Raw genomic sequence first — 51,587 nt, forward strand, 5'->3', positions numbered from 1 at the left:
GCGGCGGCGTCCCTACGCCGCCGCGAGGGCCAGCGTCGGCGACAGGCGTGACGCCCTGACCGCCGGGTACAGCCCCGCCACCGTGCCGATCGCGAGCGTCGCCGCGAAGCCGCCGCCCACCGCCCACAGAGGTACGACCCACGGCAGCCCGCCCGTCGACGCGTACACCCCCGTCGCCGCCCCGCCGAGCGCCACGCCCGCCAGGCCGCCGAGGCCGGACAGCATCAGGGACTCCGTCACGAACTGGATCCTGATCTGGCCCCTGGTCGCGCCCAGGGACCGGCGGAGGCCGATCTCGTGGCGGCGTTCGAGGACCGAGATGATCATCGTGTTGGCGACGCCGACCCCGCCGACCAGGAGCGCGATCCCCCCGAGCCCCAGGAGCAGCGTGGAGAACGCTCCCTCCGTCGCCGCCTTGGCCTTGAGCGCCGACGACGGATCGCCGACCGACACGTTCTGCGGGTTCTGCGGATCGATCGTCGGAGCGAGCAGCTTCTGCACCGCCTCCACGGACGCGTCGGTGGACCGCTCGTACACCGTCGTCGGATGCCCGTCGAAGCCCAGCAGCCGCTCCGCGCCCGCCCAGCCGACCAGCGCCGACCGCTCGATCTCGGGTGCGAGCGGCAGCGGGTCGAGGATGCCGATGACCGTGAAGTACCGGTCGTCGATCCAGACCTGCCGGCCCGGCTCGGTGATTCCGAGCCGCTCGGCGGCGACATGGCCGAGGACCACGGACGGGTAGCGGCCCGTGGCGGCGTTCAGCCAGGTGCCGGAGGCGAGCCCGCCCCTGAGGACGTTGAGGAGTCGCTCCGTCGCCGCCTTCACCGCGATCCCGCCGGTCTCGGCCTCCGGGATCTTCTCGGAACGGCGCACCGAGCTCCTGAGGTCACCGGTCCCCGCGGCCTCCTCCACTCCCTCGATCCGTCCGGCCATCCCCACCGCGTCCTTCGGCAGCTTGACCTCCTGCCCGCTGAACATCCCCTCGCCCGGCTTGGCGACCAGCATGTTCGTGCCGAGCGCGTCGAGCTGACGCAGCAACTGGGCCTGGCTGGAGGCGGAGATGCCGACGACCGCGATCATCGTGGCGATCCCGATGGCGATGCCGAGGGCCGAGAGCACCACGCGCACGGGCCGGCTCCGGAGCCCGGCCGAGCCGACGTGAAGGACGTCCCGCGGACCGAGCCGTGCGGCGGTGAGTCTCCTCGTACGGGGCATCAGGCCGCGACCCTTCCGTCACCGGAGGTACCCGTACGTCCGGACGCACCGGACGCACCGGACGCACCGGACGCACCAGACGTACCGGCCCCGTCAGACGCACTGGACGCACCGGCCCCGTCGGACGCACCGGACGCACCGGCCCCGTCGGACCCCAGCGACGTGTCCTCCACCACGCGCCCGTCCCGTATCCGCACCTGCCGCGGCAGCCGTCCCGCGATCTCCGTGTCGTGCGTGATGACCGCAATCGTCGCGCCCTCCGCGTTGAGTTCGTGGAGGAGCGTCATCACCGCCTCCCCGGACGCCGAGTCCAGCGCGCCGGTGGGTTCGTCGGCGAGCAGCAGCGCCGGTTCCCCGACGACCGCGCGCGCGATGGCGACGCGCTGCTTCTGCCCGCCCGACAGCTCGTGCGGACGGTGCTTCATCCGGTCGGCGAGGCCCACCCGGGCCAGCGCCTCGGCTGCCATCGTGCGCCGTCGCGCGCGGGGGAGCCCGGAGTACAGCAGCCCCTCGGCCACGTTCTCCAGCGCGCCCACGCCCGGCACCAGATGGAAGGCCTGGAAGACGAAGCCGATGCGACGGGCGCGCAGCGCCGACAGCCTGCGGTCCGACAGGGAGGCGATGTCGTGCCCGGCGATCTCCACCGTGCCGGCGCTCGGCCGGTCCAGGGTGCCGACGATGTGCAACAGCGTCGACTTGCCGGATCCGGACGGCCCGACGATACCGAGCAGCTCCCCTTCCCCGATGGTGAGATCGACGCCGTCGAGGGCGCGGACGCCGCCCGCGTACTCCTTGGTGACTCCGCGCAGGCGTACGACCGGCGTCGGCGTCCCGGCGGGAGTCGGCGGCGGGCTCGTGGCCATGTCCGAGGTCGTCGTCATGCGGACGGCACCCCGACCTTCATGCCCTCGCGCAGCCCTTCACCGCTGACCTCGACCCGGCCCTGCCCGAACATGCCGAGCTCGACCTCCAGGTCCCGGGCCGTTCCGTTCTCGACGACCTGGACGCCGAAGCCGCCGCCGGGCAGGGCGAGCAGCGCGTTCACGGGTACGGTCAGGACGTCCTGGCGCGTCTCGCCGGTGAGGTCGACGGTGACCGGGGACTGGTCGATGCCCTTGACCTTCCCCGGCTGGTCGAAGGAGACCGTGACGGGGATCTTCGGCGTCCGGTCCTGCGGGTCGTCGCCCGCCGACGCGGTCTTCCCGACCGCCGACACCTTCCCCGGAAGCTCCGTACCATCCGGCAGCCGGACCTTCACCCGCGTCCCCGTCTTCGCCGACTCCGCCTCCGACACGGGGATCTCGAAGCGTACGACCCGCTCGGAGCCGGTCACGGTGAGCACGGGCCCGCCCGGTGCGATCCGGTCGCCGGGCGCGGCGCCCGCCGACTTCACCCGTACCGCGCTGCCCGCGAAGGCGATCCGGTCCGGGCCGACGGTGCCGGTCTGCTTCAGGTCGTGGGACTTCTGCCACCGCTTCACGGCGGCGGCCGTCTTCGCCGTGTACTCCTCGTCGACGTCGAACCCGACGTACCCGAGGGCGGCGAGGTTCTCCTCCAGCTGGCGGACGTCCTTGCCCTTGTCGCCGGTCTTGAGGGTCCGGTACATGGGCTCGGCGCCGTACATCAGCCGGACAGGCCCGCCCTCGACCTCGTACAGCCGCTCGTCCCGCCCGACGACCGAGCCGGTCGCCGCGATCCAGGTCAGGACCCCGGCCGGACCCGCGTTGATCTTCCGCTCGCCGAGGTGGCCGAGGGTGCCGTCCTGCTGGGAGCTGTTGCTGAGGTCGCCCCGGGTGACGGAAGCGGTCGCGGCCGGCAGACCCTTCGCGTCGGCGGTGCCATCGGACCCGTCCGCCGCCCTGTCGGGCGCGGACACGGCGGTGACCGCCGCGCCGCCGCCCGCGACGGCGACGATCGCCGCGAGGGCGAGCACCAGCCGGCGCCGGGCCAGCGGCCGCTCACGGCCGCTCATCGGGCCACGCTCTCGCACGCCTTGGCGGCCTTGTCGAACTTCTGCTTCTCCGCGCCCTGCGGTATCGGCATGGCCGCCTGCGCCCCGCCGTCGAACTTCGGGTCGGGCATGTTGAAGCCGTTCTCCCGCATGCACTTCGCGTATGCGAGCGCCTTGTCCTTGTCGGCCTGCGTCGGCTCCTTGCCGAAACCGGCGCCGCCCGCCTTGTCCTGGCAGGCCTTGAACGCCTTCTCCATCTTCTCCTTCGACATGCCGTCACCGCCGATGGTGAGCCCGACGCCCTGCTCGCCGGGCTTCGGCTCGGGCACGTCGAGACCCTGCTCGCGCAGGCACTTGCGGTGCTCGAAGGCCTGGTCGGCCTTCTTTCCCTCGTCGCTCACGCTCCCGTCGTTCTTCCCGCTCCCGGAGCCGGCCGAGTCCGAGCCCGATCCTGAGCAGGCGGTGGCGAGCAGGGTGAGGGCGGCGGCCAGGGAGGTGGCGGCGGCGGCCCGGGTGATCCGTCGAATCGTCATGGCGTGGAGCGTGCCGCGAAGGGGTGTTTCGTTTCTCTCAGCGGTTTCGTTTACACCGGCGAAAGGTCGCTTTCGGATACACAGGAGGCATGCGCGTACTGGTGGTGGAGGACGAGGCGTTTCTCGCCGAGATGATCGCCGAGGGGCTGCGCCGCGACGCGCTCGCCGTGGACATCGCGGCCGACGGCCTCGAAGCGCTGCGGAAGATGCAGTTGGGGGAGTACGACGTGCTCGTCCTGGACCGGGACCTGCCCGGGATGCACGGCGACGACGTCTGTCGCCGGGTGGTCGAGCAGCGCCTGATGACGCGGGTGCTGATGCTGACGGCGGCGGGCACGGTACGGGACCGGGTCGAGGGCCTCGGCCTCGGTGCCGACGACTACCTGGCCAAGCCCTTCGCGTACGACGAGCTGCTCGCCCGTGTCCTGGCGCTCGGCCGGCGTGCCCGGCCCGCGCTGCCGCCCGTACTGGAGCGGTCCGGGATCGTCCTGGACACCGCCCGCCGTCAGGCCAGCCGGGACGGCCGCCATCTGCAGCTGTCGCGGAAGGAGTTCGCCGTCCTGGAGGCCCTGCTGCGGGCCGAGGGCGCGGTGGTCAGCGGCGAGGACCTGATCGAGCAGGTCTGGGAGGAGCACACCAGCTACCGCACGAACGCGGTACGGGTCACGCTGAGCAAACTCCGTGCGAAGCTCGGCGAGCCGCCGGTCGTGGAGACGGTCCCGGGCTCGGGCTACCGGATCGGGTCGTGAGGCAGGTCGTGAAGCGGGTAGTGGAGCGGGCAGGGAAGCAGGTCATGACGGGGGAGCGGGCCCGGCTGACCGCTCTGTACGGTGGGCTCCTGCTGCTGGCGGGCGCTCTGCTGACGGGGGTCGTGTACTTCCTCGTCAAGGAGGGGCTGTACTCGTCGATCAGTCTGGCCGTCACCGGGACCGTGCCGGCGCAGCGGCTGGAGGACCTGCCGAGCCCGTATCCGAGCGCGACCGCCGGCTCCGCTCCGGCCAGTTTCCTGCCGGCCAGTCCGGTACCCGCGAGCCCGGCTCCGAGCGGCGCCACCCGGCTCCCCAGCGAGGTCCTCGCGATCACCCGGTCGGTGAGCGGCGCGGCGGAGTCGGCGGCGCTCGAACGTCTTCTGACGGTGTCGCTGATCGTGCTCCTCGTGTACGCGGTGCTCTCCGTCGTGCTCGCGTGGTGGATGGCCGGCCGCGTGCTCCGGCCGGTGGCCGTGATCACGGAGACGGCCCGTCGGCTGTCGGGCGAGAACCTGCACGAGAGGATCGCGCTCGACGGGCCGCCCGGTGAGCTGAAGCGGCTCGCCGACACCTTCGACGGGATGCTCGTCCGGATGGAGGGCCTGGTCTCCGCCCAGCAGCGGTTCGCGGCGAACGCCGCCCACGAGCTGCGCACGCCGGTGGCCGTGCAGCGCGCGGCGGCCGAGATCGGCCTCGCGGGGGAACCCTCTCCGGAGCGCGTCGCCCGCATCCGGGCGAAGCTGATCGAGGTCGCGGACGACAGCGAGCGGATCATCGAGGGCCTCCTGCTGCTCGCCGCGTCCGACCAGGGTCTCCGCGAGCGACGGCCGGTGGCCGTGCACGAGGTGGCCCGCCAGGCGGCGGACGCGCTGGCGGCGGAGGCGGCGGAACACGAGGTGACGGTGGCGGTACGGGCCCTGCCCCTCACGGTCGACGGCGACGCGGTGCTCCTCGACCGTTTGGTGCACAACCTGGTCGTGAACGGCGTCCGCCACAACGTCCCCGGCGGCAGGGTCGAGGTCCGTACGGGACCGGGAGGCGTCGAGGTGTCGAACACCGGACCCGAGGTCCCGCCCGAGACGGTCCCGCTGCTCTTCGAGCCCTTCCGCCGCCTGACGGAACGGACCCACGGCCCCGGCGAGGGCGTGGGCCTCGGCCTTTCGATCGTCGAGTCGATCGCCCGGGCCCACGACGCGACGACGGAGGCGTTCCCGAACCCGGAGGGCGGCGGGCTGACGGTGCGGGTGAGGTTCGGCGGGGAGAGGTGACGAAGCTTCGCGACGCTTGACGCCGACAAAGTGTGAGTGGTTAAGTACTCACATGAAGTCAGAGCGTCCCCGCCAGTTGTCCACCGCCGAAGAGCGCCGTGCGACGGTGCTGCGTACGGCCATCGGCGCCTTCGCCGCCCGTGGTTACTTCGGCACCACGACGACCGAGGTCGCCAAGGCCGCGGGCATCTCCCAGGCGTACGTCTACCGGCTCTTCCCGAACAAGGAATCCCTGTTCGTCGCCGTCGTGGAGCACAGCTTCGTCCAGGTGCGGGCCAGCCTGGAACGGGCTGCGGCCGAGGCGCGGGGCAGTACTCCCGAGGTCGTCCTGTCGGCCATGGGGGAGTCGTACGCCAGGTTGATCAGTGGCAGTGAGGGCGACAGCGACCTGATGCTCGTGCAGCTCCAGGCGCAGGCGGCCGCGACGTCCGAGCCGGCCGTGCGGGAGGCCGTACGGCAGGGCTACGCCCGCCTCGTGGAGTACGTGCGCGGCGCCTCGGGCGGCAGTGAGCGGCAGGTCCAGGAGTTCTTCGCACTGGGCACGCTGTGCCATCTGATCGTGTCGATGGGGGCGGGCGAAGTGGACGCCCCCTGGAGCCGGACGCTGTCGGCGGGCATCAGGCACTACTGACCCGGCGCGGGCCCGCTTCGGCGGGCCGGTCCGTCGGCAGGGTGCGGGGAGCGGTCCGCGGGGTGCGGTCGGCGGGGCGTGGCGACCCCGCCCGTTTTTCGGGCACAGATGTGAGTGGTTGACCACACAATGAGGCTCAAATGAGGCTGGAGCTTGTCGTGCAGAAGCATTCCGGAACCATCACCGACCGCCCCGGAGCGGCGCTCGCGGCCCTGGCGGGCGCGCAGTTCACCGTCATGCTCGCCACGTCGATCGTGAACGTGGCCCTGCCTCAGATCCGGTCCGGAGCCGGCCTGTCGGACGGCGGGACGACCTGGGTCGTCAACGCCTACGGTCTCGCCTTCGGGGCGCTGCTCCTGGCCGGCGGCCGCGCCGCCGACCTCCTGGGCGGTCGGCGGGTCCTGCTCGCGGGACTCGCGCTCTTCGGGGCGTCGTCACTGGCGGCCGGACTCGCGAGCACGCCGGAGGTGCTGATCGCCGCTCGTGCCGTACAGGGCCTCGGGGCGGCGGCCGTCGCCCCGGCCGCGCTCGCGCTCCTGATGGCCCTGTTCCCGCCCGGCCCCGGGCGGGGGAGAGCGCTGGGGGTCTGGGGCGCGGTCTCCGGAGCCGGAGGCGCGGCCGGCGTCCTCCTCGGCGGCGCCCTGACCCAGGCGTGGGGCTGGCCGTGGATCTTCCACGCCGTGGCAGGGGGAACGGCGCTGGTCCTGGGCGGGGTGGCGGTCGCCGTGCCCGCCGCGGCCCTGTCCGGCGCCGAGCCGGCGACCCCCTCCGGCGCCCGGCCGTCGAGGCGGGCCCGGTTCGATCTGCCCGGCACCGTGAGCGTGACGCTCGCACTCACCGCCCTGGTCTGGGGACTGACCGGCGCCCGCCGCTCCGGCTGGGCGGACGCCCGGGTGCTCGGCGCCCTCGCCCTCGCCGCCGTACTCCTCGTCGTCTTCGCCCTGATCGAGCGACGGCATCCCCACCCCCTCCTGCCGCCACGACTGTTCACCCAAGCCAGGGTCGGGGCCGGGAACGCGCTCATGGCGCTGCTCGGGTCGGTGTGGATCGCCCTGTTCTTCTTCCTGCCGCTCCACCAGCAGCAGGTGCTCGGCTCCAGCCCCTTGGTGACGGGCCTGGGTCAGCTTCCGCTGGCCGGGGCGATCATGCTCGGTTCGGCCTCGGCGCCGCGCATCGCCCGGCGGATCGGACCCACGGCGACCGTGACGGCGGCCCTGCTCGCCGAGGCGGGCGGGCTGCTGTGGCTCGCACGGATCAGCACCGACGGCGGCTACCTGGCCGATGTCCTGGGACCGAGCCTGCTGATCGGGCTCGGCCTGAGCGTCGCCTTCGTCCAGCTCACCGCCCTGTCCGTCGAGGGGGTCCCCCGCACGGACGCGGGCCTGGCCGGGGGTCTGGTGAACACCGCACGCCAGACGGGCGGAGCCGTCGGCCTCGCCGTGCTGGCCACCGTGGCCGGCTCCGTCACCGCCCACGCGGAGGACAGCGGCCGACCGCACATGGAGGCGCTCACCGCCGGGTACCGCACCGTCTTCGGCATCTCGGCGGCGGTCCTCATGGTCACAGCTGCCCTGGCCCTGCTGCTCGCCCTCCGAGCGGGACGCCGCCCTCTTCCCCTCCCGCTGGCGCACACGTCCTGACGGCGACAGCGGCCCCGCCGCCCCGAAGGCAACCCCGTTCCCCCCGCACGACCCATGACCCACCACGAGAGAGAGAAGACCCGCCATGCGCACCATCGACGAGAACGCCCCCGTCATCGTCCGCCTGTCCACCGTGATCGACGCCCCGGTCGAGAGGGTGTGGCAGATCCACACGGACATCGACGCCTGGGCGACCTGGAACGCGGACGTCGACGAGGCCACCCTCGACGGCCCCCTGGAGACCGGCACTTCCTTCACCTGGAAGACCCACGGCCTGGACATCACCTCCACGGTCACCGAACTCGTCCCCGGCGAGCGGATCGTGTGGGGCGGTCCCGCCAACGGCATCACCGGCATCCACGTATGGACCTTCGAGCGGACCGGCGACCGGGTCACCGTCCGTACCGAGGAGTCCTGGAGCGGTGCACCCGTCGACGCCGCGACCGAGGAACTCGGCCATGCCCTGGACCAGTCCCTGCGGAGCTGGCTGACCTCACTGAAGGACCGCGCGGAACGCGGCATGTGAGTCCCGTCCAGCCCTGTTCGTCCCCGCATCCCAACTCGCAGAGTGAGGTTCCCGTCATGACCGGCAAGCCCTTCCTGACCGGCCACTACACGCCCGCCGTCGACGAGATCACCGCGACCGGGCTGAGCGTCGAGGGCAGCCTGCCCCCGGAGCTGTCCGGCCGTCTGATCCGCAACAGCCACAACCCGAAGCCCGGCGTCACGCCCACCCACTGGTTCAAGGGCAGCGGCATGGTCCACGGCATCCGGCTCCAGGACGGCCGGGCGGAGTGGTACCGCAACCGCTGGGTGCGCACTCCCGCCCTGGAAGGTGCCCCGTACATGACCGAGACGGGTCCCGACCTGACCGCGAGCACCGCCGGAACGCACGTCATCGAGCACGGCGGACGCCTCCTCGCCCTGTGCGAGGCCAACGTCCCGTTCGAGCTGACCCGGGATCTGGACACCGTCGGCGCCTACGACTTCGGGGGCAGACTGCGCAGCGCGATGACCGCGCACCCCAAGACCGACCCGGTCACGGGGGAGCTGCACTTCTTCGGCTCCTCGCCCTTCCCGCCGTACCTCATGTACTACGTCGCCGACCCGAAGGGCACGATCACGCACGGCGTCGAGGTCCCCGGGGCCACGGCCGCCCTCAAGCACGACTTCGCCCTCACCCGCCACCACGTCGTGTTCGTCGAGGGCACGGTGTCCTTCGACCCGAGCGAGCACTCCGGCATCCCCTACGCCTGGAACGACGCCCAGCCGGCCCGGATCGGCGTCATGCCCAGGGGCGCCGACGGCGCGGCACGCATCCGCTGGTTCCCCGTCGAGCCCGGCAGCATGCTGCACGCCGCCAACGCGTACGAGGACGACAGGGGACGCATCGTCCTCGAAGGTCCCACCGTCGACCGCGAGGGATTCCAGCTCTCCTGGAACTGGTGGGTCGGCGCCCCGGAACGCGGCACCGAACCCAACACCCGCTCCTACAGCAGGCGTTGGGTGATCGACCTGACGGCCGGAAGCGTCGACGAGCAGATCATCGACGACCTTGCGGTGGAGTTCCCCACCCTCAACGAGGACTTCCTCGGCGCGGAGCACCGCTACCAGTACGCGGTGTCCTTCCCCGACCGGAACGGGCTCGGCGGCTACGGGATCGTCAAGTACGACCGCACGACGGGCGCTCGGAACGTCCATGAGGTCGGCGACGCGCGGCTGCCGAGCGAGGCCGTCTTCGTACCGGCCGCAGGGGCCACCCGGGAGGACGACGGATATCTGCTCACGGTGGTGTCGGACCTGAAGCAGGACGCCTCGCAGCTCCTGGTCATGGACGCCTCGGGCCTGGACCGGATCGCGACGGTCCATCTGCCCCGCCGTGTCACCGCGGGCATCCACGGCTCCTGGATCCCCGACACCGCCCTCGGGGGCGAGGCGAACTGACGCGCCGCACGTGGGGCAGGCGCCGGACGACAGTGGGGAAGAGGTCGGGCGGCGCCTTGCCGTGGGGCGGCCGACGGCTCTCATGATCAACTTACCGGTGGGCGGGGGACTTGCGGCAAGGCCGGGGGCATACCGCAGAATCACCGACCGAACGCCAGGGCGTGCTGACGGAGAGACGGAACAGGGAGCTGCGGGATGCGTGTGGTGCTGTCGACGTACGGAGGGCGCGGGAGCGTCGAACCGATGGTGGGACTCGCGGTGCGGCTGCGGGAACTCGGCGCGGAGGTCCGGGTGTGCGCGCCGCCCGACGAGGAGTTCGTGGACCTCTTCGCCGGCATCGGTGTGTCGCCGGTGCCGGTGGGCCGGCCGGTGCGGCCCGTGGTGGCCTCGGTGGAACCGGGATCGACGGTGGGCCTGGCGCAGCGTGCGGCGGAGCTGATCGCCGCACAGTTCGGCACGGTCGCCGAGGCGGCCGAGGGATGCGACGCGCTGGTGGCGACGGGCCCGCTGCCGGTGACGGCCGGCGCGCGGTCGGTGGCGGAGAAGCTGGGCATCCGCTACGTCCACGCGAGCCATCAGCCGATCGTCCTGCCCTCGCCGCACCAGCCGCCGCCCGCCCGACGCGGCCGGCCGCTGCCATCGGGGGTGACGGACAACCGCGAGCTCTGGGAGATGGATGCCAGGAACGCGAACGAGATGTTCGGCGCGGAGATCAACACCCACCGGGCGGCCGTCGGCCTGCCGCCGGTGGACAACGTCCGCGACTACGCCTTCACCGACCGGCCGTGGCTGGCGACGGACCCGGTCCTCAGCCCGTGGCCGGAGCGGTCAGGCCTCGACGTCGTGCAGACCGGTGCGTGGATCCGGCCGGACGACCGCCCGCTTCCGCCCGGCCTCGTGGAGTTCCTGGACGCCGGAGCCCCGCCGGTGTACGTGGGCTTCGGGAGTACGCCGATGGGCGCCGACGCCTCGAAGCACATGGCCCGGGTGGCGGTCGAGGCGATCCGCGCACGGGGGAGCCGCGTGATCGTCGCCCATGGCTGGGCCGGCCTGGACCTGATCGACGACGGGGACGACTGCTTCGCCGTCGGCGAGGTCAACCAGCAGGCGCTGTTCGCCAGGATGGCGGCCGTCGTCCACCACGGCAGTGCGGGCACCACGACGACGGCCGCGCGGACGGGCGCGCCTCAGGTGGTGGTGCCCCAGGGCGCGGACCAGCCGTACTGGGCGGGCCGGGTGACCGACCTCGGCATCGGCGTGGCGCACGACGGACCGATCCCGACCGCCGCCTCCCTCCGTGCGTGCCTCGAAACGGCCCTGACCACGGCGACCCGCGCGCGGTCCCGGGTCGTGGCGGCGACGATCGACACGGACGGCGCGAGGACCGCCGCGATGCGGCTGCTCGCCGAGATCGACCCTGACGGGCGGCCGCTGCCCGCCTGAAAAGGAGCCGGCCTGTCCGGCCGCGCGTGCCCGCCTTCGTTCGTCGCCGGGGTGGTGTGTCAGGTGACGGCGAGCCGGTCCACCAGGAGTTCCACTCTCCATGTGGTGTGTTCCGGGGGCAGGCGTCCCGCTCTCATCAGGGTGGCCAGGCCGTGCAGGGACGCCCAGAAGACCTCGGTGAACAGTCCCGGGTGGATGCCGTCGCCGGCGGCTTCGCCGAGGGTTTCGAGGAGGGCGGCGAAGGCGTCCTTGAGTGGCTCCGGGGTGTCCTCGTGTGCGAAGGCCAGGCCGCCGTCGAGCTGGAACATGGCGTCGTAGACCGCCGGGTTGCGGTGGGCGAAGTCGAGGTAGGCGTGGGCGAGTGCGGCGACCCGGGCGCGGTGGCCGTCCGCGGTGGAGGCCGCGGTGGAGGCCGCAGTCCGTACCGCCGTGGCCATCTCGGCGGCGCCTTCGAGGGCGACGGCGCCGATGATCTCGCGTTTGCCGCGGAAGTGGCTGTAGAGGACGGGCTGGCTGTACTCGATGCGCTCGGCGAGACGGCGGGTGGTGACGGCGTCCCAGCCCTGCTGCTCGGCGAGTTCGCGGGCCGTCGCCACGATGAGACGTTCGCGGTCCGCCCGTTCGCGTTCCTTGCGTTGTTGTACCGACATGATTCGATCCTAGCACCGCTAGACAATCGAGCGGCAGTAGTACTAGCGTTGCCTCATCACCTAGCGCCGCTAGATTCCAGGAGGGGTCATCATGCTCAACGCACTCGAGGTCTTCACCACGGTGGTCGTCGGCCTGATGGTGGGGGTGGAGTTCTCCGTCGCCTTCATCATGAACCGGATCCTCGACGCGCTTCCCGAGGACAGCGGCCAGCTCGGCCACGCCCACGGCGGCCGGATGCTCGGCGCCCTGATGCCGTTCTGGTACATAGGCTCGCTCGTCCTCGTGGCGGTCTGGGCCGTCGCCGGATGGAGCCACGACGGCGCCGGACTCGTCGTCACCGCCGGCGGACTGCTGATCCTCAGCGTCGTCATGTCCATCCTGCTGCTCGTCCCGATCAACAACCGGAACAAGACCTGGACCCCCGGCAACCGGCCCGCCGACTGGAAGGAGCAGCTGCAGCGCTGGAACCGCTACCACTACGCCCGCGTCGCCGTCATCATCGCCGCCTTCACCCTGCTGGTCACCGCCCTCGCCTGAGCCACCAGGCAGACAACGTGCCAAGACGCCCCCCGAGAGGGGGCGTTGGTGTTGGTGCCGCGCCCGCCCGCCCCCGTATCACCGCATCGATCCGCCGATCCGCCGATCCGCCGATCCGCCGATTCCCCGATCCGTCGATCCGTCGATCCGTCGATCCGCCGTTCGCGCGGACGTCCGGGGCCGCCGCCCCTGGCCCCGGACGCCGGTCGATCGGTCGGCCGGTCGGCCCGTCAGTCGGTTCGCACCTCCGGCGGGGCGGTGCGCGCGAAATGGCGGGCCGTGGGGACGAGCGCCGCGGCCGCCGGTACGAGGAAGCACGCGGCGGCGCACACGGCGAGGACCGGGGTGACGCCGAAGCGGTCGATGGCGGGTGCGATCAGGGCGAGGCCGACGGGTGCGAGACCGTAGGACACCAGGAAGTCCAGTGACGAGACGCGGGCCAGCTTGTCCGGCGCGACCTCGCGCTGGGTGGCGGTGAACCAGGGCACGTTGAACAGCTCGATGCCGATCCCGGCGACGGCGTACGCCACGACGACCACGGCCGGGTGCACCGGCAGCATCAGGCTCAGCGGCGCGGCACCGTACGCGCCGAGCCCGGCGAACGCGGCCCAGCCCTGGGAGCGGGGCCGCAGGCGGGCGATGACGAGCGCCCCGCCGAGGGCGCCCACGGTGTACGCGGTCATCGCCGCGGCGAGCACCCACTCGGTGCCGTAACGGTCCCGGCTGATCAGCGGCAACGCGACGCTGGTGGCCGAGTAGCCGAGCGCGATGACGGCGACGAGGGCGGCGAGTCCGGCGAGGAACCACGGATGGCGGCGTGCCTCCCGTATGCCCTCCAGGAATTCGGCGCGGAACCCGGCGCGCGGAGACGGCTCCGTGACGGATTCCACGGCCCCCTTCGCTGTCGCCTCCGCGGTTCCCCTTGTGGTCCCGTCCGCAGTCGCCTTCGCCGTCTCCTCTGTCTCCTCCGTCTCCTCCGCTTCCTTCGTCGCCGCTGCGACGACGCCCCCCTTGCCCGGGGCGAGTGCGGCGACCAGCCACAGCGCCCCGATGCCGAGCAACAGGGTGCGGACGTCGAGGAAGGCCGCGAGCAGCGCGGTCAGGGTGGGTCCGGCGAGGGTGGAGCCGCGCACGGCCATGGTCATGGCTGCGTTGGCCTGTTGGCGTCGCCCGGGTTCGACGGTCTCCGCCGTGAGCGCCTGGAACGCCGGTCGGCAGGCACCCTGCCCGGCGCCCGCGAGGGCCGCGGCGAACGTCATCAGCGCGAGCGACCGGCCGAGACCCGCGGCGAGCAGGGGCGCGGCGGCCGCCGCCGCGAGCGCCGACCAGAGGACGACCGCCCGGCGGGAGTGCCGATCGGCCAGCACGCCGCCCACCGTGACGGCGGCGAGGAATCCGGCGGTGCGGGCGGCGAGGACGAGACCGAGTCCCGCGGCGCCGAGGTCGCGGTGCAGTACGGCGAGCCCGAGGACGAAGGGCAGGGCCCAGGTCGCGAGGCCGGACGCGGTGGTACCCGCCCACAGGCGCAGGAACGCGGGGTCCAGCAGGACCGAACGTGAAGGCGGAGAAGGGGACTTGGTCGCTGCGGGCGCGGGTGTGGTGGCCACGGTGCGGTGCTCCTCGGGAGTGGGGGAGCGGTTCGGCGAACCGCCCCCGGGTTTCTTAATGAAAATGATTGCCATTACAGTACCCTCCGAACGCGGCACTCCTGCCCGGTGCACGACAACACCCACGCCCGTCCCTCCCAGACCGGAGAACCCATGCGCCATCCCGTCCGTCTCGGCATCGCCCTGACCCTCGCCCTCGCCACCGCGGGCTGCTCCACCGCAGGCGGCGGTGGGTCCACTGCGGATGCCGAGCCCGCGGCGCGTCCCGCCTCGAAGCCCGCCACCGGCGTCACCAGCTGCGGCCGCCAGGTGTCGCCCGCCGGACCGCCGCGGCGGACCGTCGCCCTGGACCAGAGCTCGACCGAGACCCTGCTCGAACTCGGACTCCAGGACCGGATGGCCGGCACGGCCAACCTCAAGACCAAGATCCCCGCTCCGTACGCGGCCGCGTACGCGAAGATCCCCGTGATCGCCCCGAAGATCGCCACCGGCGAGCAACTGCGTTCCGCCACTCCCGACTTCGTCGTCGCGGGCTCCGCGGACCTGTACACCAAGGACCGCGCCGGCACCCGCGAGGAGCTGGACGCCCTGAAGGTCCCCACCTTCGTCAGCGCCGTGGACTGCCCGCAGCACAACCCGCCCGGCCGCACCCCCTTCGAGCTGCTCTTCTCCGACTACGAGAACCTGGGCAAGCTGTTCGGCGCCGAGGAACGCGCCGGCAGGCTCGCGGCCGACCAGCGCGCCGCCGTCGCCAGGGCGGGCGCGAACGCCTCGAAGGTGCCACGGGGCGCGGACCGGCCGACCGTCGTCTACCTCTACTCCGTCTTCAACGGCATGCCGTACGTGGCGGGCAGGACCGGCCTGCCCAGCGAGATGAGCCGGATCGTCGGCGCCGAGAACGCCTTCGACGACATCCAGGAGGACTGGCCCGAGGTCTCCTGGGAGGAAGTCGCCCGGCGCGACCCGGACTTCATCGTGATCGGCGACCTGTCCGAGCGGGGCCGTCCCGGCGACAGCGCCGCCGAGAAGCGGGCCACGATGACGGCGCACCCGGTGATCTCACGGCTGGCCGCCGTCCGCGACGACAAGATCCTCGAAGTGCCCGGCATCGAACTCGACCCCTCGGTCCGCTCCGTGCACGCCCTCGGACTGCTCGCCCAGGGCATGAAGGACCTCGGACATGCCCGCTGAGCCGCCCGTCGGCAGGAGCGCGGCGGAACGGCTGCTCCCGACAGCCCGCGCAAGCGGCCGTACGGCGGAGACCACCACCTCCGGGCAGTCGGCACCGGGGCCGTGGGCACCGGGGCCGTGGGCACCGGGCGTCCGAACCGGCAGGCTCGGCACGGGCGCCGCTACCCGCACCGGAGCACCACTCCCTGGAGGCCCTGGCCCCGAAGGCCCCGGTCGCGAAGGCCCTTGCCCCGACGGCGCCGGTCTCGAAGGTCCTTGCGCCGAAGGTACCCGTCCCGAAGGCCCCGGTCTCGAAGGCCCCGGTCCCGGAGGCGCTCGTCCCGGAGGCGCCCGTACCGGAGGCGCGCGTCCCGGAGGCCTTCGGCCCCTCCTCCTGTTGCTCTCCGTGGCCACCCTCGTGGGCTCGATCGCCGCAGCCGTCCGCATCGGCACCGCCGACACCGGCTGGACCGACCTGGCCCGCGCCCTCGCCACCCACCTCGGTCTGGACGTCGAGCCGCTGCCTCCGCTGATGGACTCGCTCATCTGGGACCTGCGGCTGCCGCGCGTCTTGATGGCCGCGCTCGTCGGCGCCTCGCTCGCCGTGTGCGGCACGGTGCTCCAGGCGGTCACCCGCAACGCGCTCGCCGACCCCTACCTGCTCGGCGTCTCCTCCGGCGCGTCGACCGGAGCCGTCGCCGTCGTCGTCCTCGGGATCGGCGCGAGCACGCTCGGGGTCACCGGCGGCGCGCTCGTCGGCGCGTTGCTCTCCTTCGGGCTGCTGCTCCTCCTGTTGAGGCGCACCGGCCTCGACTCCGTCCGCATCGTCCTCACCGGCGTGGTCGTCGGACAGTTGCTCACCGCGCTGACCTCGCTGATCCTGATGGCATCGGCGGACGCGGACACGACACGGGCCGTGACGCACTGGCTGCTGGGATCGATGGCACCGGCCCGCTGGAACACCGTCGTGGTCTGCGCGATCGTCACCCCGCTCGGCCTGACCGTGGCGTGGCTGTGCGCGAGCGCCCTCGACGGGCTCACCTTCGGCACCGACACCGCCGCCTCCCTCGGCATCGGCGTACGGCACACCAGGATGCTGCTGCTCGTGGTGACGGCCGCGCTGACCGCCGTCGCGGTGGCCACCGTCGGCGCCATCGGCTTCGTCGGGCTGATCGTGCCCCACGGGGTGCGGTTCCTCGTCGGACCGCTGCACCGGGTGCTGTTGCCGTACGCGGCACTCGCCGGCGCGGTGTTCCTCGTGTGGACGGACGCGCTCGCTCGGATCGCCTTCGCACCCCGCGAGGTCCCCGTCGGAGTCATCACCGCACTCCTCGGCGTACCCCTCTTCCTCCTCGTCCTGCGCAGGAGGGGGGAACTGTGAGGATCACCGCCGAGAACCTGAGCTGGTCGGTGGCGGGCACACCGGTCGTACGTGAGGTCAGCGCGGACATCGCCTCCGGCGAGACCGTCGGCCTCATCGGCCCGAACGGCTCAGGAAAGTCCTCCCTGCTGCGCTGCCTGGCCGGGCTCCGGGACCCCGACGCGGGCTCTGTCCGGTACGACGGCGCATCGGTGGGGGAGTGGAGCGCGCGCAGGATCGCCCGCCATGTCGCCTTCGTCGCCCAGGACTCGGGCGCCGACAGCGATCTCCGGGTCGCCGACGTCGTCGGCCTCGGCCGCACCCCGTTCCGGGACCGCTGGCGCGGAGCGGACGCCACCGACCGGGCGGTGACCGCCGCCGCCCTGGAAGTGGTCGGCCTCACCGCGCTCGCCGGACGCTCCTGGAAGGCGCTGTCGGGCGGCGAGCGCCAGCGCGCCCACATCGCCCGCGGGCTGGCCCAACAACCGTACGCACTGCTGCTCGACGAACCCACCAACCACCTCGACGTCAGGCATCAGCTCGAACTGATGGAGCTCCTGACCGGCACCGACCGGACCGTCCTGGTCGCCCTGCACGACCTGTCGCTCGCGGCCCGCTACTGCGACCGGCTCCTCCTCCTGCACCACGGCCGACTGATCGCGGCCGGCCCTCCCGAGGCCGTCCTGACGGCCGATCGACTCGCCGAGGTGTTCGAGGTCGACGCGGAACTCACCACCGACGCCCTGGGGCACCCGGCCGTCAGCTACCGCCGCTCCCTCGGTGCACCCGTCCCGGCGCGTCGACCCACCCTCTGAAAGGACACGACCTTGACCGCTTCAGTTTCAGCTTCCGCATCCGCATCCGCATCCGCATCCGCATCCGCATCCGCTTCCGCATCCGCTTCCTCATCGGCCTCCACTTCCACGCACAACGAGTCCCAGCCCGGCGGCACGCCTCCTGCGCCTGTTCCCGGCCCCGCCGCCGTCCCGCTGTCGCTCTCCGTCGACCGGCTCATCGAGGCCGTCCTGGCCGGTGAACACGGCCCGCTGCCCGCCGAACTCATCGCGACCAGCGTGTTCTGGATCCACCACGGAACCCGCCTGGCCGGCGGTGACACCACCTATCTCAACCAGTACGTCCTGGTCCGCGTCGGCGGCACCTTCGGCGGCTGCGCGTTCGAGGCCGGCGAACTCACCCCGGCGATCTGCCGCGACCACTCCGGTGCGCCGCTCGACGTCCTGCTGCGCGACGCCCCGCGCCCCCTGCGGATCGCCGCCCTCGACGCCTACCTGGCCCACACCCGCCCGCACCGGGTCGCGGCCGAGGAAGGGGACGCCGAGCCGGTCGGCCTCCCGAGCGGCACGCCGGAAACCCGCGCGACGGCCCGCGACGCGGCCATCGCCGGTCTGCTCGACATCGAGGAGGGCGCCGAGGTGGGCCTCATCGGGGTGGTCAACCCGCTGGTCGCGGCGATCCGCGAGCGCGGCGGCGTGCCCCTGCCCTGCGACTTCAACCTCAAGGCGACCCAGTGGGGCGACCCCGTCACCGACGACATGCACGAGGTGCTCGACCGCGCCGACGCGGTCGTCGCCACGGGGATGACCCTGAGCAACGGCTCCTTCGACACGATCCTGGAGCGCTGCCGCCACCGTGGCATCCCGCTGATCGTGTACGCGCAGAGCGGCAGCGCCGTCGCCCGCGCGTTCCTCGGTTCGGGAGTGACCGCCCTGTCGGCGGAGCCGTTCCCCTTCTCCCAGTTCAGTGCCGAGGAGACCGTCCTGTACCGCTACCGCACGGTGGGCGGCGCGGCATGACCTCCGCCACGCGCCGGGCCCACGCCCCCCGGACAACCCACGCGGCCGCGCCACTCGACGCCGAGACCCGAGCCGGTACCGGCCAGGCCGTCGATACCGGCCACGCCACCCGTACCGGCCACGCCACCGGCAGCGGCCATGCCGCCGGTACCGGCCACGCCCCCTGTCACCACGGCGAACTCCTCCAGGGCGTCTTCCTCGACGCCGACGGACGCAGGTGCGCGGGTCTCGTCACCCTCCCGCTGGCCGGCCCCGGCAGCCGGGCCGACTTCGTCCGTCGGCCCGGCACACCGCCCGAGGCACTCACGGTCCTCCCCGCCGACCGGGGGAAAGCCGCACGCGCCGCACGCCTCGCGGTGACGGAGTGCGCGCGGCAGGTCGGACTGCTTCCCAGCGGCGGGGAGTTGCTGCTCTCCGGAGACGTACCGGTGGGCCTGGGCATGGGCAGTTCCACCAGCGACGTGATCGCGACGGTCCGTGCGGTCGCCGACTCGTACGGGCTTCGCCTGGCCCCCGACGCCGTCGCCCGCCTCGCCGTCCGCGCGGAACGGGCCAGCGATCCGCTGATGCTCGACGCCCGCCCGGTCCTCTTCGCCCAGCGGGAGGGCCGGATCCTGGAAGTCCTCGGTCCGGCCCTCCCGCCCCTGGTCGTCGTGGGCTGCGTCCTCGGCGGGGGAGCACCGGTCGACACCCTCGCCCTGCCCGTACGGGAGTTCACCGGCGCCGACGTCCAGGAGTACGGGCGGCTGCGCGCACTCCTGCGCCGTGCGATCGCCACCGGGGACGTACAACTTCTGGGGCAGGTCGCAACGGCCAGCGCGCGACGCGGTCAACAGGCCCTGCAGCAATCGGAGTTCGAGGACCTGAACGCGATCGCCCGGCGATTCGGGGCGGCAGGCGTACAGATCGCGCACAGCGGCGCCGTGGCAGGCGTCCTGTTCGACCCGGCCGCACCCGGGGACCTCCGTTCTCGCCTCCGCGCCTGCCGCCACGCCCTGAACGCCCACGGCATCCCCACCACCCGCACGTTCACCACCAAGGAGCTGCTCGATGGACCAGCACGTCGCCGAGGCGATCGGCCGGCCCGACCTGATACGTCTCGGCGACCGTCTCGTCTGCCTGCGCTTTGAGACGATGAAGGTGGTCTCCGCGCTCGCCGCCGTACGCCACCTCCTCGACACCGGAGTCGTACGCCGCGGGGACACCCTGCTCGACAGCTCCAGCGGGATCTACGCGTACGCCCTCGCCCTGGCCTGCCACCGGCACGGCATGCACTGCCACGTCGTCGGCTCCACGACCGTCGACAGGACCCTGCGCACCCAGCTCGCCGTACTGGGCGCCACGCTCGAACAGATGGAACCCTGCGACGACCTCAAACTCGACCAGAAGCGACGCGTCGAACGGATCCACGAGATCCTCGCCGCACACCCCGAGTACCACTGGATGCGGCAGTACCACGACGACATCCACTACCTCGGCTACCGTGGCATCGCCGACCGCATCCGCGAGGAGACGGGCACGGAGCGACTCACCGTCGTCGGCGGAGTGGGCTCGGGCGCCTCCACGGGCGCCCTCGCGCGCTACCTGCGCGACGCCTCCGGCGGCGTGTCGGGGAACGTGCCGGGCCGTGCCGCACACGGCGCCCCGACCGATGTCGAACTCATCGGCGTCCAGCCCTACGGCAGCCTCACCTTCGGCGCCCAGCACACCTCCGACCCCGAGATCATCATCGCGGGCATCGGGAGCTCCATCCCCTTCGGCAACGTGTCCCACGAGCTGTACGACACCCTCCACTGGATCTCGTTCGACGCGGCCCTGTCCGGCGCCGTCGACCTCCTGCGCCGCCACGCCGTCTTCGCGGGCCTCTCGACCGGCGCCGCCTATCTCGCCGCCCGTCACGAACACGACCGCGCCCCCGAACGCACCGTCCTCTTCATCGCCCCCGACACCGGCCACCGCTACACCGACACCGTCTACGCGCGCCACCGCGAAGCGGCGCCCCTCGCCCACCTCGCCCCCAGGGACATCGCCGACCAGACCGAACTCGCCCTTCCCTGGTCCCGGATGCCCTGGAACCGCACCCCGAGCCCACCACTCGGCGCCTGACACCCCGACCCGACCCGACCCGACCCGGCCCGACCCGACCGACCCGGGCCCAGGAGCAGGCCTCCGTACGCCACTATGGGATGTTTGCTGTGATCTACGCCTGATAGAGGCGGAAAGCGGGGAACGGTGCGAAACGGTGGCGGTTACGGCGAGGACTCCACGCAACAGGGCGACGGCTGGCTCCGCCTTCTGCTGTACGTGGCGTTCCTCCTGCTCCTGGGCTCCGCCCTCACCCGCTTCCTGATCCGGCACACCGGCGAGAACCTCGCCCCCTGGGTCATCGCCCTCTCCGCCACCCTGGCGGTGCTCTACGTCGTCGAACCGCTCCTGGGCCCCAGCCCGACGAAGCGCCGCTACGTCTGGCTCGGGGCGGTCGTCGCCGTCTGGATGGCGCTGGTCTGGCTTGCGCCGAGCTTCGGCTGGTGCGCGGTCCCGCTCTTCTTCATCGGGCTGCGCACCCTGCGGCCACCGGCCGCGATCGCGCTCATCGCGCTGATCACCGCGGCCTCGGTGACCGCCCACCTGCGGCTGGCCGGTCGGCTGGACGTCGACGTGTTCCTCGCGCCGCCGGCGATCGCCGCGATCGCCGTGGCGGTGTTCGTCCAGATGGACCGCCAGGCGCGGCGCCAGCGCGAGCTGATCGACGACCTGATCCGCACCCGGCGCGAACTCGCCGCGATCGAGCGCCGCGAAGGCACCCTCGCCGAACGCCAGCGCCTTTCCATGGAGATCCACGACACCCTGGCCCAGGGCCTCTCGAGCCAGCAGATGCTGCTCCAGGCCGCCGACCGCGTCTGGGACACCGACCCGGCGACGGCACGCACCCATGTGCGTACCGCCACCGCGATCGCCGAGCACAACCTCGCCGAGGCGCGCCGCTTCGTCCACGACCTGGCTCCGGCCGACCTCGCCGACGGCGACGGCCTCGACCAGGCCCTGCGGAGGCTCGCGGAGCGCGAGACCTCCCACCGCCTCACCGTCCGCTGCCACATCGACGGCACCCCCGTCGAACCCCTGCCCGAGCGCGTCCAGTCCGCGCTGCTCCGCATCGCCCAGGGCGCCCTCGCGAACGTCCGCGAGCACTCCGGCGCGACGACCGCGGCGCTCACCCTGACGTATCTCGACGACCAGGTCGTCCTGGACGTCGCCGACGACGGCCACGGCTTCGACCCCGCGGCCGAACCCGCCACCGGAGCGACGGCGGCCCGGGGCCGAGGAACGGATCGGGAGGGGAGGACGAGGGGCGGTGAGCCGGCGGGCACACGCGGCCACGGCCTCCCCGCCATCAGGACCCGCACCCGTCAACTCGGCGGCACTCTCACCATCGAGTCCCTCCCGGGCGAGGGCACGGTCCTCTCCGCGGCGATCCCCGTCCGCGCGGCGACGACCTGACCCGCCACCGTCCCGCACCACACGGACGGGCTTCGCCGGACGTCGATCCGGCGCTCCCCAGCGCGGTACGCCGGCGCGCCGTCAGATGCCGCAGCTGGACGCCGACCAGAAGCGGCCTGCCCGGTGGTCGAGGTGGGTGTGGTCGCCGTGTCCGGGGTAGCCGGGGCCGAGGATCCCGTTGAAGCCGTGGTTGCGGGCCTGCTGGGCCAGCAGGCACAGCGAGTGGGGTCCTGCGCCGAGGTCGGCCGCGTCTCCGTAGAGATGGCGGCTCGAGGCGGCGCCGCCGACCGCGTCGTTGCAGGCCTGGCTGCGGAAGCCGCTGGTGACGCGGATGCTCTGGTCGCCGAGGGCGTGCCGAAGGGCCTCCAGCTTCCACATCGTGCGCAGGGCGTTGGACTTGGCGGTGGCCGCGCTCACGGCGCCGCCGGCCCAGGTGGTGTTGCAGTCGTTGAGCTCGGCGTAGGAGAAGTGGACGGGAGTGCAGTCGTCGTCCTGGAGCGCGTAGATCTTGCTGAAGGTCGCGGGGCCCGCGACACCGTCGGCGGCCAGCCCGTAGGCGGCCTGGAAGCGCTTGACCGCGGCCGCCGTGCCCGGGCCGTACTCGCCGTCGATCGCCAGCACCCCGCCGTAGCCGGGATACCCGGCCACGCGAATCTGCAGCGCCGTGACATCGGCGCCAGAGGCGCCCTGGGAGAGGGTGCGCGACCAGGTGTAGCAGCCGTCGGCCTGGGCGGTGCCCGCGGTGGCCATCACTCCACCCACCGAGGCAGTCATGATCATGACAAGTGAGAGAAGTAGTCGGAGCGGCAGGGAACGCAGGGGGCGTCGGGACATCGATCCTCCATGGCCTCACGAATCCGAGGTGACTCAGGGCTGAGAGTCCCCCCGAGACTGACGGCCCGGTCGACGCGCGTCAACCACACCCGAGCAGGCGTCATTTGTCGGGCCAATGGCGCCCGGATGAACGGGACGCCGCTCCGGCCGCCACCGCCACCGCCACCGCCACCGCCACCGCCACCGCCGGTGGTGGTGCCGGAGGAGGCGGTCGTGAGGGGGAGGTCGAGGTGACCCCGTAGCGGGCGTCCGTCCCCCACCCGCCGGGGAGGTCGTTGAAGGCAGGCGTTGAAGGCAGGCCGTCGCGGGCGTCAGGACATGAACCCCCGGAGCGTCGCCTGCCACCTCGCGCACCACAGCACGCCCTGCGTCACCCCCAAGGCGCGCGACCGACAGGAGTCGTCGGCGATCCCCGGCAGTGTCTTCTCGACGACGGGCAGAAGGTCCTGAGCGAACGCGCTCCCCGGACGGAAGTCGAGGTATCTGCTCCTGCGGGTGGCGGGCTCCCCGCCGTACATCTCCGTATGACGGTCCCTGACGCTCTCCTCCGTCGCCTCCAGCAGCCCCCGGGCGTGGTCGGCGGTCACCTCCCCGAGTGCGCAGGCCGTCACCCGGTCGCCGCCCTCGTGTTCACGGGCGAGGCAGCCGTCGCGCAGGGTCTTCGCGAGCAGTGCGGCCGGGTCGGCGGCCAGCGCCTCCCGTACGTACCCGTCGACGTGCTTCACCGCCCCGGCGACGACGAACGGCTCCACGTGAAGCAGCAGATCCTGCAGCGCGAACAGGCCGCCCGCGCCGGACGACCGTACGCGCCGCGCACGCTCGTCCAGGATCCCGGCCATCAGTTCCCGCAACGGCTCCGATGCGGCCACCTGCCTGGTCACCTTCGGGAACGGCGTCAGACAGTGCCGTGTCACGGTGTACCCCAGGCTTCCCCGTACGGCTCCGGTCAGCTCGCCGCGGATCGGCTCGCGGAAGCCGGGGTCCGCCAGCACGGACTCGACACCGGCGGTCCCTCGCCGCTGGATCCACTGCAGGGCGTAGACACCCTGTTCGTCCGCCGGCTCACCGAGCGGCATCCCCACCCGCCGCATCAGGGCGAGCAATCCGAGATCGAACCCGACGCCCCAGAAGTCGCCTCCCAACGACCGGGTCTTCAACCCGACCAGCGGATCGCGGGCCTCACCCGCCGCACGCGTCAGGGCGGCAACCGATGCCACGACCGGTTCCAGCCCGGCGACGGGCTGCCGCAGGCCCGCGTACCGCGTGAACAACCGCGTCAGCCAGGCGTTCGCCCTCTCCGCCGACTCGAGCGAGGAGGGTTCGGCCGTCCCCGTGAACCGCTCCAGGAGTCCGACGCGCGCCGACAGCGCGAGCCACGCCTCCGCGGCCGCCGTCTTCGCCGCAGCGGAAGAACCCCCCGGCTCCGGAAAGTGGGTCCTCAGACGGTCGGCGGTGTCGGCGTGCTCCGCCAGGTCCCGCTCCAGCGGCCCGGCCCATGCCTCCCAGACGGACACCGCAGCTCTCTCGAATCCGCCGTTGCGCAGCAGCAGATGAAAGATCTCCGTGTGCGTGTCGTCCACGGTCGGCGGGCCGCCCACGCCCGGCGCGAGCTCGACGGCGAACGACGACGGGATGTCCCGCTGCCGGGGTTGCGTGCCCCCGTCGTCGACGACCGACGTCGGCATCGCGTTCTCCGCCCGGCACCACTCCAGGGCGAGCCGGCGATAGCTCTCGTACGCGTGGCCCTCCGACGAGCGTGCGGCGAGGTCCGTGCGGTACTGCTTGAGCAGCTTCTCGTCGACGACGCCCAACTCGCGGAACTCCGAGACGAGCTCCCGCAGAGCGTCCTCGTCGATTCCACCCAGCCGCCGCTCGGCCGTCCGCGCCTCGACGTACAGCGGCCTGGCCATGGCGACGCTCCCCTCCGCGGCCACGATCCGCGCGCCCTCGTCCAGGGCGTACGGCAGCAGTTCGGGCTGATTCACGGTCAGCTTCCGCAGGCTTGAAAGGAGTCGGGTCGCGGCCCTGCCCGGCTTCGTCGCCGCGGTCTTCGCGCAGATCCGCAACGGGGCCAGCAGGCCCAGCGCCTCCCGTGCGAGCCCGGGGTGCGCACGGCAGACCCTGGTCAGGAGGTCCAGAGGCCGGATCGGCGCCCTGCCCACGGGCGTGGCCTCGCCGGCGTCCGGGTCCAGACCCAGCGCCCGCGCCACCGCGTCCTGAGCCCCGACGGCCCGTGCCACGGCAAGACGTACGAAGCGTTCCTCGCCGTCCAGCAGCGGCGAGAGGTAGTGCCGCGCGGTCACCCCTTCCTCGTCCGGACCGGCGGGCGGACCCGCGAGGACCGCACCCGCGGCGAGCAGCTGCCGCGCACCGGCGGGCTGCCGAGGCGCGGGGCTGCCGGCCTCCGGTGCGCCGGCCGTGGCGTACTCGGCGCACGTCGCGAGGAAGGCCTGATAGACGGATCCGGAGTCGGCCGGCACCTGCTGGGACGAACCTCCCGAAGGGGCCTCCCGCTCGTCGTAGAGGACCGCCATCGCCCTGATTCCCTCGGACCAGACGGGCCGGGGCACCGCGTCGTACGCCCCGGCCCCCTGCCGGCCCCGCGCCTCGGCGAACCGGAGGTCGTACAGGCTCACCGGTGCCGCGGGGCCCTGATGGCGCAGGTCGGCCACCATCCCGTACATCCGCCCGCCGTGCCCGAAGGAGAAGCCCGCACGTTCCCCGCCGATCCGCCCGCCGAAGGACCGCACCACCCGCTCGACATGCGCACCCGACGCGAACACGGCGCCGTGGAAGGCGGAGATCCCCTCGCGCAGGCCCCGGCCTCCGGGCGCGGGGGAGCAGTCCGGCCGTACGTACACCGCACGGTCCAGCTGCTCGACCCCCTGTTCCCCGCCCAGCGAGACGAGCGCCTTCCGCCACCGCTCGAGGAGGCCGGTGCCATGCGGATCGAGGAGCACCGGATGCGGGATCACGACGACGGCGTCGTCCAGCGCGCGCTCCTCCCCGTCGAGCCCCGCCACGACGAGCGCACCGCCCGGCCGGGCCACCACGCCCGTGAGCACCCCGGCCCGCTCCACGTCCGCCCCGGTCCCGCCGTACGGCGCGACCACCGCGTACCGCAGGGCGCGCCGCCAGTACGGGTCGGGCCACACCTCCCGTATCAACGCGGCGGACACCGGCAGGGATCGCGTCATCCACCGCTCGACGCTCGTGAGCACCCCGGCGGCATGGTCACCGATCCACTCGGCCAGCGCGGTCAGCTCCCGCACCACCGGCTCGGCACCGAGCGAACCCGGCACCTTCTTCAGCTCCCGCCCGGCCGCGGTCCGGCACCGCACCACAGGCTTCGGCCCGGATCGGAGATCGAGTGTCACCTCGTGCTCCCCGACAGCCCTCCACACACCGTTCGAACTCATCGCCCTACCCCCGTCGTGCGTCGCCGCCCCAGGAGTCCGAGCAGCTGACCACAACGTACCGGGAGCCACTGACAACGCCCTCCGCCGAGGTGCGCCGGCCGTCGGACGACCCTGATCGGCAACCAGGGCTCGCCGTCCGCCATCCGCAGCGCGCACCCCGGCGCGCCCGTGCGGCTCCCGCCGGGCTCACCGGCCGTTGTCAGACCCTCGCGAGAGGATCTCCTCATGACGACGATTCCCGCCGATGAGGCGCTGTCCGGCCTGTCCGGCCTGCCCACCGTGTCCGACCGCGCCGCGTACGAGGCCGCTCTCCAACACCTCCGTGAGGCCTCGCAGTCCTACTACGCGGACGGCGACAGCGCGATGGACGACACCTCGTACGACCGGCTTCGCCTCGCCGTCCTGGCCTGGGAGGAGCAGAACCCCGCGGAGGTCTCCCCGGACAGCCCCACCGGCCTCGTGGCCGACGGCGCCGCCCCGGCCGGCGACGTCGCGCACACCACCCGACTGCTGAGTCTGGACAACGTCTTCGACGCCGAGGGCCTGGTGGCCTGGGGCGCCTCCGTCGAGCGTCGCCTGGGCCGCGCCCCGGTCGGCGGATTCACCGTCGAGCCGAAGATCGACGGAGCGGCCGTGGCCGCCCGCTACCGCGACGGCCGCCTGGTGCAGGTCGTCACCCGCGGCGACGGCAGGCACGGCGAGGACGTCAGCCATGTGATCGGGCAGATCGACGGCCTGCCCGAGCAGCTCGCCGAGCCGGTCACCGTCGAGGTCCGGGGCGAGGTCGCCTTCACCCAGGAGCAGTTCGAGACGGCGAACGAGGTCCGCACCGCCCACGGCGCGCAGGTCTTCGTGAACCCGCGCAACGGCACGGCGGGCACGCTGAGGGCGAAGGGCCGCCCGTACCGGCTCCGGATGACGTTCTGGGCGTACGGGGTGGTGGAGCTGGACGGCGTTCCGTTCCTGCCGGCGGGTGCGACCCACGCCGAGGCGCTGGCAGCCGTGGCCGACGCCGGGGTGCAGACGACCGCGGCCTCGCCTGCGGGCCTGCTCGTCGTCTCCGACCTGGCCGCCGCCCAGACGCAGGCCGACGCCGTCGCCGCGATGCGTACGGAACTCCCCGTAGGCATCGACGGACTGGTCATCAAGCTGAACGACACGTCCGAGCAGGAGGCGGCCGGCCTCGGCTCCCGCTTCCCGCACTGGGCCATCGCGGTCAAGCTGCCCGCGATCGAACGGCAGACGGTCCTCGAGGACGTCGTGTGGGAGGTCGGCCGCACCGGCGTCCTGGCCCCCACCGCCATCCTCACCGCCGTCGAGATCGACGGATCGACGGTCACCCGTGCCACCCTGCACAACCCTGCGGACATCCGCCGCCGCGACCTCCACATCGGCGACACCGTGACGGTGTACAAGGCGGGCGACATCATCCCGCGCGTCCAGGCGGCGGTCGTCCCGCTCCGCCCGGCCGGAGCGACGCCGGTGCCCCTGCCCGAGGCGTGCCCCCGCTGCGGCGGCGAGATCAACACGGCGCAGGAGCGTTGGCGCTGCGCGAAGGGCACGGCGTGCGCGCTCCCGGCCCTGATCGAGTACGCCGCCGGGCGCGAGATGCTCGACATCGACGGCCTCGGCAAGACGTACGTGGCGGCTCTGGTGGAGTCGGGCGACGTCCGCGACGTCGCCGACCTCTTCACACTGACCGTCGAGCAGCTGACGGCCGCGTCCGGCAGCGCCAAGCGGGGAGCCAAGCTCGCCGAGCAGATCGAGGCAGCGAAGGACCGCCCCCTCAACCGTGTCTTCTGCGCCCTGGGTGTGCTCGGCACCGGGCGCAGCATGTCCCGCCGCATCGCCCGGCACTTCCGCACCATGGACGCGATCCGGCAGGCCGACGCCGTCGAGATGCAGGACGTCGAGGGGATCGGCCCGGAGAAGGCCCCGGTCATCGTCGAGCAGGTGGCAGCGCTGGCCTCCGTCATCGACAAGCTGACAGCGGCGGGTGTCACCATGACCGAGCCCGAGGACGCGTCCGCAGCCCAGGGCGGCGGCCCGCTGGAGGGCAAGGTCGTCGTGGTCACCGGAAAGATGGCGGGCCCGCTGGACGGCTTCGGCCGCTCCGAGATGAACGCCCTGATCGAGAAGGCCGGGGGTCGCGCGGGAAGCAGCGTCAGCGCCAAGACGTCCATACTCGTGGCAGCCCCGTCCGCGAACGGCAAGCCGAGCTCGAAGGCGGTCAAGGCCGCCGAACTCGGCGTGGAGGTCCTCACCCCGGAGGCCTTCGCGGAGCGGGTCGCCGAGTATCTGGCCTGATGGCTTGCCGGCCTGATGGGCCGATGAGCTGATGAGGGAGGGGGCGCGGCGGTTCGCCGCGCCCCCGGGTCGCCGCGGGGCGACGATGAAACCTCATGCCGAAGGCGCGGAGCCCACGAACCGACGCACCCCGCTCTGCCGGCGCGCACGACTGCTCCGTGGCTGTCGCCTCGATCGGGATCGGGAGCACGACAACCGATGAGTTCGTGCGCCCCGGCCGGTCCACCCTTCACCACCCAAGCGTCCAAGGAGCGGCAGATGACCGAATCGACGACATTCGACCTCGGGCCGCAGACCCGCGTCGTGGCCCGTCTCGCGGCGGCGGTCCCCGACGAGCGGCTCGCCGACCCGACGCCCTGCCCCGACTACGCGGTCGGGACCCTCCTGGGCCACCTCACCGGACTTGCCGTGGCCTTCCGCGACGCGGCCCGCAAGGACCTGGGACCCACGACGAGCACGGCCCCGGACACCGCTCTGCCCTCCCTCCCCGCCGACTGGCGCGAAGTGCTGCCGCAGGTGCTGGGTGAACTGGCCGAGGCCTGGAGGGAACCGTCCGCCTGGACGGGCATGACCCGTGCGGGCGGCGTGGACCTGCCCGGTGAGATCGCGGCGGCGGTCGCCGTCGACGAGCTGGTGATCCACGGCTGGGACCTGGCCCGGGCCACCGGCCAGGAGTACACCCCGGACGACACCGCGCTGAGGGCCTCGCACGCGTTCCTGCTGGCGGCCGCGGAGGACGAGACCCGCGGCGGAGGCATCTTCGGACCCGTGGTGGCCGTCCCGGGCGACGCACCGCTCCTGGACCGGGCGGTCGGTCTGAGCGGCCGGGACCCGGGCTGGACGCCACCGGCGGCCCGTGCCCGGTGAGGGAGTCGGCCGGCGGGGGAGAGGGACGGCGGGATGCGGCGGCGATCGCGTCGTCCCCGCCGTCCTCGCCGCCCCACGGACGCGTCAGTCGTGAGCAGGAGCGTGGGCAGGAGCAGGAGCAGGAGCAGGAGCAGGAGCAGGAGCGGGTGAGGATCCAGTGCCCGGCCCCACTGCGTCCGCGAGTGCCAGAGGCGTCACGGTCCGGAGGAACGGCACGATGACCACGAGCGTGGCGACGGCGAACACGGCGAAGGCGGCGCGGATCCCGAACCACTCGGCCAGTAAGCCGACCAGACCGGCGCCGAGCGGCATCGCGCCCCAGCTGAAGAGCCGGGCCGCGGCGTTGTACCGGCCGAACATGGCGTCGGGGACGAGACGCTGACTGATGGTCCGTGAGTTGACCGTCCACAGGATCCCGCCCACGCCACCGACGAAGGCGCCGCCGGCCACGACCCAGAGGCTCGTGGAGAACACCGGGGCGGCGACCATGGCGGCGGTGCCGATGAGGTCGGCGAACATGGACCAGCGCCGGCCGAGCAGACGGTTGACGCTCGTGACGGTGAGCGCGCCGACCAGGCCGCCTGCGCCGAGGGCGCTGAGCAGCAGGCCGTACTCCCGTGTGCCGAGGTCCATCAGCGAGGTGGCGACCAGCGGCATCAGCGCGAGCCAGGCTCCCCAGCAGGCGGAGAGCACGGTCAGGGCGAGGGCCATCAGCCGCAGCAGGCGCTGCTGCCAGAGGAAGCGGACGCCCTCGGCGATGCGCTGGTTGACGGAGCCCGCCGGGCGGGTGCCCGACGCCGGCTTGAACCGGCCCACGAGGAGAAGCAGGATCAGCGTGCCGACGAGGTAGCCGACTCCGGTCCAGCCCAGCGCCACACCGGCGCCCGCGGCAACCAGCAGGCCGCCGACGAACGGCCCGCAGAACTCGTTGCAGGCGGTTTCGGCGCCTGCCACCCACGCGTTGGCCCGCTCTCGCCCCGCCGGGGCCACCAGGGAGGGTACGAGCGTGGCGGCGGAGGTCAGCGCGACCACCTCGGCGACGCCGAGCACCAGTCCGGCGACGTACAGCGCGGGGACGGTCACCGCCTCGCGCAGCGCGAGCGCGAGCAGTGCCGTGACCACGAGCATGCGCGCCGCGTCGGCGATCCAGAGCAGCAGCCGCCGGTCGAAACGGTCCACGAGGACGCCGACGTGGAGGGCGACGAGCAGCCACGGCAGCGTGAGGGTCAGCGCCACTCCGGCCACCTGGGCCGGGGAGTCGGTCAGTCGCGTCGCCATCAGGGGCAGGACGACCTTGGTCACGCCGTCGGCGAGGTTCGTGAGCGCCGTGAACCCCACGAGGACCGCGGTGTTGCGGTTGCTGTGATCGTGCGGAGCCGCCGTGCTCGTCGCCTTGGCCGGCAGCCCACCACCTCCTTTCCCCGCCGTCGCCTTGGCCGACTGCTGATCGGTCACCACGCCGTCCATGACTAACCCCCTAAGCCTCTTTGATGGTCAGTATGGCAGGGGTATCGTGGGAACGCAGTACCGAACCGGCCATTCGTCATCGAGAGATCGACGGCGGACGGACAAGACAACTCCCCATGGAAGGCGGCGCGTTCGTGCTCGACCCGTCCCCGGCCGCCGAGCTCATCGAGGCCTTCACCAACACCGTCGACCTGGAGAGCGGCGACGACGACGTCGCCACGCCCGCCCGACTGGCGGACTGGCTGACGGGCCGTAACCTGGCGGAACCCGCCCTCCGGCTGACCGCCGAGGAGCACGGGGCCTTCCTGGCGCTGCGTGCCGGCATCAGAGAGGCCCTGGACACCGACGACCCGGTGGCACCGGACCGCCTGGCCCCGGCCGACGCGGTACTGGCCGAGGTCCCGGTCCTGGTCTCCCTCGGGACTCCGGGCACACCCCTGACCCCGGCCCCAGGCGGTCCCCCCGCGCGTACCGCCCTGGCCCTGCTGGCGGTCGCCTGGGCGGAGGTCGTGCTCACCGGCCGGATCCACCGGCTCAAGCGCTGCGCGGAGCACACCTGCGGATGGGTCTTCTGGGACGCCTCGAAGAACCACAGCCGCCGCTGGTGCTCGATGCGCGTGTGCGGCAACCGCACCAAGTCACGCCGATACGTGGCCCGGCAGCGCGACTGAAGGGACGCGGTGGTGTGGCGTGTTGCGCGCGCGATTCCTGGTGTACGAGGGCTGTTCTTCCAGGCCCCGAGGCCCCACGATGCTGCTGACTACTCGTGCGTAACACGTCGTAGGGGGAAGTGTGTTGAAGCCCGGTTCCCGGATCGCCGCCAGGATCGCCGTTCCGATGCTCGCCACCGTCATGGCGTTGCTCGTCCCCACCGCCACGGTCCGAGCCCAGGCGCCCGTACGGAGCGCCGCCGCCCACACGCCGGTCGTGTTCGTCCACGGCTACAACGCCGACCCCGGTGTGTGGGGCGGCCTGCGTGCGGACCTGAAGGCCGACGGATACACGGACGGCGAGCTGTACTCCTTCGGCTACGACACGCACCGGTCCGTGAACGAGGTGCTGTCCGGCGAACTCGCCGCGTACATCGAGGGCGTGAAACGCCAGACCGGTGCCGGCCGGGTCGACCTCGTCGCGCACTCCTTCGGCAGCCTCGTCACCCGCTGGTACACGAAGTACGACCCCGCCGGCCAGGCCTCGGTCGCCCACTGGGTCTCCCTCGCCGGTCCGAACCACGGCACGAGCACCGCATGGGCCTGCGCCCTGTGGGACCAGGCATGCCGCGACATGACTCCCGGCTCGTACGTCCAGAAGGGCCTCGCGTCGGGCGACGAGACGCCCGGGAGTGTCCGCTACGCCACCTGGTGGTCCCACTGCGACGAGGTCATCAACCCCGACAACAGCGTTCCCCTGACCGGCGCGACCAACAACGCGGCGGGCTGTCTGGCCCACAACGACCTCCTCGGCGACGACACCGTCTCCCAGGGCGTCCGGGCGTTACTCCGATCCTGAGGAGCCGGGCGGCTTCTCGCCCTCACGGTGACGCCGGAGGAACAGCTGGGGGTGCTGGGTGCACGGCTGTACGACGCGATCGGCGGCGCCTACACCGCCACGCGACGTACGGATCCGCGGATCGCCGCGCAGATCTGGGGCGCACTCGGGGACGCGCGGACGGTACTGAACGTCGGGGCAGGCACCGGCTCCTACGAGCCCGCCGACCGCGAGGTGACCGCGGTCGAGCCGTCGGCGGTCATGCGCGGGCAGCGGCCTGCCGGCTCGGCGCGATGTGTGGCCGCCGCAGCGGAGAGCCTGCCGTTCTCCGGCAGGTGGGCGGCGCGGAACGGTGACCTGACGGGCCTCGACTCGGCGGATCTCGGCCTCCGCCTGCTCATGACATGAACCGCGTCCGAGCAGCCGCATCGGCGGCACAGCTGCCCTGGAGCGATGCGCCGGTCATGCGCGGCGCCCCGCTCTCGTTCACCTGTGGTGCGGCATCACAACGCGGTCAGGCGGAGGTCCCCGGCCCAGCTGTCACAACGGACCCGGCCGGTGGGAAACGAAAGCTCCAGGGCGACGCGTCCGGTGTGCGGCTCGTGGTCTTCCCGCACCGCCAGGACGGTTTCCCCCACGTGCTCCGCGAACGGGGTCTCCTTGCCGATCGCTCCCACCGTCACGAGTCCCGACTCGCCCATGTCGTAGCCGGCGTGCGGCTCCGACATCTCGACGATCAGGCACCAGTCCGATCCGGTGGTGATGAGGACGGCGGCCCCCTGGTCGTCGACCAGCCACACATCCAGCGGGCCCTCGGGGGCGGCACCGCCGTACACGTGCCACGACCCCACGACGTGGACGAGCCGACGCCCGACCAGGCTCTGCGCGCTCACCCCAGCACCGTGCAGGGGGCACGTGTTCGGGTCGACCGACTTCATCGACGAACAGTACCCCCGACCGGGCTTCCAGCTCGTGGCTTTGTGTGTGGGGGGGCAAAGCCTCAGGCCTGGAGGAGCCTGCGCTTCTGCTCCTCGAACTCGGCGTCGGTGAGTACGCCCTGGTCCCTGAGCTCGCCGAGCTGCTTCAGCTGATCGATCTTGCTCGACATGTCGGAGGCCGCCGGAGCGGGCGCGGCCGCAGGGGGCGGGGGCGGTGGCGGAGCCGCGTACTGCGGTTCCTGCTGTGCCGCCCATCGCCCCTGCTGGCGGCGGCTCACCCGGTTCGATACGGCGGTTGCGGTTCCGGCGACGACGGCCGTACGCGCGACACCGCGGAGGAGGCCTGGCATGGAGGTTCCCTTCTTTCCTCGACTGACGTCGGGCGACGCTCAGCCGGCGTCGTCCGTGCTGTCGAGCGCGGCCAGGAGGGCGGGAACCGGGATCCGCCCGGAGGCGACCACCTGGGCACCGCCGCGGGAGAGGGCCGCCGCGAAGGGCGCGGCCCAGCGGTTCTCGTAGACGAGGACGCCGGCGGAACTGCCCGGCTCCAGGGCGCTCGCGGCCTCTTCGAGGTCGTCCTGACCGAGGAGTCCGGAGGACACGCCCTCGAAGACGGCCAGGTCGAGCTCGCCGTCACCGGTGAGGTCGGCGATCTCCAGGCCGCTCACGGATCCGTCCTCCTCCTTCCTGACGAACGTCAGGTCGAGGATGCGAATGAGTCCGCGGTCCACGAGATCGACCAGGAGGGGGAGGCCCTCGCCGGTCATTCGACTGCCGGGGAACTCCACGATCAGGTAGTCGATCGGTCCCAGTTCTTCCGCTTCGTCGTTCACGGCGCAACCCCTGGTGTCGTGGCTCTCTCGGTGGATCCATTCCATCACCGGGCGGGTCCCCGCGCATGTCGGTACGGATGAGGCGCACCCCGACCCCCGACCCCCGAGCGAGAGCCCGACCGCGACCGCGACCGCCGTTCGAGGTCCGACGTCCGAGGTCCGACGTCACGTGAAAACGGTTGGCGGGCCGCGGGCGACCGTTGCTAGCCTCGCGGAGGCCGTGCGAGAGAAAGAGGAGGTGGTACCCGTGAACGCAGAATCGACATGGGTGCTCCCCTCCGGGGTCACGGTCGGGCGATAGGTCGTCCGGGAGCGCCTTTCACGAGCCCTCCCGAAAGGCACGACCGTGCACTTCACTTCCGAACGGCGTCTCGACGACGGCGTCCTCGAGCGCGAATTCACCCTCGGCGAGACTCCCGGCACCCTGTGGACGCCCGTATCCGCACGGGCCCCGCTGGTCCTGATGTCCCACAACAACGGCCTGCCCAAGGCGGACCCCCGGCTGGTGGCCCGGGCCCGGTACACCGCGTCGCGCGGCTACGCGGTGGCCACCATCGACGCCGCCGGATGCGGCGACCGTCCCCGCTCCGCCGCCGACGAGCAGGTCCGCGCCGAGCTCCGGCGGGCGATGCGGGCCGGCGAGCCGGTCGACGAGATCTTCGAGTCCCTCATCGGCCCGCTGGTCGAGAACGCGGTCCCGGAATGGCGGACCACCCTGGACGCCGTCCTCGAGCTGCCGGGGATCGGCGGCCGGGTCGGGTACTCCGGGGGCTGGACCGCGCTCGGGATCCGGCTGGCGGTGGCAGAGCCGCGCATCGCCGCCGCGGGGTTCTTCGCCGGGGGATTCGTGCCCCGTGCCCAGCGCGAGGAGGCCCGGCAGGTCACCGTTCCCCTGCTGTTCCTGTTGCAGTGGGACGACGAGGGAAACCCCCGGCAACGGGCCCTGGACCTCTTCGACGCCTTCGGCAGCAAGGAGAAGACCTTGCACGCCAATCTCGGGGGACACACCGGCACCCCGAGGTTCGAGCTGGAGGACGGGTGCCGGTTCCTGGACCGGCACCTGAAGTGACGCCGGGCCGTCCGGCGCGCGGCAGACCGTAGCCGGCGCCGGCCAGGCCGCCGCCGTCAGGACCGGTCCAGGCCCTCCTCGACGGCGGCGGCCGCCCTGCGTACCCCCTGAGCACCCCCTGAGCCTCCCCGTCCTGCCCCGCACGGGACAGGCGACGCCCGTCGGCCCGGTCAGTCGCAGTCGTACGTGAACGTCGCGTCCGACGAGTGGGCGGTGGGGGAGGTGATCACGAGCCGCGCCACGGCCTGGTGGGTTCCGGGCCCGTGGAAGGTCCACAGGAGGTGGAGCCGCGCCTCCTTCTGCCCGCGGGCCAGCTTCTCGCGCAGGGCCCCGGACCGGGTTCCGTCGCTGCGTTCCCAGCGGTACGTCAGGGTGCCGGGCCGCCCGTCCGTGCGGACCAGGCCCACCACGTCCGCCGTGCCGTCGCAGGCGAGCCGGGGCCCCGGGGCGCTGACGGTGACGCCCCGCACGGCGACGCCGGGTCCGTACTGCCGCCAGGCGAGGAAGAGCAGGACGGCGACCAGGACGACGGCGGCGAACGCGTAGCGCCAGGGCCATCGCGAGCGGGCGGGTCGCGGAGCGGGGACGCCGGGGAGCGTGCCGTGCCAGATCTCGACGACCGTGGGACTGTTCTCGGCCCGCCGCAGGGCCGCGGCGGTCACGCCCGGACCGAACCGCAGCACGTCGCCCTCCACCCGGTCGGGTGCCGCCTCGGGCGTCGGACGCTCGAACCAGTGGCTGCCGAGCTCGGTGGCGCTGTAGTCGTCGTCGTTCATGAGATCGTGCACCGCCGGATGAAGATCTGCTGCAGGGAACCGCCGTTCGAGGCGGCGGGGTACGTGGTCGCGCGCAGGCCCCAGTAGCACCCGGCACCCCGGACGTCGTGGGCGAGCGCGAGGGTGTACCGGGTGGCTCCCTCGCGCTGGTAGGTCTCGGAGCCGTCGGGCGCGCCCGGTGTCCCCTTCTCGTCCCCGGTGAACCACTCGATGTGGATCGTCACCGGCCCCGTTCCGTCCGTCGTGACCTCGACGCTGCCCGAGGCCGTGGTCGACCCCGTCTGGCGCAGGCTCGTGACGGAGACCGCGGTCACGGCGACGGGCGCGGGAGCGGAAGTCGTGGTCGTGGGCGTGACGGTCGGAGTGGTCGAGGGGGGCGGGGACGTGGGCGTCGGCGCGGTGGGTGATGTGGAGCCGGACGTGGGCGTCGGGGGAGAGGTCACGGTCGGCGTCGTCGCCGTGTCGTCGGTGGGAGGCGCGTCGGAGACGCTCGGCCCGGTGCTCCCGGAGGGGGAGGGAGTCGTCGTCGTGGCGGACGGAGAGAGTTCGGGGCCCGGGGACGACGGCGATGGCGACGGCGGTGCCGCGTCGGGCCCCGGCGGGGACGTGTCCGGCCCGGTGCTCGTCGTCGCGAAGGCCTCGGCGGCCTTGTCGCCGTTCGTCGCCTCGACGCCTGCTCGCGCGGCGAGGGCGAGCAGCAGCGCGAGGACGAGCGCGGCCGCACCCGCCGGCACCCCGCGAGGGAGACGCCACAGGGAGCTCGGCGGCGCCGGAAGCGTGGTGGTGGCGAGCGCGGTCGTGCCCTCCGACGCGCCGCCGCCGGAGGAGGGGAACAGCAGAGGCAGAAGGGCGGCCAACGTCGCAAGCCGCCCCCGGCCGCGCTCCTCCCAGCCCGGGCCGTAGGCGGCCGTGGCGACCGCCTCCAGCTCGGTCACGAACGCGGCGGCGTTCTCCGGCCGCTCGTGCGGGGACTTGGCCAGACCTCTCCGGATCAACGGGCGCAGCGGCTCTGGCGCCTGCCCGTCGGGGACGGGCGAGTCGATGTGCTGCAGAGCGAGTTCCGCGAAGTTGTCGCCGGAGAACGGCTTGCGGCCGGTCAGACACTCGAAGAAGGTCGCCGTCGCCGCGTAGACGTCGGCAGCCGGGGAGGCGGGAGCGCCGTTCCACTGCTCGGGCGCCATGTAGGCGGGCGTGCCGGCGACGCCCGGTGTTGCGCCCCGGCCGGCCGCGATCCCGAAGTCGACGAGCTTGGACGAGCCGTCGGCGGCGACCAGAACGTTCTCGGGCTTGTAGTCGCGGTGCACGACACCGGCCCGGTGGGCGGCGGCGAGGCCCAGGAGCGAGCCCTTCAGAACGACGAGAGCGGCCTCGGGTCCCGTCGACCCCTCCCGCGCGATGAGGGCGCGCAGGGCGACGCCGTCGACGAGCTCCATCACGATGGCGGCGCCTCGGGGCGCCTCGACGTACTCGTACAGCCCGACGACATGCGGACTGTCCAGGGCTCCGAGCAGCCGTGCCTCGGACCGGAACCCCCGCACGAAGGCCTCGTCCGAACGGAACCGCTCACTCAGGTACTTCACGGCGACCGGCAGGCCGGTGGCGTCGTGCATGGCAAGCACCACGCGCCCGCTGCCGCCGGCACCCAGCTCCCGGGCCTCGGTGTACCCCGGCACCACCCATGCGCCCATGCCCGTCCCCCTGACGCCGTGGCCGACTTTCCCCCTGACAGGGACAGATTCTCGCCACGGCCGGTTCCCCGGGGAAGGGGGCAACCGGGCCCGCTCCTGAACACGGCCCACGGGAGGGGCCCTTGGGAAGCCGGAGGCCCGGGGGAGGGCGCCGACCGGGCTGACGGTGATCGACTGACGCGCAGGGAGCGACGTACTGGCCGGGCCCGCCGCCCCGTCAGGAGCACCCGTACGCGCCACCCGTAAGTGCCATTCGTACGCGCCACTCGTACGTGCCACTCGTACGTGCCACTCGTACGTGCCCGCAGTCCCGGTCGCCCCGCTGACGGCGGCGGCCGTGCGGCTGGTGTACGCCCCTGCCCGCCGCCCCCGCCGCCCCCGCCGCCCCCGCCGCCCCCGCCGCCCCCGCCGCCCCCGCCGCCCCCGCCGCCCCCGCCGCCCCCGCCGCCCGTACCCGTCGGAGTCCACCGACCGCAGCGGCTTCGGACCGCGGCGACCGGGGCGTCGCCCGTCCCAGAGGCGCGCCGCCCCCCCCTGACGGGGGTCCGGCGCCCCTCCGCGTGACGCGTCCCTCTTCGTAAGGCGAACGCCTGCTCCGAGTGGAGTCCTTGAGTGGTGCGCCTCCCGCGGTCGACGCAAGCTGGCGCCGCCGACCTCGCCGGACAGCGCGGCGGGCGGCCACGCCCACGCGCCCCGGCCCCGAGCGGCGGGGGACGTCCGAGAAATGGGATCACATGGCGGAACACGACATCGGTCCGGACGACCCGCGCTCCGTTCGCGGGACCGTCAAGGCCGTACGGCGCCGGGCGGCGCGACCCGACACCCCGTCGGGGACTCCCCGCCGCGCACGCACCAGGACGGCGCTCGTCGCGGCCGGCCTGGCCGTGCTCGGCGCCCTCAGCCCCACCCCCGGCAGCGCCCTGTCACCCCCTGCCGAGGGGCCCCGACCAGGACACCCGGCACGGTTCGTGCCCGGCCCGTGCCCCGAGACGCCGGAGCCCATCCCCGGGCGGTGCGGACTCCTGGAGGTGCCGGAGAACCGCACCCGCAGGAACTCCCGGACCATCCGGACGACCGTCGCGATCATCCCGGCCGCCTCGGCGACGCCCGCCGCGGACCCCGTGGTGTTCATGGAGGGCGGTCCCGGCGGCGACGCGATCGGGGCCATCCCCTTCCTGATCGCCTCCCAGGTGAACAGGGACCGCGACCTGATCGTCATGAGCCAGCGCGGCGCCCTCCACTCGCAGCCGAACCTCGCCTGCCCGGAGCTGGACCGGTTCAACGCGGCCGCCGTCGGTCTGCCCTACGACGCGCCGTCGACCGGCCGAGGGCTGGTCCGCGCGGCGAAGCAGTGCCGGGACCGCCTGACGTCCGAGGGCAACGACCTCGCGGCCTACAACACCACCGAGAACGCCGCGGACTTCGCCGACCTCCGCAAGGCCCTCGGCATCAAGAAGTGGAACGTCTACGGCTACTCGTACGGCACCGACCTGGGCCTCACCTACCTGCGCCGGCACCCCCAAGGCATCCGCACGCTGGCGATCGACTCGGTCGTGCCGCCGCAGACCGTGAGCCTGCCGTGGGCCTGGGACAGCGCCCAGGAGGGGATCAACGCGATCTTCGCGGCATGTGAGGCCCAGCCCGCCTGCGCGTCCCGCTACCCGAACCTCTCCCGCACGCTCACTGAGCAGGTCCGGCGGCTGGAGGCGAACCCCCTGACGCTGACCGTACCGCCGCCGGGCGGCGGCACCCCGGTGAAGGTCGTCCTCGACGGTGGCACGCTGGTGAACCTGCTGGTCGCCAACGGCCGACTGGTCCCGTCCGCCGACGTCCCGGCCGCGCTCCACGAACTCGCCGCCGGCAACCCGGAACGACTCGCGCGGGCCCAGGCCGCCGGCGCGACGCCCGCCATCGGCGAGTTCGCCCACGGGCTGACGCACTCGGTCGCCTGCGCCGAATGGGCGCCGGGACACTCGAAGCGCGACCTGTTGGAGGCGGGCCGGCGGGCCTTCCCCGGCTTCCCGGACTCCGTGCTCGCCCACGCGCCGCAGCTGCCCTTCGAGCACGACCTGTGCCGCGCCTGGAACGTACCGGACCGCACCGCGGTCCAGCGGGTCGCCACCCACAGCAAGGTGCCCGCGCTCATCATCACCGGGACCTTCGACGCGAAGACCGGCGCCAGCTGGGGGCCGTTCGCCGGCCGCACCCTGCCCCGCTCGACCGCCGTGGTGGTCCCCGGGATCACCCACTGGGTGGTGCCCCAGGAGCCCTGCGCCGCGTCGGTCCTGGTCTCCTTCCTGGCCCGGCCGACCGCGCCCGACACGCGTTGCGTGGCGGGTGTCGTGCCCAAGCCGTTCACCATCATCCCCTGACCTGGAGACGCACGATGTCCCCTCGCACGACCCCCCGTCGGCGCCCCGCCCGGCGGATCCCGGCGACGCTGGCAGGAGCCACGGCCCTCGTCGTCGGCCTTGCCGCGACGCCCGCGCACGCCGAGTCCGGCACCGACGGTCCGAGCGGTCCGAGCCATCCGATCGGCACGGTCGCCCGTACGGTGGGCGACGCCCGCTTCGAACCGGGCCCCTGCCCCAGGACGGCGGACCCGATCCCCGATCTCGCGCGGGCCCGCTGCGGCACCCTCACCGTGCCCGAGAACCGCTCACAACCCAAGGGGCCCGACAAGCCCAAGGGACCCAAGGGGCCCGACAAGCCCGCGGGACCCAAGGAAGCCGACGCGTCCAAGGGACACGAGAAGGCGGACCAGTCCAAGGAGCCCCGGGCCCACAAGAGCCGCAGGATCACCCTCGCCGTCGCGATCATGCCCGCGGAGTCCCGCACCCCGGCGCCCGACCCGATCGTGTGGTTCGCCGGCGGACCCGGCGACGACGCCGTCTCCGAGATCCCGATGGCGCTCGCCGGCGACCTGAACCGCGACCGTGACGTGATCTTCATGTCTCAGCGCGGCACCTACTCGGCCGACCCCGTGCTCACCTGTCCGAACATCGACGAGTTCAACGCCCGCGCCCTCGGTCTCGTCTCCAACGCGCCGTCCACCGGCCGCCTGCACGTCGAGGCGACCCGGGCCTGCCGTGACCGGGTGGACCGCCTGGGCGCCGACCGCGGCACCTACAACGACATCGAGAGCTCGGCCGACTACGACGCCCTGCGCAGGACGCTGGGTGTCAAGAAGTGGAACGTCTTCGGCATCTCCTACGGCACCCACCTGGCGCTCAACTACATGCGCCTCCACCCGAAGGGCATCCGGTCGGTCGGCATCGACGGCGTCCTGCCGCCGTCCGTGGGCGGCGGGGCCGTCACCTGGAAGGCCGCACGCGAGGGCTTCGACGGCCTGTTCAAGGCCTGCGCGGAGCAGCCCGCCTGCAACACCCGCTACCCGAACCTGAAGGCCACGTTCCTCCGCCTCGTCAGTGAGCTGGAGGCCGACCCGGTCACCACCACCGTCACGGTCCCGGTGCACCCGGAGCCGGTGAAGGTCGTCCTGGACGGGAGCAACCTCGTCGCCTGGCTGACCTCGGCCACCCACGTGGCGGCCGGAGTGCCCCGTTCCCTCGACGAACTCGCCCACGGCAACCCGCAGCGGATCGCCGAGCAGCTCGCGGGCGGCAAGTACAGCCCCCAGGCCGTCGGAAGGGTCGCCCACGGGCTGGTCTACGGCGTCTTCTGCAGCCAGTGGACCCCGTACGAGAGCCGCGCCGACATCATCCGGGGCGGGCGCCGCGCGTTCCCGTCGTTCCCCCGGTCGATGCTGGCCAACGCCCCGCAACTCGCCTGGCTCCACGACGACTGCCGCGCCTGGGACGTCCCCCCGGCGCCGCCCTGGATCCGGGACGTCACCCGCAGCGACATCCCGACCCTCGCCCTCTCCGGCGGCTTCGACGCCCAGACCGCACCCAGCAACGGCGCCTACGTGGCCCGTACGCTGAGCCGCTCCCACGCCGTCACGGTTCCCTACGTGGCCCACGTGGTCTTCGCCGACTCGCCGTGCGCGCAGACGATCACCACCTCCTTCTTCGCCGACCCGGCCGCGCCGGACACCCGTTGCCTGGCGGGCCTCCAGCCGCCGCGGTTCGAGATCGCGCCCTAGGGACGCTCGACACCGCACCGGAGACACACCCGGCCGCCCGGCCCCCGCTCGTACCGGAGCAGGGGCCGGGCGCGTCGACGCGGAACCGTCCGCGGCTCGTGGCCGCGCGCGGTGAGCACGGCACCTCGTCCCCGCGTCCGCTCGGCGTTGGCCCGACCGGGTCCTCCGTACGGGCACCCGCCGGTGTCGGCCCGCGGCCGGCCGCCGGCCCGGTGAGGATCGGACCATGGGCGTCGTCCTGCCGGTTCTCTTCTCGCTGTTCGCCGCGTTCAGCAACGCGCTGGCCACGGTGCTCCAGCGGCGTGCGGCGCTCACCGTCCCGCAGTCCGACTCCTTCCGGCCGGGACTGATCCTCGACCTGCTGCACAGGCCCCTGTGGCTGGCCGGCATCCTCGCCGTCATCGCCGCGGGCGTCGGACAGGCGGCGGCCCTCGCGACCGGGCCCCTGGCCCTCGTACAGCCGCTGTTCGTCCTCGAACTCCCCCTCGCCCTGCTGATCGCCACCCTCCTGACCCGCGAACGACTGCCCGCCCGGCTCTGGGCCGCCGTGGCAGGGGTCGTGCTCGGCCTCGGAGTGGCGCTCGGCGCCGCCTCGCCCACCGGGAACCGCACCCATGTCGCACTGGACCGCTGGGTACCGGTCCTGGTGGCCTGCGCCGTCGCCGTGGTGGCCCTCGCCGCCGTCGGACTCCGCAGACCTCCAGGGCGCGCGAGGGCCGGCTGCCTCGGCGCCGCGACGGCGATCTGTTACGCGCTCACCGCCGCCCTCATGAAGACGTCCATGCACATCCTCGGTGACGGCGGCATCGGCGCCTTCCTGACGTCCTGGCAGACCTACGCCTTCTGCGCGGCGGGGATCGCCGCCCTCCTGCTGCTCGAACACGCCATGCAGGGCGGTCCGCTCGTCGCCTCGCAGCCCGCCCTGACCCTCGGCGACGCGACCGTCAGTCTGAGCCTCGGCGTCCTGCTGTACGAGGAGCACGTACGGGCGGGCTGGTGGCTGCTGCCCCAGCTCGCGGGGATCGCACTGATCGTCCTCGGGGTGTTCGCCCTGGCTCGCAGCGGCGTCGGCACGTCCTGACCACGTACCCCGGCGGTGCGTCGGGCCGGACGGCCGTGTCACTCCGTGCGGCGGCGTTCACTCCGGCCGGTTGAAGCGTCGCGCGGCCCAGAACAGGGCGAGGAGGCCGGTGGCGAGGAGGAGGCCGGCTTCGACGGGCAGGGGCGGCTGCCGGCCGGCCCATTCGATGCCGGTGACGGCCTGCTGGTCGGGCACGAGACGGGTGATGCAGCGCCGGAGCAGGTCCACCGCGTAGGCGAGCGGGTTGGCGGCGGCGAGGGCGTGGGCCCAGCCCGGCAGGGTGTGAAGGGGGAAGAAGCCGCCGGAGAGGAACAGCAGCGGCATCATGATCATGCCGAGGAGCGTGTGGAAGGTCTCCGCCCTGCGGAGGGTGACCGCCAGGGCCAGAGCCAGAGCGGTGATGGTGAACGAGGCCAGAATCATCCCGGCGAGGAGCAGCACGAGCAGGAGCGGGTCGTAGGGCAGGCCGACCACGCCGGCGAGGCCGAGCAGTACGGCGCCCTGTGCCGCGGCGGTCATGGTGCCGCCGGAGCAGTGTCCCAGGAGGAGGGTCGCCCGGCTGACGGGAGCCATGAGGAGTTCCCGCAGGTAGCCGCTCTGCCGGTCGGTGATCAGACGGATGCCGACCATGATGGCCGGTGTCTGCACCGTCATCATCAGCATGCCGGGGAAGAGATAGGTCTGATAGCCGACCCCCAGGGAGGAGCGGGGGATGAGGGCGGCCAGTCCGCCTCCCAGGATGAGGAGGTAGAGCATCGGATGGAGCAGCATCAGCGCGGTGTGGGTGCGCTGGCCCGCCAGGCGCAGCAGGTCGCGGTGGACCAAGGCGTGGATCGCGCGCAGTTCGTGCCGGAGGCGGGCAGGCCACCCGCTGCCGTGGGCTCCCGAGTCGCCGGGGCCGCCGGAGGCGTCCGAGGCCCCGGCGGCACCTTGGCCGTCCGGAGTGGGAGGAGTCTCTGGCGCCTTCACCGTGAGGTCGGTCATCGGCCGCCGCCGATCTCCGGCGTGGTCGCGCCCGGCAGGAGGGGCCCGGCCGGTGCGTGGCCGGGCTTGGCGGCGTCGAGGCTGCGGCCGGTGTGGTGGAAGAAGACGTCGTCAAGGGTCGGCGGGGCCGCCGACGCGGCGTGTACGGCGATGCCGTGGCGTTGCAGCGCCGCGCACAGGCGCGGGATCCAGGTGCTGCCGTCCGGCACCCGCAGGGAGACTCCGCCGCCGTCGGCGGTGACGGCACGGTCCGGCGGCACGATGCCGCACACGACCCGTCGCGCCGCGGCGTCGTCGCTGGTACGCAGCTGGACCAGGTCGTCTCCGATCGCGGCCTTCAACGCGAGGGGCGTGCCCTGCGCCACCACGCGGCCCTGGTCGATGATGGCGATGCGATCACAGTTCTCCGCCTCCTCCAGGTAGTGGGTGGTGACGAAGAGCGTGCTGCCGTGCCGGTCGCGCAGCGCCCGCAGATGCTCCCAGACCTGGGCGCGGGCGTGCGGGTCCAGCCCCGTGGTCGGCTCGTCCAGGAACAGCACACGGGGGGAGTGCAGCAGCGCCCGCGCGATCTCCAGGCGGCGCCGCATGCCGCCCGAAAGGGTGCGGACCGGCGAGCGCCGCCGGTCGGTCAGCCCGGCCGTCTCCAGTACCTCCGCGGCGCGCGAGCGGGCACGGCGGCGGGACAGCCCGTAGAGCCGTGCGTGGATGTGGAGGTTCTGGCCGACTGTCAGGTCCGCGTCCAGAGCGCTGTGCTGGAAGAGCATGCCGACGCGTCGACGTACCTCGTGGGGCCGGCCGAGCACGTCGGCGCCGGCGACGGTGGCGTGACCGGCGGTGGGGCGGGCCAGGGCGCACAGCACCGCGATGGTGGTGGACTTCCCCGCGCCGTTGGGCCCCAGGAACGCGAAGGACTCGCCTTGGGCCACGTCCAGGTCCACGCCGCGAACCGCGTGGGTGGTGGTGCCCTGCGGGCCCGGGTAGCTCTTGACCAGGCCGCGCACGCTGATGGCGTACCCGGGCTCGGGAACGTCGTGTGCGACGGGCGGGCCGGCGGCGGTCGTCAGGACTGCTGTGGGGGCGAGGTCGTCGACACCGGCGGGTCGTTGCTCGCGGTCGGGTCGGTCCTCGTCACCGGCGGATGGCTCCATGCGGGCGCGTCCTCGTCTACGGGTTCGCCGTCCGTGGCCACCCGTGACCACTCGGGCGCGCGGAAGGGGGAACATCCGGCCGGCGGCTTCCCGGGTGGGCCGCCGGCCGGATGGTGGGTGCCTGTCCTACGCGCAGCTGATGCCGATACAGACCGTGTTGAGCAGGGTCAGCAGGCCGACGCACTCACACGTCGCGGCGAACGGCGCTCCGTCGACACCGACGGGGTCGGTCTCCGGAAGGGCGTGGAGGTGGGCGAGCAGTTCGATGTCCTGGTTCTCCATGGGTCTCTCCTTCGTTGTGTGAACTGGCGACAGACTCCCTGCCGCTCAGACCGGCTGCTGGACCATCCAGTGCCGGGGCTCGGTGTGACGGATCCGCAGGAGGAAGGCGAGGATTCCGGCAGATCCGTCGCTCCAGCTGGTCGAGACGTCCCCGTACTCGTTGGGGAAGACCACCTGGGCGTGGCGGTGGGCCCTCTCATGGACGACGAGGCGGGCCAGGTCCTCGGCCATGACGCGGTAGACGGGGTCACCCGTCGCGTCGGCCATGTCGAGGAGGAAGTCACCGTTGCCCGCCAGGCCGTGGCACTGGGCAAGGGCGGCGCGGGAAGCGCGCTCGGTGACGGCGTGCGTACTGCGGCGGGCGAGGGCGCCGAACCCGTCGTCCCCGGTGGCCTGCCACAGCCGGACGAGGAACGTACCGATGCCCGCCGCGCCATGGCACCAGTACGGTGCCGTGGGCAGGTCCCCGGCCTGGGCGGGCCACTGGGCCGCTTCGCCGGTCAGCACGGCGTCGCCCAGCAGCTGCTCGCCCACCTCCACCGCCAGGTCCCGGTGCTCCGGGCGTTGCGAGACGGTCGCGGCGGCGAGGAGGAAGCAGCCGATGCCGGCGCTTCCGTGGGCGAAGCCGAGGTAGCGTTTGCCGCCCTCCGAGGAGGCGGCGTCCGCGGGAACAGGCCAGCCCACCCCGGAGGGATCACGCCGCGCCGCGGCGACCAGCCGGTCGGCCGCGTCGACGACCTCCTCGGCGAAGCGCGGATCACCGGTGCGCTGCCACAGGTGGAGCGCCGCCAGCCCGCTGCCCGCGCTGCCGTGGGTGATGTCGTGATGGGGCGTCACCTGTTGCGGGGCCAGTGCCAGCGCCGACGCGTGGTCCATGAGCCTCCGGTCGTCCACGGCGCGCCCGGCGTCGTACAGCGCCCACGCGGTTCCGCGTCCGCCGAAGTGCAGACCGGGGCGTGGCGAACGGAGATCGGTGCGAGCCGCGATCCAGTGACCCGCGGTGGAGATCAGTTCGGGCAGGCGGTCGTCCCCGGTGCGTTCCCAGTACCGCGTCAGTACGGCCAGGACGCCGGCCGCGCCCTGCTGCACGGTGCAGGGGTCGGACTCGCCGGCCAGGGTGGACACGGGCCACAGGCGACGCTCGTCGGCGGGGGTCATCGAATCGACGAGGTGCTCCACGATCCCGGTCACGGTACGGTCCACGGCCCCGGTCACCGCCTCATGCGAGGCGTCACCCGGGCTGTCCGCACGCCTGTCGTCAGGACTGTCCGCCCGCCTGTCGTCACGGCGCGCGCCACGGCGCTCGTCAGGGCGGTCGTTCCGCGGCGTGCGCGGGGCGGAACTGCTCCGTGGCCGCGAAGGCCGCGGCTTCCGCAGGGCCTCGCGCGCCCGGGCGGGATCCCACCGCTCGGCGGGGTCGTCCTTCATCAGCCCGAGGATCATCTCCGCGAGGCCGTCCGGCAGTCGGAGCGGTCCCGCGCAGGCGTTCAGCCAGGCGGCGAGCCGCTGCTCCGTCGGCCTGGTCGCAGGCTCCTCGGGCAGCAGGTTCGGCACCTTCCCCGCCAGCACGAAGCACGCGGTGGCACCCAGGCTGTAGTAGTCGCCCGTCGGGCTGACGGGTGCGTCGGCCAGTCGTTCGGGGGCGCTGAAGCCGGGAGTTCCCACACGGGTCGGCAGGGCGGCCTCGTCGTCCAGGACAGCGAGCTCGAGGTCGATGAGGCGCAGTTCACCGTCCGGGCGGACCATGACGTTGCCGGGTGTGAAGTCCCGCAGGACGCAGCCTCGCGCATGCGCCGCCGCGACCAGGTCCACCAGGCGCCCGACCTGCGCCGGCGCGTCGGCTCGGTAGCGTTCCGCTCCGACGTCGCGGAAGTGCTCGGCGACCCAGGTGCGCAGGGTCACGCCCGGCACTTCCTCCTGGGCCAGGAACAGGTGCCCGCCGTGCTCGAACACCGCCAGCGGTTCCGGAGCCAGCCCCGTGCCCTTGAGCTTCTCCAGCGTCCGGGCCTCGGCGCGCAGCCAGTCGCGGACGTCGCAGCCGGTGGCGTCGGCCTCCACGTGCGGCCGGGCCTCCTTGATCACCACGAGGGCGCCCGTACGGACGTCGCTGCCGCGGTAGACACCGCCCTTGTTGGTGTGCCGGATGGCCTCCCGTACCGCGAAACGACCACCGAGCAGCACCGGAGCACTCGCCGCTTCGGCCCCCTGCGCGCCCTCGGCGCCGTCGGCTCCCCCCGCCGCGCGCGGCACGACGGGAACCGTGGCGGGGAAGGGGCTGACCGCCCACGAGGGCGGAGAGTACTGGCCGGTGCGCTTGTCCTCCACGGGATTGCCGTCGGGGTCCTCGATGAACCACACCAGCAGGCCGTCGTCGGAGAGCCGCCGCCGGCCGACGAACGAGCCGTATCGGTAGTGCACCAGCGAGTGCACGGCGTACGGCTGGTCGGACAGGATCCGCGGCCCGGCGAGTCCCGCCGTGGCCCCGTGCAACTCGTGGGCGATCCGGGCCGCGTCGGCGTCGGAGCACGGGTAGACGGTGATGAACTTGCCCGAGCTTCCCCGGGGCGTGGCGCGGGAGTTGAGCGCACTCACCTGATCCAGCGACCGGGCGAACTTGAACGCCGACTCCTCCCGCAGCAGCACCTCCAGGGCCTTCTCGAGGACGGCCGGCGCGGAGGCGGCCGTCGCCGACACGTGCAGCTTCCACCCCTGCTCGCGCCGCGTGCCGGACCCGGGCGTGACACGGCACCACATCTCGTCCGCGTCGGCCGCCCAACGTGCGCCCGTACCCGTGGCGTGCAGGGCCTTGCGCAGAAGGCCTTCCAGTTCGACTTCGGTAACCTGGCTCGTCATCAGTGTCCTTCTCGACGGTGAGCTCCGCTGACCGGAAGGTGCCCGACGGCATCACCGAACCAACACGCCACCCCCGGTATTCACTTGATCCAGCGAGCGCTCAGCGCGACGGCGCCGCCGAGGGGTGCGCCCAGCGCAGCAGGAGGCTCACGAGCCCCTGCGGGTGCGCCTCCCCATCGGAGTGACCTTTCGCCCGCTACGGCAGGATGGAGTCGACGTACCCGCCGTCCACCCGCAGCGCGCCGCCGGTCGTGGCGGACGCGTGCTCGGAGGCGAGGTACACCACCATGTTGGCGATCTCCGCAGGCTCGATGAGCCGCTGCAGGAGGGACTGCGGGCGGTACTCGCGCATGAAGACGCGCTGGGCCTCGTCCCACGGCAGGGCGCGGTCCACCAGCTCGTACACGAACTGCTCCACGCCGCCCGTGTGCGTGGGGCCGGCGATGACGGAATTGACGGTGACGCCGGTCCCGGCCGCCTGCTTGGCGAAGCCGCGCGTGACCGCCAGAAGGGCCGTCTTGGACATGCCGTAGTGGATCATCTCGGCCGGGATCGCCACCGCCGAGTCGCTCGCGATGTTCTGGATCCGCCCCCAGCCGCGCTCGCTCATACCGGGAAGGTACTGACGGATGAGCCGCACCGCGGCCAGCACGTTCACCTCGAAGTAGCGCCGCCATTCGTCGTCGCTGATCTTCAGCGGGTCGGCCTCGCCGAAGACGCCGAGGTTGTTGACCAGGATGTCCACGTGCGGCAGCACCTCGGCGGCCAGCCGCGCGCCGTCCTCGGTGGCGACGTCGGCGACCACCGGAACCAGATCCGCGTCGGGGGCCTCGGCCCGCATGCTCGCGATGGCCCGCTCGACGCGTTCCTCGGTCCGCCCGTTGACACCGACGCGGGCTCCGGCCCGAGCCAGGCCGGTGGCGATGGCGGCGCCGATCCCCTGGGTGGAGCCGGTGACCAGCGCGGTACGTCGTGTCAGATCGATGAGCATGGGAGGACGGGCTCCTTACAGAACGCGGTGAGTGCGTCGCTCACCACTACCCGACCCCCCTTACCCGTCGGGTGGCGCAGAGCATCGGAAAGCCCCGCACCACCCTTCGTACGGCCCACTCGGCGCGGTGCGGCGGTGTGACGGGGGACGCTGCTCCCGCCGGACCGCCAGGGCTCAGTAGCGGAGCAGCCCCGCGTCGATCCGCTCCCAGGCCGCGCGCAGCTCGGCGAGACGCGCCTGCTCGAACGGCGCCCGGTCCGCCTGCTCGCGGGAGTCCTCGGACAGATCGAAGAGCTGGTCCGGGCCGGACTTGCCCCGGTAGTACTTCCAGTCGCCGCGGCGCAGCGCCCGCTCGCCCCGCACCCGCCAGAAGAGGTCACGCTCGGGCACGTCGGCGCCGCGGAGCAGGTGTCCGGCGAGGCTGCTGCCGTCGAGGGGGTACGCGGGATGGGGGCGGGCTCCGGCCAGGTCGAGCAGGGTCGCCGTCCAGTCGGGCGTGAACACCGGCTGGTCGCTGACCTGGCCGCCGTCGATCCTGGCGGGCCAGCGCAGGATCGAGGGGACGCGGATGCCGCCCTCCTGGAGCGAGCCCTTGTTGCCGGCGAGCGGCCAGTTGTAGGAGAAGCGCTCGCCGCCGTTGTCGCTGGCGAAGAAGACGAGCGTGTCCTGCTCCTGCCCGGACCGCTTCAGCGCCTTGAGGACCTGCCCGATCGAGCGGTCGAGGTCCTCGACCATCTCCTTGTACTTGTCGACGGAGCCGCCGTCCTGGTGCCAGAGGGCGGAGCGGTCGCCCGCCTTGATGCGGCGGACGATCTCGTCGCTCGCCTCCTTGTCGCCGTCGGCGATCCAAGGCCAGTGCGGGGTGGTGAAGTTCAGGTTGAGCAGCCAGGGCTTGTCGTGGTCGCGGCTGACGTACTCGCCGGCCCGCTCGGTGAGGATGCGGGTGTAGTAGCGCAGGTCCTTGTACTCGGCGTCGCCCTCGTAGAGGTCGTACTCGCCGCCGAGACCGAGCTTGGAGTAGTACTCCAGGGCCCCGCCGAAGTTGCCGAAGAACTCGTCCCAGCCGGAACGGGTGGGGGAGTAGTCGGGCAGGTAGCCGCAGTGCCACTTGCCGATGAGGGCGGTGGCGTAGCCGGAGTCCCGGAGCAGCGAGGCGAGCGTCGGATGCGTGGGCTCCAGGCCGACGGACCTGTCGGCGATCGGCTCGGCGAGCCCGCCCTTCGTACGGCCCGGGTAGCGGCCGGTGTAGAGGCTGAAGCGGGTGGGTGAGCAGGTCGCCGAGCCGGAGTAGGCGTCGGTGAAGCGGACGCCCTCACGGGCGAGACGGTCCAGGTGGGGGGTGCGGATGTGCGGGGAGCCGTACGAGGAGAGGTCGGCCCAGCCGAGGTCGTCGCCCAGGATGAAGAGGATGTTGGGCCGTCGTGAGTGGCGGCGCGGGTGCGCGGCGCGGAAGGGCCGTTCCCGCGGGTCGGCCGCGGCGGCGGCCTGTGCGGCGGGCGCGGTGGCGCCGAGCGCGGCGGCGGCTGCGGCACCGGCGGCGACCCCGCCGAGGGCACGGCGGGACAGGGGCGTGGACATACAGGTCTCCAGGAGGGCGTGCGGGCATGCCTCCGGGGCTCGGTGGACGGGGTGAGCGGAGGAAGCGTGGGTGCGGGGCGAGTGGGAAGGCGCGACCGGTCAGCGGCAGCGACAGACAGCGCTCGCGACACGGACGAGGTCCACGTGTCGGCGTTGGACGCGGGTGACCGAGCGGTCACGCAAGGGCTGCATGGGGCAGGAGTCTTGTCGAGTCGGGCGGGGCCGTCAACGGCGAACGGGCAGGTCGACGCGCGTAGTTCGCATGATCGAAATACCGGCGAACCCCGGGACCCGCGAGCGGTGCGCCCGCCGACGCGCCCGCGGCGGATGCCGTCCGGTGCCCTTGCGGTTCGGGCGGGGCTGTCAGCCCTGATGCCAGAATCGTCGGCATGCCCCTGTGCGACTACTTCTCCGCCGATGACGATCGGACCGCCGTCACCGTCCTCCGGACCCCTGGAGGGCCGGGGCAGGCGGGGCTCGACGTGGTCTTCCTCAAGAACATCGACCCGGTCGTCGCGATCGTCCGGCTCGAAGCCGTCATGACCGGTTGCAGCTATGAGGAGGCCGGTGAGCGGCCGATGTCCGGCCACGTGCTGTCCGATCCGGAGGACGGCCCGCCGTTCGTGGTCGGTCTGACGGACACGCTGATCGACGCGCTCGCCACTGCGTCGCCGGACGACCTCGTCCGCTTCGCCGAGCCGTGGTCGAGGACCGACGAACTCCGGCAGATCGGGATCGGCGCCGAGGGCGCGGCCGACGTCCTGGAAGCCCTGGCCGGACTGGCCCGACGCGCTCGGGCCTCCGGCCGTCGGCTCTACTGCTGGTGGGCCCTCTGACCACGCGTCGGGCGCGAGCGGTCGTACCGCTC

45 protein-coding genes and 1 pseudogene are annotated in these 51,587 nt (G+C 72.9%); 25 read left to right on the plus strand and 21 right to left on the minus strand.

Annotated elements, in window-relative coordinates; translation table 11 throughout:
• Window positions 1–12: 12 nt before the first annotated feature.
• The 4 genes from ACFQ79_RS23540 to ACFQ79_RS23555 are packed head-to-tail and all read right to left on the minus strand — an operon-like array spanning window position 13 to window position 3,699.
• Window positions 13–1,215, minus strand: coding sequence for an ABC transporter permease (locus ACFQ79_RS23540; RefSeq protein WP_383586556.1), 1,203 nt, complete (start codon window positions 1,213–1,215; stop codon window positions 13–15).
• Window positions 1,215–2,078, minus strand: coding sequence for an ABC transporter ATP-binding protein (locus ACFQ79_RS23545; protein WP_383586636.1), 864 nt, complete (start codon window positions 2,076–2,078; stop codon window positions 1,215–1,217). The genes ACFQ79_RS23540 and ACFQ79_RS23545 overlap by 1 nt, the downstream gene beginning before the upstream one ends.
• A 14-nt stretch (window positions 2,079–2,092) precedes the next feature.
• Entirely contained in the window at window positions 2,093–3,187 is a 1,095-nt protein-coding gene (locus ACFQ79_RS23550; RefSeq protein ID WP_383586558.1) for a peptidoglycan-binding protein, read from the minus strand.
• Window positions 3,184–3,699 carry a hypothetical protein gene (locus ACFQ79_RS23555; RefSeq protein ID WP_383586560.1) on the minus strand — a complete coding sequence of 172 codons (516 nt, stop codon included), beginning with the start codon at window positions 3,697–3,699 and terminating at the stop codon, window positions 3,184–3,186. Before ACFQ79_RS23555 ends, ACFQ79_RS23550 begins: the two co-directional genes overlap by 4 nt.
• Before the next feature lie 89 nt (window positions 3,700–3,788).
• Between ACFQ79_RS23555 and ACFQ79_RS23560 the strand changes: the two genes are divergently transcribed.
• The 7 genes from ACFQ79_RS23560 (at window position 3,789) to ACFQ79_RS23590 (ending at window position 11,374) form a co-directional block, all read left to right on the plus strand.
• Window positions 3,789–4,448: a response regulator transcription factor gene (locus ACFQ79_RS23560; protein WP_383586562.1), complete on the plus strand. Its 660-nt coding sequence runs from the start codon at window positions 3,789–3,791 to the stop codon at window positions 4,446–4,448.
• A gap of 44 nt (window positions 4,449–4,492) precedes the next feature.
• Entirely contained in the window at window positions 4,493–5,716 is a 1,224-nt protein-coding gene (locus ACFQ79_RS23565) for an ATP-binding protein (RefSeq protein ID WP_383586564.1), read from the plus strand.
• Between the two features lie 52 nt (window positions 5,717–5,768).
• Window positions 5,769–6,347, plus strand: coding sequence for a TetR/AcrR family transcriptional regulator (locus ACFQ79_RS23570; protein ID WP_383586566.1), 579 nt, complete (start codon window positions 5,769–5,771; stop codon window positions 6,345–6,347).
• 140 nt (window positions 6,348–6,487) lie between these two features.
• The gene (locus tag ACFQ79_RS23575; protein ID WP_383586568.1) at window positions 6,488–7,987 is read left to right on the plus strand and encodes an MFS transporter; all 1,500 of its coding nucleotides are present in this window, start codon (window positions 6,488–6,490) and stop codon (window positions 7,985–7,987) included.
• An 85-nt stretch (window positions 7,988–8,072) separates the two neighbouring features.
• Complete coding sequence (locus ACFQ79_RS23580) at window positions 8,073–8,513, plus strand: SRPBCC family protein (protein WP_383586570.1); 441 nt, start codon at window positions 8,073–8,075, stop codon at window positions 8,511–8,513.
• A 56-nt stretch (window positions 8,514–8,569) separates the two neighbouring features.
• The gene (locus ACFQ79_RS23585; RefSeq protein ID WP_383586572.1) at window positions 8,570–9,931 is read left to right on the plus strand and encodes a carotenoid oxygenase family protein; all 1,362 of its coding nucleotides are present in this window, start codon (window positions 8,570–8,572) and stop codon (window positions 9,929–9,931) included.
• A 195-nt stretch (window positions 9,932–10,126) separates the two neighbouring features.
• Window positions 10,127–11,374 carry a glycosyltransferase gene (locus ACFQ79_RS23590; RefSeq protein ID WP_383586574.1) on the plus strand — a complete coding sequence of 416 codons (1,248 nt, stop codon included), beginning with the start codon at window positions 10,127–10,129 and terminating at the stop codon, window positions 11,372–11,374.
• Between the two features lie 59 nt (window positions 11,375–11,433).
• On the opposite strand, the gene ACFQ79_RS23595 is transcribed toward ACFQ79_RS23590, so the two are convergent.
• Window positions 11,434–12,024: a TetR/AcrR family transcriptional regulator gene (locus tag ACFQ79_RS23595; RefSeq protein ID WP_383586576.1), complete on the minus strand. Its 591-nt coding sequence runs from the start codon at window positions 12,022–12,024 to the stop codon at window positions 11,434–11,436.
• 91 nt (window positions 12,025–12,115) lie between these two features.
• On the opposite strand from ACFQ79_RS23595, the gene ACFQ79_RS23600 reads away from it, so the two are divergent.
• Complete coding sequence (locus ACFQ79_RS23600; RefSeq protein ID WP_383586578.1) at window positions 12,116–12,562, plus strand: anthrone oxygenase family protein; 447 nt, start codon at window positions 12,116–12,118, stop codon at window positions 12,560–12,562.
• 230 nt (window positions 12,563–12,792) lie between these two features.
• Here ACFQ79_RS23600 and ACFQ79_RS23605 read toward each other — a convergent pair whose 3' ends face one another.
• On the minus strand, window positions 12,793–14,169 hold the full coding sequence (locus tag ACFQ79_RS23605; RefSeq protein WP_383586580.1) for an MFS transporter: 1,377 nt from the start codon (window positions 14,167–14,169) through the stop codon (window positions 12,793–12,795).
• 153 nt (window positions 14,170–14,322) lie between these two features.
• On the opposite strand from ACFQ79_RS23605, the gene ACFQ79_RS23610 reads away from it, so the two are divergent.
• The 7 genes from ACFQ79_RS23610 to ACFQ79_RS23640 all read left to right on the plus strand — a co-directional run bounded on the left by ACFQ79_RS23610 (window position 14,323) and on the right by ACFQ79_RS23640 (window position 22,011).
• Window positions 14,323–15,360: an ABC transporter substrate-binding protein gene (locus ACFQ79_RS23610; protein ID WP_383586582.1), complete on the plus strand. Its 1,038-nt coding sequence runs from the start codon at window positions 14,323–14,325 to the stop codon at window positions 15,358–15,360.
• A 373-nt stretch (window positions 15,361–15,733) separates the two neighbouring features.
• Complete coding sequence (locus ACFQ79_RS23615; RefSeq protein WP_383586638.1) at window positions 15,734–16,720, plus strand: FecCD family ABC transporter permease; 987 nt, start codon at window positions 15,734–15,736, stop codon at window positions 16,718–16,720.
• Window positions 16,717–17,514, plus strand: coding sequence for an ABC transporter ATP-binding protein (locus ACFQ79_RS23620; protein WP_383586584.1), 798 nt, complete (start codon window positions 16,717–16,719; stop codon window positions 17,512–17,514). The genes ACFQ79_RS23615 and ACFQ79_RS23620 overlap by 4 nt, the downstream gene beginning before the upstream one ends.
• Before the next feature lie 174 nt (window positions 17,515–17,688).
• Complete coding sequence (locus tag ACFQ79_RS23625; RefSeq protein ID WP_383586640.1) at window positions 17,689–18,513, plus strand: Rossmann-like domain-containing protein; 825 nt, start codon at window positions 17,689–17,691, stop codon at window positions 18,511–18,513.
• On the plus strand, window positions 18,510–19,643 hold the full coding sequence (locus tag ACFQ79_RS23630) for a GHMP kinase (protein WP_383586586.1): 1,134 nt from the start codon (window positions 18,510–18,512) through the stop codon (window positions 19,641–19,643). The genes ACFQ79_RS23625 and ACFQ79_RS23630 overlap by 4 nt, the downstream gene beginning before the upstream one ends.
• Window positions 19,564–20,619: a pyridoxal-phosphate dependent enzyme gene (locus ACFQ79_RS23635; RefSeq protein ID WP_383586588.1), complete on the plus strand. Its 1,056-nt coding sequence runs from the start codon at window positions 19,564–19,566 to the stop codon at window positions 20,617–20,619. Before ACFQ79_RS23630 ends, ACFQ79_RS23635 begins: the two co-directional genes overlap by 80 nt.
• A gap of 126 nt (window positions 20,620–20,745) precedes the next feature.
• Entirely contained in the window at window positions 20,746–22,011 is a 1,266-nt protein-coding gene (locus ACFQ79_RS23640; RefSeq protein WP_383586590.1) for a sensor histidine kinase, read from the plus strand.
• Window positions 22,012–22,092: 81 nt separating this feature from the next.
• Here the strand turns inward: ACFQ79_RS23640 and ACFQ79_RS23645 are convergent, their stop codons facing one another.
• Both ACFQ79_RS23645 and ACFQ79_RS23650 read right to left on the minus strand, forming a co-directional pair.
• Window positions 22,093–22,791, minus strand: a complete 699-nt coding sequence (locus ACFQ79_RS23645) for a D-Ala-D-Ala carboxypeptidase family metallohydrolase (protein ID WP_383586592.1) — start codon at window positions 22,789–22,791, stop codon at window positions 22,093–22,095.
• A gap of 365 nt (window positions 22,792–23,156) precedes the next feature.
• Window positions 23,157–26,222 carry a DUF4132 domain-containing protein gene (locus ACFQ79_RS23650; RefSeq protein WP_383586594.1) on the minus strand — a complete coding sequence of 1,022 codons (3,066 nt, stop codon included), beginning with the start codon at window positions 26,220–26,222 and terminating at the stop codon, window positions 23,157–23,159.
• Between the two features lie 267 nt (window positions 26,223–26,489).
• Here ACFQ79_RS23650 and ligA point away from each other — a divergent pair, with 267 nt between their 5' ends.
• Both ligA and ACFQ79_RS23660 read left to right on the plus strand, forming a co-directional pair.
• On the plus strand, window positions 26,490–28,571 hold the full coding sequence (ligA, locus tag ACFQ79_RS23655; protein WP_383586596.1) for an NAD-dependent DNA ligase LigA: 2,082 nt from the start codon (window positions 26,490–26,492) through the stop codon (window positions 28,569–28,571).
• A gap of 258 nt (window positions 28,572–28,829) precedes the next feature.
• Window positions 28,830–29,438: a TIGR03086 family metal-binding protein gene (locus ACFQ79_RS23660; protein ID WP_383586598.1), complete on the plus strand. Its 609-nt coding sequence runs from the start codon at window positions 28,830–28,832 to the stop codon at window positions 29,436–29,438.
• Between the two features lie 84 nt (window positions 29,439–29,522).
• Here the strand turns inward: ACFQ79_RS23660 and ACFQ79_RS23665 are convergent, their stop codons facing one another.
• Window positions 29,523–30,905, minus strand: coding sequence for an MFS transporter (locus ACFQ79_RS23665; protein ID WP_383586600.1), 1,383 nt, complete (start codon window positions 30,903–30,905; stop codon window positions 29,523–29,525).
• 116 nt (window positions 30,906–31,021) lie between these two features.
• Between ACFQ79_RS23665 and ACFQ79_RS23670 the strand changes: the two genes are divergently transcribed.
• The 3 genes and pseudogenes from ACFQ79_RS23670 to ACFQ79_RS23680 form a co-directional block, all read left to right on the plus strand.
• Window positions 31,022–31,576, plus strand: a complete 555-nt coding sequence (locus tag ACFQ79_RS23670) for a CGNR zinc finger domain-containing protein (RefSeq protein ID WP_383586602.1) — start codon at window positions 31,022–31,024, stop codon at window positions 31,574–31,576.
• A gap of 121 nt (window positions 31,577–31,697) precedes the next feature.
• Window positions 31,698–32,414 carry an esterase/lipase family protein gene (locus tag ACFQ79_RS23675; RefSeq protein ID WP_383586604.1) on the plus strand — a complete coding sequence of 239 codons (717 nt, stop codon included), beginning with the start codon at window positions 31,698–31,700 and terminating at the stop codon, window positions 32,412–32,414.
• Window positions 32,415–32,423: 9 nt separating this feature from the next.
• Window positions 32,424–32,723, plus strand: a pseudogene (locus ACFQ79_RS23680) (MerR family transcriptional regulator); the annotation flags it as partial.
• A gap of 173 nt (window positions 32,724–32,896) precedes the next feature.
• Here ACFQ79_RS23680 and ACFQ79_RS23685 read toward each other — a convergent pair.
• From ACFQ79_RS23685 to ACFQ79_RS23695, 3 genes are all read right to left on the minus strand, one after another.
• The gene (locus ACFQ79_RS23685) at window positions 32,897–33,286 is read right to left on the minus strand and encodes a hypothetical protein (RefSeq protein ID WP_383586606.1); all 390 of its coding nucleotides are present in this window, start codon (window positions 33,284–33,286) and stop codon (window positions 32,897–32,899) included.
• A gap of 107 nt (window positions 33,287–33,393) precedes the next feature.
• Complete coding sequence (locus ACFQ79_RS23690; protein WP_383586608.1) at window positions 33,394–33,681, minus strand: SHOCT domain-containing protein; 288 nt, start codon at window positions 33,679–33,681, stop codon at window positions 33,394–33,396.
• 39 nt (window positions 33,682–33,720) lie between these two features.
• Entirely contained in the window at window positions 33,721–34,164 is a 444-nt protein-coding gene (locus tag ACFQ79_RS23695; RefSeq protein WP_383586610.1) for a DUF6325 family protein, read from the minus strand.
• Between the two features lie 346 nt (window positions 34,165–34,510).
• On the opposite strand from ACFQ79_RS23695, the gene ACFQ79_RS23700 reads away from it, so the two are divergent.
• Entirely contained in the window at window positions 34,511–35,233 is a 723-nt protein-coding gene (locus tag ACFQ79_RS23700) for an alpha/beta hydrolase (protein WP_383586612.1), read from the plus strand.
• A gap of 170 nt (window positions 35,234–35,403) precedes the next feature.
• On the opposite strand, the gene ACFQ79_RS23705 is transcribed toward ACFQ79_RS23700, so the two are convergent.
• Both ACFQ79_RS23705 and ACFQ79_RS23710 read right to left on the minus strand, forming a co-directional pair.
• Window positions 35,404–36,009: a hypothetical protein gene (locus ACFQ79_RS23705; protein ID WP_383586614.1), complete on the minus strand. Its 606-nt coding sequence runs from the start codon at window positions 36,007–36,009 to the stop codon at window positions 35,404–35,406.
• Window positions 36,006–37,697, minus strand: coding sequence for a serine/threonine-protein kinase (locus tag ACFQ79_RS23710; protein ID WP_383586616.1), 1,692 nt, complete (start codon window positions 37,695–37,697; stop codon window positions 36,006–36,008). Before ACFQ79_RS23710 ends, ACFQ79_RS23705 begins: the two co-directional genes overlap by 4 nt.
• Window positions 37,698–38,431: 734 nt before the next feature.
• Between ACFQ79_RS23710 and ACFQ79_RS23715 the strand changes: the two genes are divergently transcribed.
• From ACFQ79_RS23715 to ACFQ79_RS23725, 3 genes are all read left to right on the plus strand, one after another.
• The gene (locus tag ACFQ79_RS23715) at window positions 38,432–40,069 is read left to right on the plus strand and encodes an alpha/beta hydrolase (protein ID WP_383586618.1); all 1,638 of its coding nucleotides are present in this window, start codon (window positions 38,432–38,434) and stop codon (window positions 40,067–40,069) included.
• Between the two features lie 14 nt (window positions 40,070–40,083).
• Window positions 40,084–41,802: an alpha/beta fold hydrolase gene (locus tag ACFQ79_RS23720; RefSeq protein ID WP_383586620.1), complete on the plus strand. Its 1,719-nt coding sequence runs from the start codon at window positions 40,084–40,086 to the stop codon at window positions 41,800–41,802.
• Window positions 41,803–42,028: 226 nt separating this feature from the next.
• Entirely contained in the window at window positions 42,029–42,883 is an 855-nt protein-coding gene (locus tag ACFQ79_RS23725) for a DMT family transporter (protein ID WP_383586622.1), read from the plus strand.
• Between the two features lie 57 nt (window positions 42,884–42,940).
• Here ACFQ79_RS23725 and ACFQ79_RS23730 read toward each other — a convergent pair whose 3' ends face one another.
• From ACFQ79_RS23730 to ACFQ79_RS23760, 7 genes are all read right to left on the minus strand, one after another.
• On the minus strand, window positions 42,941–43,867 hold the full coding sequence (locus tag ACFQ79_RS23730) for an ABC transporter permease (protein ID WP_383586624.1): 927 nt from the start codon (window positions 43,865–43,867) through the stop codon (window positions 42,941–42,943).
• Window positions 43,864–45,015 (minus strand): ATP-binding cassette domain-containing protein, encoded by a 1,152-nt coding sequence (locus ACFQ79_RS23735; protein WP_383586626.1) that lies wholly within the window; start codon window positions 45,013–45,015, stop codon window positions 43,864–43,866. The genes ACFQ79_RS23730 and ACFQ79_RS23735 overlap by 4 nt, the downstream gene beginning before the upstream one ends.
• Window positions 45,016–45,141: 126 nt before the next feature.
• A complete protein-coding gene (locus ACFQ79_RS23740) occupies window positions 45,142–45,297 on the minus strand; it encodes a VenA family class IV lanthipeptide (RefSeq protein ID WP_198955847.1) in 156 nt (51 codons plus the stop codon).
• Window positions 45,298–45,342: 45 nt separating this feature from the next.
• Window positions 45,343–48,150, minus strand: coding sequence for a class IV lanthionine synthetase LanL (gene lanL, locus ACFQ79_RS23745; RefSeq protein ID WP_383586628.1), 2,808 nt, complete (start codon window positions 48,148–48,150; stop codon window positions 45,343–45,345).
• Between the two features lie 196 nt (window positions 48,151–48,346).
• Window positions 48,347–49,141 carry an SDR family NAD(P)-dependent oxidoreductase gene (locus ACFQ79_RS23750; protein ID WP_383586630.1) on the minus strand — a complete coding sequence of 265 codons (795 nt, stop codon included), beginning with the start codon at window positions 49,139–49,141 and terminating at the stop codon, window positions 48,347–48,349.
• Window positions 49,142–49,315: 174 nt separating this feature from the next.
• Window positions 49,316–50,719: a sulfatase gene (locus ACFQ79_RS23755; RefSeq protein ID WP_383586632.1), complete on the minus strand. Its 1,404-nt coding sequence runs from the start codon at window positions 50,717–50,719 to the stop codon at window positions 49,316–49,318.
• Window positions 50,720–50,818: 99 nt separating this feature from the next.
• A complete protein-coding gene (locus tag ACFQ79_RS23760; protein ID WP_376310100.1) occupies window positions 50,819–50,911 on the minus strand; it encodes a putative leader peptide in 93 nt (30 codons plus the stop codon).
• 197 nt (window positions 50,912–51,108) lie between these two features.
• Between ACFQ79_RS23760 and ACFQ79_RS23765 the strand changes: the two genes are divergently transcribed.
• Window positions 51,109–51,555, plus strand: a complete 447-nt coding sequence (locus ACFQ79_RS23765; protein ID WP_383586634.1) for a hypothetical protein — start codon at window positions 51,109–51,111, stop codon at window positions 51,553–51,555.
• Window positions 51,556–51,587: the final 32 nt, after the last annotated feature.

The organism is Streptomyces sp. NPDC056480 (assembly GCF_042795405.1).
GTDB lineage: Bacteria > Actinomycetota > Actinomycetes > Streptomycetales > Streptomycetaceae > Streptomyces.

Coding starts and splice junctions, on each gene's coding strand:
- ACFQ79_RS23540 (WP_383586556.1), bottom strand. CDS start 1,215: ATGCCCCGTACGAGGAGACTCACCGCCGCACGGCTCGGTCCGCGGGAC.
- ACFQ79_RS23545 (WP_383586636.1), bottom strand. CDS start 2,078: ATGGCCACGAGCCCGCCGCCGACTCCCGCCGGGACGCCGACGCCGGTC.
- ACFQ79_RS23550 (WP_383586558.1), bottom strand. CDS start 3,187: ATGAGCGGCCGTGAGCGGCCGCTGGCCCGGCGCCGGCTGGTGCTCGCC.
- ACFQ79_RS23555 (WP_383586560.1), bottom strand. CDS start 3,699: ATGACGATTCGACGGATCACCCGGGCCGCCGCCGCCACCTCCCTGGCC.
- ACFQ79_RS23560 (WP_383586562.1), top strand. CDS start 3,789: ATGCGCGTACTGGTGGTGGAGGACGAGGCGTTTCTCGCCGAGATGATC.
- ACFQ79_RS23565 (WP_383586564.1), top strand. CDS start 4,493: ATGACGGGGGAGCGGGCCCGGCTGACCGCTCTGTACGGTGGGCTCCTG.
- ACFQ79_RS23570 (WP_383586566.1), top strand. CDS start 5,769: ATGAAGTCAGAGCGTCCCCGCCAGTTGTCCACCGCCGAAGAGCGCCGT.
- ACFQ79_RS23575 (WP_383586568.1), top strand. CDS start 6,488: ATGAGGCTGGAGCTTGTCGTGCAGAAGCATTCCGGAACCATCACCGAC.
- ACFQ79_RS23580 (WP_383586570.1), top strand. CDS start 8,073: ATGCGCACCATCGACGAGAACGCCCCCGTCATCGTCCGCCTGTCCACC.
- ACFQ79_RS23585 (WP_383586572.1), top strand. CDS start 8,570: ATGACCGGCAAGCCCTTCCTGACCGGCCACTACACGCCCGCCGTCGAC.
- ACFQ79_RS23590 (WP_383586574.1), top strand. CDS start 10,127: ATGCGTGTGGTGCTGTCGACGTACGGAGGGCGCGGGAGCGTCGAACCG.
- ACFQ79_RS23595 (WP_383586576.1), bottom strand. CDS start 12,024: ATGTCGGTACAACAACGCAAGGAACGCGAACGGGCGGACCGCGAACGT.
- ACFQ79_RS23600 (WP_383586578.1), top strand. CDS start 12,116: ATGCTCAACGCACTCGAGGTCTTCACCACGGTGGTCGTCGGCCTGATG.
- ACFQ79_RS23610 (WP_383586582.1), top strand. CDS start 14,323: ATGCGCCATCCCGTCCGTCTCGGCATCGCCCTGACCCTCGCCCTCGCC.
- ACFQ79_RS23630 (WP_383586586.1), top strand. CDS start 18,510: ATGACCTCCGCCACGCGCCGGGCCCACGCCCCCCGGACAACCCACGCG.
- ACFQ79_RS23635 (WP_383586588.1), top strand. CDS start 19,564: ATGGACCAGCACGTCGCCGAGGCGATCGGCCGGCCCGACCTGATACGT.
- ACFQ79_RS23645 (WP_383586592.1), bottom strand. CDS start 22,791: ATGATCATGACTGCCTCGGTGGGTGGAGTGATGGCCACCGCGGGCACC.
- ligA (WP_383586596.1), top strand. CDS start 26,490: ATGACGACGATTCCCGCCGATGAGGCGCTGTCCGGCCTGTCCGGCCTG.
- ACFQ79_RS23660 (WP_383586598.1), top strand. CDS start 28,830: ATGACCGAATCGACGACATTCGACCTCGGGCCGCAGACCCGCGTCGTG.
- ACFQ79_RS23665 (WP_383586600.1), bottom strand. CDS start 30,905: ATGGACGGCGTGGTGACCGATCAGCAGTCGGCCAAGGCGACGGCGGGG.
- ACFQ79_RS23670 (WP_383586602.1), top strand. CDS start 31,022: ATGGAAGGCGGCGCGTTCGTGCTCGACCCGTCCCCGGCCGCCGAGCTC.
- ACFQ79_RS23690 (WP_383586608.1), bottom strand. CDS start 33,681: ATGCCAGGCCTCCTCCGCGGTGTCGCGCGTACGGCCGTCGTCGCCGGA.
- ACFQ79_RS23705 (WP_383586614.1), bottom strand. CDS start 36,009: ATGAACGACGACGACTACAGCGCCACCGAGCTCGGCAGCCACTGGTTC.
- ACFQ79_RS23710 (WP_383586616.1), bottom strand. CDS start 37,697: ATGGGCGCATGGGTGGTGCCGGGGTACACCGAGGCCCGGGAGCTGGGT.
- ACFQ79_RS23715 (WP_383586618.1), top strand. CDS start 38,432: ATGGCGGAACACGACATCGGTCCGGACGACCCGCGCTCCGTTCGCGGG.
- ACFQ79_RS23720 (WP_383586620.1), top strand. CDS start 40,084: ATGTCCCCTCGCACGACCCCCCGTCGGCGCCCCGCCCGGCGGATCCCG.
- ACFQ79_RS23725 (WP_383586622.1), top strand. CDS start 42,029: ATGGGCGTCGTCCTGCCGGTTCTCTTCTCGCTGTTCGCCGCGTTCAGC.
- ACFQ79_RS23730 (WP_383586624.1), bottom strand. CDS start 43,867: ATGACCGACCTCACGGTGAAGGCGCCAGAGACTCCTCCCACTCCGGAC.
- ACFQ79_RS23735 (WP_383586626.1), bottom strand. CDS start 45,015: ATGGAGCCATCCGCCGGTGACGAGGACCGACCCGACCGCGAGCAACGA.
- ACFQ79_RS23740 (WP_198955847.1), bottom strand. CDS start 45,297: ATGGAGAACCAGGACATCGAACTGCTCGCCCACCTCCACGCCCTTCCG.
- lanL (WP_383586628.1), bottom strand. CDS start 48,150: ATGACGAGCCAGGTTACCGAAGTCGAACTGGAAGGCCTTCTGCGCAAG.
- ACFQ79_RS23750 (WP_383586630.1), bottom strand. CDS start 49,141: ATGCTCATCGATCTGACACGACGTACCGCGCTGGTCACCGGCTCCACC.
- ACFQ79_RS23755 (WP_383586632.1), bottom strand. CDS start 50,719: ATGTCCACGCCCCTGTCCCGCCGTGCCCTCGGCGGGGTCGCCGCCGGT.
- ACFQ79_RS23760 (WP_376310100.1), bottom strand. CDS start 50,911: ATGCAGCCCTTGCGTGACCGCTCGGTCACCCGCGTCCAACGCCGACAC.
- ACFQ79_RS23765 (WP_383586634.1), top strand. CDS start 51,109: ATGCCCCTGTGCGACTACTTCTCCGCCGATGACGATCGGACCGCCGTC.